Source organism: Streptomyces goshikiensis (assembly GCF_014650555.1).
Classification (GTDB): domain Bacteria; phylum Actinomycetota; class Actinomycetes; order Streptomycetales; family Streptomycetaceae; genus Streptomyces; species Streptomyces goshikiensis.
Window position 1 is genome coordinate 456112 of record NZ_BMVE01000006.1, and the last position, 54988, is coordinate 511099.

At 72.6% G+C, this 54988-nt stretch carries 57 protein-coding genes and 1 tRNA gene (1 of these 58 cut by a window edge); 29 read left to right on the forward strand and 29 right to left on the reverse strand.

Annotated features, from left to right (window positions below; all coding sequences use genetic code 11):
• Nucleotides 1-1015: the 3' portion of an MFS transporter gene (locus IE248_RS20760; RefSeq protein ID WP_190031352.1), read on the forward strand. Its footprint begins 248 nt before the window's first position; the window shows 1015 of its 1263 coding nt (coding positions 249-1263); its start codon lies beyond the left edge, outside the window; its stop codon occupies nt 1013-1015.
• A gap of 24 nt (nt 1016-1039) precedes the next feature.
• Here the strand turns inward: IE248_RS20760 and IE248_RS20765 are convergent, their stop codons facing one another.
• The 3 genes from IE248_RS20765 to IE248_RS20775 all read right to left on the reverse strand — a co-directional run bounded on the left by IE248_RS20765 (nt 1040) and on the right by IE248_RS20775 (nt 3574).
• The gene (locus tag IE248_RS20765) at nt 1040-1429 is read right to left on the reverse strand and encodes a hypothetical protein (RefSeq protein ID WP_229895422.1); all 390 of its coding nucleotides are present in this window, start codon (nt 1427-1429) and stop codon (nt 1040-1042) included.
• Between the two features lie 84 nt (nt 1430-1513).
• Nucleotides 1514-2890 (reverse strand): carboxyl transferase domain-containing protein, encoded by a 1377-nt coding sequence (locus IE248_RS20770; protein ID WP_190031353.1) that lies wholly within the window; start codon nt 2888-2890, stop codon nt 1514-1516.
• Between the two features lie 48 nt (nt 2891-2938).
• The gene (locus IE248_RS20775) at nt 2939-3574 is read right to left on the reverse strand and encodes a hypothetical protein (protein WP_143196351.1); all 636 of its coding nucleotides are present in this window, start codon (nt 3572-3574) and stop codon (nt 2939-2941) included.
• 70 nt (nt 3575-3644) lie between these two features.
• On the opposite strand from IE248_RS20775, the gene IE248_RS20780 reads away from it, so the two are divergent.
• Nucleotides 3645-4097 carry an Lrp/AsnC family transcriptional regulator gene (locus IE248_RS20780; protein ID WP_073773380.1) on the forward strand — a complete coding sequence of 151 codons (453 nt, stop codon included), beginning with the start codon at nt 3645-3647 and terminating at the stop codon, nt 4095-4097.
• A gap of 29 nt (nt 4098-4126) precedes the next feature.
• Here the strand turns inward: IE248_RS20780 and IE248_RS20785 are convergent, their stop codons facing one another.
• Complete coding sequence (locus IE248_RS20785; RefSeq protein WP_073773379.1) at nt 4127-5689, reverse strand: GAF domain-containing protein; 1563 nt, start codon at nt 5687-5689, stop codon at nt 4127-4129.
• Nucleotides 5686-6723, reverse strand: coding sequence for a rod shape-determining protein (locus tag IE248_RS20790; RefSeq protein ID WP_037797568.1), 1038 nt, complete (start codon nt 6721-6723; stop codon nt 5686-5688). Before IE248_RS20790 ends, IE248_RS20785 begins: the two co-directional genes overlap by 4 nt.
• Before the next feature lie 221 nt (nt 6724-6944).
• Here IE248_RS20790 and IE248_RS20795 point away from each other — a divergent pair, with 221 nt between their 5' ends.
• On the forward strand, nt 6945-7667 hold the full coding sequence (locus IE248_RS20795) for an esterase/lipase family protein (RefSeq protein ID WP_190031354.1): 723 nt from the start codon (nt 6945-6947) through the stop codon (nt 7665-7667).
• On the opposite strand, the gene IE248_RS20800 is transcribed toward IE248_RS20795, so the two are convergent.
• Nucleotides 7664-8269 (reverse strand): hypothetical protein, encoded by a 606-nt coding sequence (locus IE248_RS20800; RefSeq protein WP_190031355.1) that lies wholly within the window; start codon nt 8267-8269, stop codon nt 7664-7666. The genes IE248_RS20795 and IE248_RS20800 overlap by 4 nt on opposite strands.
• A gap of 78 nt (nt 8270-8347) precedes the next feature.
• Here IE248_RS20800 and IE248_RS20805 point away from each other — a divergent pair, with 78 nt between their 5' ends.
• A complete protein-coding gene (locus tag IE248_RS20805) occupies nt 8348-9259 on the forward strand; it encodes an SCO2400 family protein (RefSeq protein ID WP_190031356.1) in 912 nt (303 codons plus the stop codon).
• Nucleotides 9260-9343: 84 nt separating this feature from the next.
• Here IE248_RS20805 and IE248_RS20810 read toward each other — a convergent pair whose 3' ends face one another.
• Nucleotides 9344-9772 carry a MarR family winged helix-turn-helix transcriptional regulator gene (locus tag IE248_RS20810; RefSeq protein WP_073773376.1) on the reverse strand — a complete coding sequence of 143 codons (429 nt, stop codon included), beginning with the start codon at nt 9770-9772 and terminating at the stop codon, nt 9344-9346.
• Nucleotides 9773-9888: 116 nt separating this feature from the next.
• Between IE248_RS20810 and IE248_RS20815 the strand changes: the two genes are divergently transcribed.
• The 3 genes from IE248_RS20815 (at nt 9889) to IE248_RS20825 (ending at nt 12351) form a co-directional block, all read left to right on the forward strand.
• Nucleotides 9889-10914: an NADP-dependent oxidoreductase gene (locus IE248_RS20815; protein ID WP_190031357.1), complete on the forward strand. Its 1026-nt coding sequence runs from the start codon at nt 9889-9891 to the stop codon at nt 10912-10914.
• Between the two features lie 64 nt (nt 10915-10978).
• Nucleotides 10979-11401, forward strand: a complete 423-nt coding sequence (locus tag IE248_RS20820) for an organic hydroperoxide resistance protein (RefSeq protein ID WP_190031358.1) — start codon at nt 10979-10981, stop codon at nt 11399-11401.
• Nucleotides 11402-11478: 77 nt separating this feature from the next.
• The gene (locus IE248_RS20825) at nt 11479-12351 is read left to right on the forward strand and encodes an EI24 domain-containing protein (protein ID WP_190031359.1); all 873 of its coding nucleotides are present in this window, start codon (nt 11479-11481) and stop codon (nt 12349-12351) included.
• 13 nt (nt 12352-12364) lie between these two features.
• On the opposite strand, the gene IE248_RS20830 is transcribed toward IE248_RS20825, so the two are convergent.
• Nucleotides 12365-13075, reverse strand: coding sequence for a carbon-nitrogen hydrolase family protein (locus tag IE248_RS20830; RefSeq protein WP_190031360.1), 711 nt, complete (start codon nt 13073-13075; stop codon nt 12365-12367).
• Between the two features lie 119 nt (nt 13076-13194).
• On the opposite strand from IE248_RS20830, the gene IE248_RS20835 reads away from it, so the two are divergent.
• Complete coding sequence (locus IE248_RS20835) at nt 13195-13842, forward strand: hypothetical protein (RefSeq protein WP_100583485.1); 648 nt, start codon at nt 13195-13197, stop codon at nt 13840-13842.
• 118 nt (nt 13843-13960) lie between these two features.
• Here the strand turns inward: IE248_RS20835 and IE248_RS20840 are convergent, their stop codons facing one another.
• Nucleotides 13961-14857 carry an SGNH/GDSL hydrolase family protein gene (locus tag IE248_RS20840; RefSeq protein WP_100583484.1) on the reverse strand — a complete coding sequence of 299 codons (897 nt, stop codon included), beginning with the start codon at nt 14855-14857 and terminating at the stop codon, nt 13961-13963.
• 251 nt (nt 14858-15108) lie between these two features.
• Between IE248_RS20840 and IE248_RS20845 the strand changes: the two genes are divergently transcribed.
• The gene (locus IE248_RS20845) at nt 15109-15603 is read left to right on the forward strand and encodes a DUF3145 domain-containing protein (protein WP_008739150.1); all 495 of its coding nucleotides are present in this window, start codon (nt 15109-15111) and stop codon (nt 15601-15603) included.
• Between the two features lie 86 nt (nt 15604-15689).
• On the opposite strand, the gene fabF is transcribed toward IE248_RS20845, so the two are convergent.
• From fabF to IE248_RS20870, 5 genes are all read right to left on the reverse strand, one after another.
• On the reverse strand, nt 15690-16955 hold the full coding sequence (fabF, locus tag IE248_RS20850) for a beta-ketoacyl-ACP synthase II (RefSeq protein ID WP_008739149.1): 1266 nt from the start codon (nt 16953-16955) through the stop codon (nt 15690-15692).
• Nucleotides 16956-17034: 79 nt separating this feature from the next.
• Nucleotides 17035-17283 (reverse strand): acyl carrier protein, encoded by a 249-nt coding sequence (locus IE248_RS20855; protein WP_008739148.1) that lies wholly within the window; start codon nt 17281-17283, stop codon nt 17035-17037.
• 55 nt (nt 17284-17338) lie between these two features.
• Nucleotides 17339-18343, reverse strand: a complete 1005-nt coding sequence (locus IE248_RS20860; protein ID WP_008739147.1) for a ketoacyl-ACP synthase III — start codon at nt 18341-18343, stop codon at nt 17339-17341.
• A gap of 19 nt (nt 18344-18362) precedes the next feature.
• Nucleotides 18363-19295, reverse strand: a complete 933-nt coding sequence (locus IE248_RS20865; protein ID WP_100583483.1) for an ACP S-malonyltransferase — start codon at nt 19293-19295, stop codon at nt 18363-18365.
• A gap of 89 nt (nt 19296-19384) precedes the next feature.
• The gene (locus IE248_RS20870) at nt 19385-20596 is read right to left on the reverse strand and encodes a PucR family transcriptional regulator (protein ID WP_008739145.1); all 1212 of its coding nucleotides are present in this window, start codon (nt 20594-20596) and stop codon (nt 19385-19387) included.
• Nucleotides 20597-20666: 70 nt separating this feature from the next.
• On the opposite strand from IE248_RS20870, the gene IE248_RS20875 reads away from it, so the two are divergent.
• Nucleotides 20667-21323 carry a pirin family protein gene (locus tag IE248_RS20875; protein WP_073796051.1) on the forward strand — a complete coding sequence of 219 codons (657 nt, stop codon included), beginning with the start codon at nt 20667-20669 and terminating at the stop codon, nt 21321-21323.
• A gap of 25 nt (nt 21324-21348) precedes the next feature.
• Here the strand turns inward: IE248_RS20875 and IE248_RS20880 are convergent, their stop codons facing one another.
• Nucleotides 21349-22167, reverse strand: a complete 819-nt coding sequence (locus IE248_RS20880) for a serine hydrolase domain-containing protein (protein ID WP_190031391.1) — start codon at nt 22165-22167, stop codon at nt 21349-21351.
• Nucleotides 22168-22255: 88 nt separating this feature from the next.
• On the opposite strand from IE248_RS20880, the gene IE248_RS20885 reads away from it, so the two are divergent.
• Both IE248_RS20885 and IE248_RS20890 read left to right on the forward strand, forming a co-directional pair.
• Entirely contained in the window at nt 22256-22648 is a 393-nt protein-coding gene (locus tag IE248_RS20885; protein ID WP_229895423.1) for a MerR family transcriptional regulator, read from the forward strand.
• Nucleotides 22645-23664, forward strand: coding sequence for an aldo/keto reductase (locus IE248_RS20890; protein WP_073796053.1), 1020 nt, complete (start codon nt 22645-22647; stop codon nt 23662-23664). The genes IE248_RS20885 and IE248_RS20890 overlap by 4 nt, the downstream gene beginning before the upstream one ends.
• A gap of 28 nt (nt 23665-23692) precedes the next feature.
• On the opposite strand, the gene IE248_RS20895 is transcribed toward IE248_RS20890, so the two are convergent.
• The 3 genes from IE248_RS20895 to IE248_RS20905 form a co-directional block, all read right to left on the reverse strand.
• Nucleotides 23693-24457 carry a DUF4429 domain-containing protein gene (locus IE248_RS20895; protein WP_078489032.1) on the reverse strand — a complete coding sequence of 255 codons (765 nt, stop codon included), beginning with the start codon at nt 24455-24457 and terminating at the stop codon, nt 23693-23695.
• A gap of 75 nt (nt 24458-24532) precedes the next feature.
• On the reverse strand, nt 24533-25702 hold the full coding sequence (locus IE248_RS20900; protein WP_047961003.1) for an alpha/beta hydrolase: 1170 nt from the start codon (nt 25700-25702) through the stop codon (nt 24533-24535).
• A 121-nt stretch (nt 25703-25823) separates the two neighbouring features.
• Entirely contained in the window at nt 25824-26477 is a 654-nt protein-coding gene (locus IE248_RS20905; protein ID WP_037791740.1) for a TetR/AcrR family transcriptional regulator, read from the reverse strand.
• Between the two features lie 142 nt (nt 26478-26619).
• On the opposite strand from IE248_RS20905, the gene IE248_RS20910 reads away from it, so the two are divergent.
• A complete protein-coding gene (locus tag IE248_RS20910) occupies nt 26620-28230 on the forward strand; it encodes an MFS transporter (protein WP_190031361.1) in 1611 nt (536 codons plus the stop codon).
• Between the two features lie 202 nt (nt 28231-28432).
• On the forward strand, nt 28433-28894 hold the full coding sequence (locus tag IE248_RS20915) for a peptidase inhibitor family I36 protein (protein ID WP_190031362.1): 462 nt from the start codon (nt 28433-28435) through the stop codon (nt 28892-28894).
• Here the strand turns inward: IE248_RS20915 and IE248_RS20920 are convergent.
• Entirely contained in the window at nt 28875-29738 is an 864-nt protein-coding gene (locus IE248_RS20920; protein WP_100583477.1) for a potassium channel family protein, read from the reverse strand. The two genes, IE248_RS20915 and IE248_RS20920, sit on opposite strands and share 20 nt — an antisense overlap.
• An 83-nt stretch (nt 29739-29821) precedes the next feature.
• Nucleotides 29822-32554 (reverse strand): pyruvate dehydrogenase (acetyl-transferring), homodimeric type, encoded by a 2733-nt coding sequence (gene aceE, locus IE248_RS20925; RefSeq protein WP_008739120.1) that lies wholly within the window; start codon nt 32552-32554, stop codon nt 29822-29824.
• Between the two features lie 471 nt (nt 32555-33025).
• On the opposite strand from aceE, the gene IE248_RS20930 reads away from it, so the two are divergent.
• The 6 genes from IE248_RS20930 to IE248_RS20955 all read left to right on the forward strand — a co-directional run bounded on the left by IE248_RS20930 (nt 33026) and on the right by IE248_RS20955 (nt 37548).
• The gene (locus IE248_RS20930; RefSeq protein ID WP_030009300.1) at nt 33026-33451 is read left to right on the forward strand and encodes a DUF3052 domain-containing protein; all 426 of its coding nucleotides are present in this window, start codon (nt 33026-33028) and stop codon (nt 33449-33451) included.
• A gap of 166 nt (nt 33452-33617) precedes the next feature.
• On the forward strand, nt 33618-34076 hold the full coding sequence (locus tag IE248_RS20935; RefSeq protein ID WP_073773609.1) for a peroxiredoxin: 459 nt from the start codon (nt 33618-33620) through the stop codon (nt 34074-34076).
• Between the two features lie 166 nt (nt 34077-34242).
• Entirely contained in the window at nt 34243-34818 is a 576-nt protein-coding gene (locus IE248_RS20940; RefSeq protein ID WP_008739115.1) for a TerD family protein, read from the forward strand.
• Nucleotides 34819-34981: 163 nt separating this feature from the next.
• Nucleotides 34982-35557 (forward strand): TerD family protein, encoded by a 576-nt coding sequence (locus IE248_RS20945; protein ID WP_008739114.1) that lies wholly within the window; start codon nt 34982-34984, stop codon nt 35555-35557.
• A 23-nt stretch (nt 35558-35580) separates the two neighbouring features.
• Nucleotides 35581-36696 carry a DUF475 domain-containing protein gene (locus IE248_RS20950; RefSeq protein ID WP_037791733.1) on the forward strand — a complete coding sequence of 372 codons (1116 nt, stop codon included), beginning with the start codon at nt 35581-35583 and terminating at the stop codon, nt 36694-36696.
• 111 nt (nt 36697-36807) lie between these two features.
• Nucleotides 36808-37548 carry a TerD family protein gene (locus IE248_RS20955; protein ID WP_008739112.1) on the forward strand — a complete coding sequence of 247 codons (741 nt, stop codon included), beginning with the start codon at nt 36808-36810 and terminating at the stop codon, nt 37546-37548.
• A gap of 60 nt (nt 37549-37608) precedes the next feature.
• On the opposite strand, the gene IE248_RS20960 is transcribed toward IE248_RS20955, so the two are convergent.
• Nucleotides 37609-38379, reverse strand: coding sequence for a TerD family protein (locus IE248_RS20960; RefSeq protein WP_100583476.1), 771 nt, complete (start codon nt 38377-38379; stop codon nt 37609-37611).
• Between the two features lie 205 nt (nt 38380-38584).
• Here IE248_RS20960 and IE248_RS20965 point away from each other — a divergent pair, with 205 nt between their 5' ends.
• From IE248_RS20965 to IE248_RS20980, 4 genes are read left to right on the forward strand one after another with little or no spacing between them, the layout of a single operon-like run.
• Nucleotides 38585-39751 carry an HpcH/HpaI aldolase/citrate lyase family protein gene (locus IE248_RS20965; RefSeq protein ID WP_073796062.1) on the forward strand — a complete coding sequence of 389 codons (1167 nt, stop codon included), beginning with the start codon at nt 38585-38587 and terminating at the stop codon, nt 39749-39751.
• An 8-nt stretch (nt 39752-39759) separates the two neighbouring features.
• On the forward strand, nt 39760-42366 hold the full coding sequence (locus IE248_RS20970) for a phosphoribosyltransferase (protein WP_229895424.1): 2607 nt from the start codon (nt 39760-39762) through the stop codon (nt 42364-42366).
• Nucleotides 42363-43184, forward strand: a complete 822-nt coding sequence (locus tag IE248_RS20975; protein ID WP_190031363.1) for an HAD family hydrolase — start codon at nt 42363-42365, stop codon at nt 43182-43184. The genes IE248_RS20970 and IE248_RS20975 overlap by 4 nt, the downstream gene beginning before the upstream one ends.
• A gap of 17 nt (nt 43185-43201) precedes the next feature.
• Nucleotides 43202-43861 (forward strand): O-methyltransferase, encoded by a 660-nt coding sequence (locus IE248_RS20980; protein WP_190031364.1) that lies wholly within the window; start codon nt 43202-43204, stop codon nt 43859-43861.
• A gap of 24 nt (nt 43862-43885) precedes the next feature.
• Here the strand turns inward: IE248_RS20980 and IE248_RS20985 are convergent, their stop codons facing one another.
• The 3 genes from IE248_RS20985 to IE248_RS20995 all read right to left on the reverse strand — a co-directional run bounded on the left by IE248_RS20985 (nt 43886) and on the right by IE248_RS20995 (nt 46577).
• Nucleotides 43886-44092, reverse strand: coding sequence for an FmdB family zinc ribbon protein (locus IE248_RS20985; protein WP_008739105.1), 207 nt, complete (start codon nt 44090-44092; stop codon nt 43886-43888).
• Nucleotides 44093-44102: 10 nt separating this feature from the next.
• Nucleotides 44103-44810, reverse strand: coding sequence for a DUF4383 domain-containing protein (locus IE248_RS20990; protein ID WP_190031365.1), 708 nt, complete (start codon nt 44808-44810; stop codon nt 44103-44105).
• Nucleotides 44811-45332: 522 nt separating this feature from the next.
• The gene (locus IE248_RS20995) at nt 45333-46577 is read right to left on the reverse strand and encodes a hypothetical protein (RefSeq protein ID WP_229895425.1); all 1245 of its coding nucleotides are present in this window, start codon (nt 46575-46577) and stop codon (nt 45333-45335) included.
• Between the two features lie 105 nt (nt 46578-46682).
• On the opposite strand from IE248_RS20995, the gene IE248_RS21000 reads away from it, so the two are divergent.
• Nucleotides 46683-46757: transfer RNA gene (locus tag IE248_RS21000), tRNA-Val, on the forward strand.
• A gap of 248 nt (nt 46758-47005) precedes the next feature.
• On the opposite strand, the gene IE248_RS21005 is transcribed toward IE248_RS21000, so the two are convergent.
• Nucleotides 47006-47281: a hypothetical protein gene (locus IE248_RS21005; RefSeq protein WP_190031366.1), complete on the reverse strand. Its 276-nt coding sequence runs from the start codon at nt 47279-47281 to the stop codon at nt 47006-47008.
• Between the two features lie 550 nt (nt 47282-47831).
• Here IE248_RS21005 and IE248_RS38580 point away from each other — a divergent pair.
• Together IE248_RS38580 and IE248_RS21015 are read left to right on the forward strand one after the other, a co-directional pair.
• Nucleotides 47832-48401 carry a TRADD-N-associated membrane domain-containing protein gene (locus tag IE248_RS38580; protein ID WP_073796070.1) on the forward strand — a complete coding sequence of 190 codons (570 nt, stop codon included), beginning with the start codon at nt 47832-47834 and terminating at the stop codon, nt 48399-48401.
• A gap of 15 nt (nt 48402-48416) precedes the next feature.
• Entirely contained in the window at nt 48417-48668 is a 252-nt protein-coding gene (locus IE248_RS21015; protein WP_073796071.1) for a DUF2277 domain-containing protein, read from the forward strand.
• Here IE248_RS21015 and IE248_RS21020 read toward each other — a convergent pair.
• The 4 genes from IE248_RS21020 to IE248_RS21035 form a co-directional block, all read right to left on the reverse strand.
• The gene (locus tag IE248_RS21020) at nt 48665-49162 is read right to left on the reverse strand and encodes a hypothetical protein (RefSeq protein WP_100583471.1); all 498 of its coding nucleotides are present in this window, start codon (nt 49160-49162) and stop codon (nt 48665-48667) included. The two genes, IE248_RS21015 and IE248_RS21020, sit on opposite strands and share 4 nt — an antisense overlap.
• Before the next feature lie 176 nt (nt 49163-49338).
• Nucleotides 49339-49980, reverse strand: a complete 642-nt coding sequence (locus IE248_RS21025; protein WP_073796073.1) for a DedA family protein — start codon at nt 49978-49980, stop codon at nt 49339-49341.
• A 169-nt stretch (nt 49981-50149) separates the two neighbouring features.
• Nucleotides 50150-51814, reverse strand: a complete 1665-nt coding sequence (locus IE248_RS21030; protein WP_100583470.1) for an alkaline phosphatase D family protein — start codon at nt 51812-51814, stop codon at nt 50150-50152.
• 177 nt (nt 51815-51991) lie between these two features.
• Complete coding sequence (locus tag IE248_RS21035) at nt 51992-52636, reverse strand: HNH endonuclease family protein (RefSeq protein ID WP_190031394.1); 645 nt, start codon at nt 52634-52636, stop codon at nt 51992-51994.
• A 582-nt stretch (nt 52637-53218) separates the two neighbouring features.
• Between IE248_RS21035 and IE248_RS21040 the strand changes: the two genes are divergently transcribed.
• Together IE248_RS21040 and IE248_RS21045 are read left to right on the forward strand one after the other, a co-directional pair.
• Nucleotides 53219-53800, forward strand: coding sequence for a TMEM165/GDT1 family protein (locus IE248_RS21040; protein WP_008739093.1), 582 nt, complete (start codon nt 53219-53221; stop codon nt 53798-53800).
• A gap of 319 nt (nt 53801-54119) precedes the next feature.
• Nucleotides 54120-54641, forward strand: a complete 522-nt coding sequence (locus IE248_RS21045) for a DinB family protein (RefSeq protein WP_190031367.1) — start codon at nt 54120-54122, stop codon at nt 54639-54641.
• Nucleotides 54642-54988: the final 347 nt, after the last annotated feature.

The window sequence follows — 54988 nt, forward strand, 5'->3', positions numbered from 1 at the left end:
CGCCGACACCGTGGACCGGCGCAAGCTCGGCCTCTACAGCTCCACCGGCCTCGCCGTCCTGTCGGTCGTGCTGGCCGGGGCCGCGCTCATGGACTACCACCGGGTCTGGCTGCTGTACGGGATCGTCGCGCTCCAGGCGGTCTGCGGGGCGCTCAACGGGCCCGCCCGGTCCGCGATGATCCCGCGCCTGCTGCCGCCCGAGCAGCTGCCCGCCGCGAACGCGCTGAACTCCGTCACCATGACCTCCGGGACCATGCTCGGCCCGGTGCTCGGCGGGGTCATCGTCGGCTGGTGGAGCTACCAGGCGGCGTACCTGATCGACGCCGTGACCTTCGCGGCCGCGCTCTACGCGATGTGGCGGCTGCCCTCGATGAAGCCGGACCGGGCGGAGGGCAAGCGGGGCAGGGCCTCCGTCCTCGACGGGCTGCGCTTCCTCGGCACCCGCCCCAACATCCGGATGACCTTCTTCTCCGACCTGGCCGCGATGGTGCTGGCCCACCCGAGGGCGCTGTTCCCGGCCGTCGCCGGGCTCTGGTACGGCGGCGACGCCAAGACCGTCGGCCTGATGATGGCCGCGCCCGCCTTCGGGGCGCTGCTGGGCGGCCTGTTCTCCGGCTGGCAGGGGCGCATCCGCCGCCACGGGCTGGCGATCCTGCTGTCCGTGGCGGGCTGGGGGCTGGCCGTGGCCGTCTTCGGGCTGACCCGGAACCTGTGGCTCGGGCTGTTCTTCCTGGCCCTGGCGGGCTGCGCCGACACCGTCTCGATGGTGTTCCGCACCACCATGCTCCAGGCCGCGACCCCGGACAAGATGCGGGGACGGCTCCAGGGCGTGTTCATCGTGGTCGTCGCGGGCGGACCCCGGCTCGGCGACTTCCTCGCCGGCACCGCAGCCGACCTGACCTCCCCGCGCGTGGCGATCACGGGCGGGGGGCTGGCGTGCGTGCTGGTCCTGGTGCTGCTCGCGCTGCGGTGGCGGGGCTTCGCGCGGTACGATGCGAGGTCGCCGGAGGCGTGAGGCGGCGCCCGGACGGGACGGCGCTCAGGCGAGCCAGAGCACACCGTGCCGGTGACGTGCGGGCAGGACGTCCGCGTCCTCGGCATGGCCGAGGAGCAGAACGGAGCGGACGTCCGCGCGCAGCCGCTGCCGGGCGCGGCGCTCCTCCTGCGCGGCCATGACGGCCACCGAGGAGTCGCGGAGGTAGCGCGGCAGCCGGCGGACCGTGACGTGGCGCCGGAGGGCCTGCGGCCGGGCGCGGCGGCCGGCCCGTGCGGCCTCGGCGAGGCAGCGGGCGCTGAACCGCAAGTCGCGCACGAGCTCGGTGTGGACGAGCTCGGTGTGGACGTGCTCGGCGTTGACGTGCTCGTCGCGGAGCGCGGCGTCGGGCGCCGGTACGCGGCGGGAGCGGATGTGGTGGGCGGTGCGTGACATGGACGGCTCCGGGGACGGGCCGCCAGGCGGGTCCTGGCGGTACCTACCGGAAGCCGCGCGGGCCGTCTCCGCGCGGGCGGCGGCTCATCGGGCCGGACCAGGACGGTGGGGGGCGACGACGCCGCGGGCCACGCCCAGGGCCACCAGGTCCTGGGGGCGGATGCGGAGCTGGTCCGCCGTGGCGGGGGCGTCCGACGGGGGGCGCTTCAAGATGGCCGCCGCCAGCTCCGGGGCGATCACCGAGAAGTAGCTGTCCGGCGTGACCCACGTGTTCCCGGGCGCGGCCAGCGCGAGGGCCCCGCCGGAGCCGCCCTCGCCGATCAGGAGCGTCGTCACCGGCACCCCGGCCGCCGCGACGGCCGCGAAGGTGTCCGCGATGGCCGCGCCGGCGCCCGCGCGTTCCGCCGCGGCGTCGTTGGCCGCGCCCGGGGTGTCCACCAGGGTGAGCACCGGGATGCCGAGCCGGTCCGCGAGCCGGATGACGCGGGCGGCCGTACGGTAGCCCGCCGGGCGGGTCGCGGTGCCGCACTGGGCGGCGTACGCGATCGCCCGCCCCTCCCGCAGCCCGAACCCGCACAGCATCCCGGGGTCCGTGCCGCCGGCCCGGTCGCCGGAGAGCGGGCGGCGCAGGTCGAAGTACGCGTCGAGGTACGCCTCGGCCCGCGGGCGGTCCGGGTGGCGGGCCTGGGCGACGGCCTCCCAGCCCGTCTCCGGAGCCCGCCCTTCGCCCCCGGAGCCCAGCGCCGCCGGGGGGTCGGCCGGCTCGACCGGTCCTTCGGCGCGGGGCCCGGCCAGCAGCCGGAGCCAGTCCGCCAGCACCTCGGGGAACTCCGCGGCCGCGACGACGGCGTCGACGTGCCCGGCGGCGTACTGGCCCTCGGCGGTGTAGGCCGCCGGGTCCGCGTCCGCCGGGCGCACCCGTGAGCCGGCGAAGCCGACCTGCGCCCCGGGCAGCGCGAGGACGACGTCGGCCCCCGCCCCGAGGGTGGCCCAGCCGCCGCCGGTGGTGGGGTCGCGCAGGACGGAGATCTGCGGGAGCCCGGCGGCCCGGGTGAGCACGGACTGCCGGGCCACGCGCTGGAGCTGGGTCAGGGCGAGCATGCCCTCCTGCATCCGCGAGCCGCCGGTGGCGATGAGGGAGACGAGGGGCAGCCGGTGCTCGCGGGCGTGGGCGTAGGCGGCTTCGAGCCGGTCCCCGGTGCGTTCGCCGAGGGACCCGCCGAGGAAGCCGAACTCGAAGGAGATCAGGACGGCTTCGCGGCCGCCGACGCGGGCCGTGCCGGTGACGACGGACTCCTCCTCGCCGGTCCGCCGTGCGGCGCGGGCGCGGGACTCGTCGTACCCGGCCCAGCCGAGCGGGCCGTCGGGGGGCGAATCCCGGTGGGGCGCGGGGAGTTCCGCGAAGCTGCCGGTGTCGGTCACGGAGGCGATGGCCGCGCGGGCCGGGAGACGGGTCGTCACGCCTCCACCCTAGGCGCTCCCTTGGCGGCCCCCGCGGCCGCGGCGGATCTACGGCAGGGGGAAGGCGATCTTCAGGGCGTACGCCGCCACCAGGCCGTAGCCGAGCCGGAAGGTCCACGCCCGGGCCGCAGGGGAGATCCGGCTGCCGGCGAGGGCACCGAGAACGACGAGGGCCTGCTGCCACAGGAGCGAGGCGAGCGCGACGCCGGTGACGAACGCCGCCCCCGCCGCCCCCGCCCGGAGGGCGGCGCCCTGGGCGGTGGTGAGCGCGGCGAAGTACAGCGCGGTGGTGGGATTCACGGCGGTAAGCCCGACATACCGCACAAAAACCCGGCCAGCCCCCGCGCCCGCGCCTGCGTCCGGCCCCGCGTTCGCGGGTGTGGGCGGGGGCGCCGGGCGGGTGGGCAGGAGGCCTCGGGTCGCGATGGTCAGGAGGATCGCGGACGCGGCGAGGCGGATCCAGGCTTCCGCCGGGGTGACGTGCGCGGCGACCCAGGGGCCGAGTGCGGTGGCCAGGGCCGCGTAGCCGAGGTCGACGGCCGCGACCCCCGCGGCGGCCGCCACCGCCGCGCGGCGCTCCCGGATCGCCTCCTGGAGCAGCAGCACGCTCATCGCACCCATCGGCATCGCCACGCCCAGGCCCGCCGCCGCACCCGACAGGGCCGGCGCCAACAGTTCGCTCATGCCGGCGAGCCTGCGCGGTCCGCCCCGGAACGCGGCGGCGCATATCGGCTCCGGCTGCGAGAATCGCGGCATGGACCGCCTCGACAGGGAAATCCTCGGCATCCTGCGGGAGGATGCGCGGATCTCGTACCGCGATCTCGGCGTCCGCGTCGGCCTGAGCGCCAACGCGTCCGCCGACCGGGTCCGGCGGATGCGCCGGGACGGGGTGATCCGCGGGTTCACCGTCCTCGTGGACCCGGCGGCCGACACGCGCGGCGGGCTGGTGGTCTTCATTGACCTCACGCTGCGCCAGGACACCACCAACGAGGAGTTCGAGCGGCGGGTCGCCCACCTGCCCGGGATCACCGAGGTCGTGCACGTCACGGGGGAGTACGACTACCTCGTACGGGCCCGGGCCGCCGACCCGGCCGCCCTCGACGCGCTGCTGCGTCGGCTCAAGCGGGAGGCCGGAGTGGCCCAGTCCAGCACCCGCATCGCCCTGCGGGCCGCCACCCGGCCCGGGTCCGGGTCCGTACGGCCGTAGCGGCCCGGAGGGGCCTGAGGCGGCCGGTCCTACAGCGGTGACTCCCACGTCACCGTCGTGCCCCGGGTGCCCGATTCCGCGCGGCCGTCGTCGGAGACCGTCAGACGGGCCCGGGCCGGGTTCGCGTCGACCCCGACCTCGATCGAGGTGACGCCGCTGCGCCGGTGGGCCGCCGCCAGCGCACCGCGCAGCGCCGCCAGCAGGTCGGCCGCGACCGGCTCCGGGAGCAGCGCGTCCACGGCCCCCGTGAAGTGCACCGACGGCTGGAAGCCCAGCAGCACCGCCGCGCCGCCCGTTTCGCGCAGGACCCGGCCGCGGAAGGTCGTCGGGGCGTCCGTCGGGGGCTGCTGGAGGGCGAAGATGGCGGTGCGGACCTCCTGGATCGTGGAGTCCAGCTCGTCCACCGCGCGGCCGAGTTCGTCCTCGACCGTGTCCCGGACGGGCGCGTTCGAGGAGCGGCGCCGGGTGCTCTCCAGCATCATCTCCGTCGCGAACAGCCGCTGGACCACCAGGTCGTGCAGGTCCCGCGCGATCCGGTCGCGGTCCTCGTACACCGCGAGCTGTTCCCGGTCGTGCTGGGCGTCCGCCAGGACGAGGGCCAGCGCGGCCTGCGAGGCGAACTGGGAGGCGAGCAGCCGGTCCACCGCGTCGTACGGGGGCCCGCCCCGGTGGCGCGGCAGGGCGAGGGTGCCGATCAGCTGGCCGCCGCTCTGGAGCGGCAGCATCATGCTCGGGCCGAAACGTTCCCGCACGTGGGTCGTCATCCGGGGGTCCGTCGCCGAGTCCTCGATGAAGACGGGCTCGCCGCCGAGCAGCTGCTCCAGGACCGCCGAACCCGGGGCGATGGAGGTGCCGACCAGGTCCCCGGGGTCCCCCTGGGCGGAGGCGGCCACGATCTCCATGCCGCCCTCGGGGGTCGGCTGGAGGACCACCCCGGCCGCCGCGTCCGCCAGCAGCCGGGCCCGTTCGGCCACGCACCTCAGGGCGTCCGCCGCGGGGCGCCCGGCCAGCAGGGCGGTGGTCACGGCGGCGGCGCCCTCGATCCAGCGCTCCCGGCGGCGCGCGGTCTCGTACAGCCGGGCGTTGCCGATCGCTATGCCCGCCTGCGAGGCGAGGACCCGCAGCAGCGCGAGGTCCTCCTCCGTGAAGCCGTCGCCGCCGCGCTTCTCGGTCAGGTAGAGGTTCCCGAACACCTCGGTGTGCACCCGGATGGGGACGCCGAGGAAGCTGCGCATCCGAGGGTGGCCGGGCGGGAAGCCCTCGAAGCGCGGGTCCGCCGTCAGGTCGTCCAGCAGCAGCGGGCGGCCGTCGGAGACGAGCGCGCCGAGCACGCCGGTGTGTCCGTCGGGCGGCCAGGGGATCGCGGCCCGCTCCTCCTCGGTGAACCCGGTGGTGATGAGCGCGGTCAGCCGGACGCGCTCGGGGTCGATGACCCCGAGCGCGCCGTAGCGGGCCTCGCAGAGCTCGGCCGCCGAATCCACGATGTGCTGGAGGGTGGTGTTCAGCTCCAGCTCGGAGCCGACGCTGAGGACGGCCTCCAGCAGGTAGGGGAGGGTGGACGGCCGGTCGGGCTCCGGATCGGCGAGCGTCATTCGGCCAGCGGGTTGAGGACCATGGGGGAGATCTTCCCTTCGAGCATCGCGCCGAGCCCGAGGACGGCGCACACGTCGGGGCGTTCCGCGATGGCGACGGGCATTCCGGTGGCGTCCCGCAGCATCTGGTCGAGCCCCGGCAGCAGGGCGCTGCCTCCCACCATCATGATCCCCCGGTCCGTCAGGTCGGCGACCAGGTCGGGCGGGCAGTCGCGCAGCACCTTGCCGATGCCGTCGAGGACGGCCGTCAGCGGGGTGTGGATGGCGTCCCGTACGGCTGCGGTGTCCACGTGGACGGAGCGCGCCAGTCCGGTGGCCACGTCGCGGCCGTGGATCAGGGTGGAGGCCGGGCCCTCGGCGGTGAGGCCGTTGCCGTGCAGGGCCAGCTGGAGCGGCCGGACGGCCTGGCTGGGCAGCATCAGCTCGTGCGCGTGGCGCAGGTGCTGGACGACGGCGTGGTCGATGGCCTCGCCGCCGACCGGGATCCGTTCGGCCGTGACGATCGAGCCGAGCGAGAGCACCGCCACCTGGGTGGCCGCCGCCCCGCACACCATGATCATCGTCGCGGTCGGCTGCTCCACGGGCAGGCCGCAGCCGACGGCCGCCGCGATCAGGGTGTCGACCAGTTCGACGCGCCGGGCGCCGAGCCCGACCATCGTCTCCACGGTCGCGCGCTGCGCGAGCGGGTCGGCGTCGTGCGGGGTGCAGGCGGCGGCCCGCAGCCGGGGCTTGCGGCGCAGGGCGCGCCGCAGCTTCTCGCCGAGGAGGTGACGCAGCATCCGCTGGGCCATCTCGATGTCGACGACGGTGCCGCCGGAGACGGGGCGTACGACCCGGATGTAGTCGGGCGTGCGGCCGGTCATCCGCTCGGCGAAGCTCCCGACGGCGATGAGTGCGCCGGTGCGGGTGTTCACCGCGGCGACGCTGGGTTCGTCGACGACGAGGCCGGCGCCCTTGACGTACACGCGGGTCCTGGCCGCGCCCAGGTCGACGGCGACGTGGCAGCGACGCAACTGCTCAAGACTGACGGTCACGGCAGATCCTCCCGAGAGCGCTGGCGCAAGAAGACCGGTGAATGCCGGTCGCAATTCATATCTTCTCGGGTTATTCGGTCATCTCGCCCGTTGTGGTGCTCCGGTCGGGTGCGCCGAGGGGGTGGCTCCGGTGCTGCACGGGGGTGGATTTCTGTACCGACAGGCAGCAGCATGCGCACACCGCCCGCGCTACCCGTGCGTAACAAGGTAAAGGGGACCCGATGCTGACGCCCCGCCAGCCAGTCCTGGCGCTCCTGACGCTCTGCCTGGCCCTGCTCGCGCCCTTCCCGGCCCAGGCGGCGGACCGCACCCTGCACTGGTCCGCCGCCCAAGCCCCGGGGCCGGCCGCGCCGCGCGTTCCGGTCGTCCTTGTGCACGGCTACAACGCCGACCCGGGTGTCTGGGGCGCCCTGCGCGAGGACCTGAAGGCCGCGGGGTACGCCGACTCGGAGCTCTTCTCATGGGGTTACGACACCCACCGGTCCGTCAACGAGGTGCTCGCCGGGCAGCTCGGCGCGTACGCCGAGCAGGTCCGCCGCCAGACCGGCGCCGCCCGGGTCGACATCGTGGCGCACTCGTTCGGCTCCCTCGTCGCCCGCTGGTACGTCTCCTTCGGCGGCGGCGCGGCGACCGTGAACCACCTGGTCTCCCTGGCCGGACCCAACCACGGCACCTCCACCGCCTGGGCGTGCGCCCTGTGGGACCAGGCGTGCCGGGACATGACCCCCGGTTCGTACGTGGTGAAGAGCCTGGCGGGCGGGGACGAGACCCCGGGCGCGGTCAAGTACGCGACCTTCTGGTCGAACTGCGACGAGGTCATCAACCCGGACGCCAGCGTCCCCCTCGCCGGAGCCGTCAACACGCCGGTCGGCTGCCTGAAGCACAACGACCTGCTCGGCGACGACGCCACCTCGGCCGGCGTCCGCGCCTTCCTCGCCTCCTAGTGCTGTGGCGGTCCCGGCGGGTCCGCCTCCACCCCGTCGACGAGGACCCGCTGGAGCAGGCCGTACGTGAACTCCGCCACGCACGGCCGCCCCCGCGCGGCGAACGCCAGCCGCCACCGGGTCGGCGCGGTGCCCTCCATGGGGCGTACGGGAGCGAAGGCGCGGGCCACCTCGTCCACCGTGGCCGACCAGGGCCGCAGGTCCTGCGGCCCCTCCAGTACGGGTCCCGGCGCGCCCGGGGCCCGCACCAGCCACTCGTTCCAGACGGCGCCGTCCGGCCCGGCCAGCACCTCGAAGCGCAGGTCCGGCCAGAGCGGCACCGGCCACAGCAGGGCCTCGCACTCCAGGTCCCCGATGGTGCGGGCGAACACCGACTCCGGCGGGCCGAGCACCGAGCGGTAGCGGGCCAGCGCCCCGCGCGAGCGCGGTGAGCGGACCATCGTCTGCCAGCGCTTGTTGGCCTCCCGCTGCTCGGCGAGGGAGGCGCCCAGCCGCAGCCGGGCCGCCTCCGCGAGTTCGGGCCGGAAGTCGGCCATCCGGCGCAGCAGAACCAGCTGGAAGGAGCCCGGCCCGAAGCGGCCCGGGGGAGGTGACGCTGTCATGGAGGCCACGATTCCACACAGGATCCTTACGTTCCCGCGACATGGATGTTGTGCGGGACCACGTAGCCTGCGGGCGCCATGAACTACTGCCACGCCTGCCGGAGGCACCTCAACGGCGCACTGGCGTGCGCCGGGTGCGGAACCCCGGCCGAGTACCTGTCGCCCGCCGCCCCGGGCGCCCCCGCCACGCCCGGGGTTCCGCCGGGGTACGCCGCCCCGACGGGGTACGAGGCCGCTCCCGCCGGGTACGCCGCCCCGAACGGGTACGCCGCCCCGACGGGGTACGAGGCCGCACCGAACGCGTACGAGGCCGCGCCCGCCGGGTATGACGCCCGGACCGGGTACGAGGCCGCGCCCGCCGGGGCCGCCGGGCCGGTGCCGCCCGGGGGCGAGCCCGAGGGGGACTGGGTCGTCACGCTGTCGGCGGCGGACGAGCGCCGCCCGGGGGCCCGCCGCCGGAGCGTGAACCGCCGGCGCGGCCGGACCGGGATGACCATCGGCCTCGGCCTGGTGCTGGCCGTCGGGGGCTCGGTGGCGGTGGCCCGGATGGCGACCGACGCGGAGGGGTCCGACCGGGCCTCCAAGGTGATGCTGACCGACGACACCGGGCCGGACCAGCCGGCTCCGCTGCCGAGCCGGGCGCCCGCCGCGCCCTCGGTGCTGCCGTCGGCGAAGGGCCACGCGGCCTCGAAGGCCGCCGCCGGGGCTTCGAAGCAGGCCTCCCCGGGGCAGTCCCCGGACGGCGGCGCACAGCCCGGGCCGGGTGGAAGCGCCTCCGCCTCCGGGCAGGCGGGGCCGTCGCAGGGCGCTGCCGGGGGCGGGTCGAGCGCAAAGCCGTCGAGGGCCGGACGGCCGTCGCCGAGCGGTTCCGCGGGCACCGGTACGCAAACGAGCGCGAGCGCGACCGCACCCACCCCGGGGCCCGCCACGCCCTCCCCGCAGCCGAGCCCGACCAAGACCAAGGGCTGCGTGTTCTGGATCTTCTGCTGAGGCCCGGCGCGTCCGCCCGGTCCGGCGCGTCCGCCCTGCCCTGGCAGTCCGCCCGGTCCGCCCGGTCCGCCCGGGCCCGCCGGATCAGCCCAGCATCCGCCTGAGCAGGTCCCGCAGCGCCGTCCGCTCGGCCGTCGACAGCCCGCCCAGCGGCTCCCGCGCGAAGTCCAGCGACTCGCGCAGCCGGTCCGCCGTCTGCAGGCCCTCCTCCGTCGGCGCGGCCAGCTTCACCCTGCGGTCGGCCGGGTCCGGCAGCCGCTCCACCAGCCCGCGGGTCTCCAGCCGGTCCACGATGCCGGTGATGTTCGAGGGCTCGCACCGCAGCTTCTGCGCGATCTTGCGCATCGGCATGGGCGTGGGCTCCAGCGACAGCATGGTCAGCACCTTGGCCTGGGCTCCGGTGAGCTGGTGCCGGCCGGCCGCCTGCTCGTACTCCACGTGGTAGCGGGCCACGACATCGCCGATGAGTTCGACGACCTCAAGGGTCAGGGGGTCTGCGCGACGACTGGGCATGGATCCAGCGTACCCATTTACTTGACAACATGAAATATCCAGGCGCATGGTTGTTTCATCTAGTGAAGTATTTCTTCGCCGGACCGCCTTACTCCCTCAGTCCTCAGGAGCTCCGCATGTCTTCCGAGATCCCCGCCGTCAGCCGTGAGTGGCACCTCGTCCGTCGCCCGCAGGGCTGGCCCGTCGCCGAGGACTTCGCCCTGCGCGAGGCCCCGGTGAACGCCGAGCCCGCCGCCGGCCGGATCCTCGTGCGCAACCTCCACATGTCCGTGGACCCGTACATGCGCGGCCGGATGAACGACACGAAGTCCTACATCCCGCCGTTCCAGCTGGACGAGCCCATGCAGGGCGGCGCGGTCGGCGAGGTCGTCGCCTCCGCCGACGAGCGCTTCGCGGTCGGCGACCACGTGCTGCACCACCTCGGCTGGCGCGAGTACGCGGAGCTCGACGCCGCGCAGGCCACCAAGGTCGACGCCGCCCTCGCCCCGCTCTCCGCCTACCTCGGCGTCCTCGGCATGCCGGGCCTGACCGCCTACGCCGGCCTCTTCGAGGTCGCCTCCTTCAAGGAGGGCGACTCCGTCTTCGTCTCCGGCGCCGCCGGTGCCGTCGGCAGCCTCGTCGGCCAGTTCGCCAGGATCAAGGGCGCCTCCCGCGTGATCGGCTCCGCCGGCTCGGACGAGAAGGTGAAGCTCCTCACGGAGAAGTACGGCTTCGACGCCGCCTTCAACTACAAGAACGGCCCCGTCGCGCAGCAGCTGCCCGAGGCCGCCCCCGAGGGCATCGACGTCTACTTCGACAACGTCGGCGGTGACCACCTGGAGGCCGCCATCTCCTCGATGAAGGTGCACGGCCGCGCCACCCTGTGCGGGGCCATCGCCCACTACAACGACACCGAGGCCGCCCCCGGCCCGCGCAACCTGATACAGATCATCGGCAAGCGGCTGCGCCTCCAGGGTGTGCTGGTCGGCGACCACGCCGGCATCCAGGAGCAGTTCGTCCAGGACGTGGCCGGCTGGCTGCGCTCGGGCGAGCTCGTGGCCGACGAGACCGTCGTCGAGGGCGTGGAGAACGCGACCGACGCCTTCCTCGGAATGCTGCGCGGGGACAACACCGGAAAGATGATCGTTTCTTTCACCGGCTAGGCTCACTCCACACCGTCGCGATCGTGGGCGCGAGTCGCGGCGAACACCAGGAGGATCCTCTTACATGTCCATCCAGCAGTCCGACGTTCTGTACACCGCCGTCGCCATCGCCGAGAACGGCCGTGACGGTCGCGTCGCGACCAACGACGGCCAGCTCGACGTCGTGGTGAACCCGCCCAAGGAGATGGGTGGCAGCGGCGCCGGCACCAACCCGGAGCAGCTGTTCGCCGCCGGCTACAGCGCCTGCTTCCAGGGCGCGCTCGGCGTCGTCGCGCGCAACGAGAACGCGGACGTCTCCGGTTCCACCGTCACCGCCGAGGTCGGCATCGGCAAGAACGACGACGGCTTCGGCCTGATCGTCAAGATCACGGCCTCGATCCCGAACGTGGACGCCGCCACCGCCAAGGACCTCATCGAGAAGGCCCACCAGGTCTGCCCGTACTCCAAGGCGACCCGTGGCAACATCACCGTCGAGCTCGCCGTCTGATCCGGCACCTCGCCCGCCGGAGGCCGCACCCCGCACCGGGGTGCGGCCTCCGCCGTACGCGGTCTTAAGCTGGACCCATGCGTGATCTTGCGGGGGGATTCGGCTATCTGCTGGCCGGTCAGCGATGGGTGTTCCGGCACGGCCGCTGGCTGGGCTTCGGCCTGTTGCCGGGGCTGGTGTCGCTGGTGCTGTACACGGGAGCCCTCATCGGGCTCGGCTACGGCGCCGACGACCTCACCGCCTGGGCCACGCCCTTCGCCGACGGCTGGTCCGCGCCGTGGCTCGGGCTCTTCCGGGGCTTCCTGACCGGCCTGGTCTTCTGCCTCGGCCTCTTCCTCGCCGTGATCACCTTCACCGCGGTGACCCTGCTCATCGGCCAGCCCTTCTACGAGTCCCTCTCGGAGCAGGTCGACCGCACCGAGGGCGGCGCGGTCCCCGAGTCCGGGCTCTCGCTGGGGCGGGAGCTGTGGATCTCGGCCCGGGACAGCCTGAAGGTGCTCGGCCGGGTGGCCCTGTACGGGATCCTGCTGTTCGCCCTCGGGTTCATCCCGGTCGTCGGGCAGACGGTGGTCCCGGCCATCGGGTTCTGCGTCTCCGGGTACTTCCTCACCGAGGAGCTCACCGCCGTCGCGCTCCAGCGGCGCAGGACGGAGCTGGCCGAGCGGCTGGTGCTGCTGCGGTCGCGGCGGATGCTGGTGCTCGGGTTCGGGGTGCCGCTGGTGCTGGCGTTCCTGGTGCCGCTGGTGGCGGTGTTCCTGATGCCGGGGGCGGTCGCGGGAGCCACGCTGATGGCGCGGGAGCTGCTGGGGGAGGACGACACCGCGGACGAGGCGGCTGCCGGGCCGGATGCCGAGGGCGCCGATGGCGCGCGGCCGCAGCAGTTCCAGCCCCAGCCCCAGCAGTCCCAGCCGCCCGCCGGCGGGGGTTTCGGACCGCCGCCGCGCATGTAGCGGTCGCGCCCGGCTAGCCGACGTCCGCCGTCACCACCGAGGGCGTACGGTCGTCCGCCTCGGCGAGCGGAGCCCCGCCCGGGGCCCATGCGGCGGCGCGCCCGCAGCCCGTCCACGGGCCCGCCGGGCCGACGTGGTTGGCGAGGACGACGTACAGCCCCTGCTCCCGCGCGATCCCGGGATACACGGTGGCCCGCTCCCCGATGCCCTCGCCCGTACCGTAGAGCGAGCTCGCCAGGTGGACCCGGCAGCCGTCGGCCGCGGCCCGGCCGGTCAGCGCGGGGAAGTGGTTGTCGTAGCAGACGCCCAGGGAGAAGCGGATCCCGCCGAGTTCGAAGCGGCCGTCGGTGTCACCGGCGGCGAAGACGTCCTGCTCGTGCCGGAAGAGGTGCCGTTTCGCGTACGTGGTCACATGCGCCCCGTCCGCCCCGTAGACCAGCGTCGCGATGGCGGGGCGCGGGCCCCCGGTGCGCAGGGCGACGTTCACCGCGGTGGCGATGCCGGCCGAGCGGAGCGGGTCGAGACGGGGGTCGTCGGGGTCGGCGATCCACAGGCCGGGGTCGGCCGTCAGCGCCTCCAGCTCGTACCCGGTGAGCGCGAGCTCGGGGAACACGACCAGTTCGGCGCCCTGCTCGCGGGCCCGGCCGGCCAGGGCGGCCGCCAGCGCGGTGTTCGCGGGGACGTCGGCCGGGACACAGGTCAGCTGGGCTGCGGCGATCTTCACCGGCTCAGGATGCCAGCCCGGCCGCCGGGGCCGTCCGGGCAGGGGGGTCGACGTACCGGTGCGCCCCGGGCGATGCTTTAACTTCCCGCATTTCCAGGGGAGTTGATGGAGGAAGCCCGATGCCCGACTGGCTCTTCGCCGTCCTCGCGGCCGCGGCCGTGGTGCTGTGCACCCGGTCGATCCGGGTCAGCGGCGCCGGCCTGCGCCTCGCCGTCCTCTACGTGGTCGTGATGAACGCGCTGATGCTGTGGGTGGTGTGGAAGAGCGGGCCGTCCTGGTCGCTGCCGGCGGTGGGCGCCGTCTCCCTGGTGGCCGCGGTCTACAACCTGCTCGCCGCCCTGCGCACCACGATGGGCCGCATCCAGCGGATCGGCGTCCCGGTGTTCCGCACCCTGGTGCGGCGGGTGGCGGACGCGCGGGGCCCGCAGGTCATGGGCGTCTGCGTGCTGTTCAGCGGAATCGTCGTGCTCACCGCCTTCACCGACGACGAGCACCCCGAGGGCGTGCAGTTCCACGTCCTGCCCGGACAGGACTGCCCGTTCTGCCTGCTGGAGGACCAGATCCGGGACTTCCTCGGCGAGGCGGACCCACTGCTCGACGAATACCGGGGCCACCTGAGGACCGGCAGCAGCCGCCACCTGCTCGTCAGGCGCGCCTCGGCGGCCGAGCCCTGGGCGGGCCGCCTCCGCGACCGCGCGTACTACCGCGTGCCCTCGGCGGCACGGCGTCCGCCCTGCCCGGTCCACGACCCGCTGCTCGCGGCCTGAGCCCGGCCGTCAGGCCCCGGGCCCGCGCCGGATCGGCGGCGTCAAACGAAATGGCCGGAAATCACCCGTGAACCGGGGCCCGGGGCGGCCCTGACGCCGCCCCGGCTCCCGCCCGCGCTCAGCGCGGCGGCCGTACCGAGGTCACCTGACGGTGCGCCAGCTCCGCCAGCCGGGCCTGTCCGTCCTTGCCCGGGTGGAACCAGTCCCAGCGGCTCAGCTGATCCGCCGCGAAGGGGTACTGGAACACCGCGCCGCCGTCGTAGCGGCACAGTTCGTCCTTCGCGCAGACCTCGCGCAGCACCTCGTTGTACTCGACCACCCGCGCCCGCACCTGCTCGCGCCGGGCCGCCGACCCCGCGATCGCCGACAGCGGGTCGGCCAGCATCGACTGGCAGATGCCGAGCTTCCAGATCTGCCGCACCATCGGGCTGTCCTTGCCCTGCTCCCACAAGCGCTGGAGGTCGGGGACGGAGGACACGTACACCTGAGAACGGGGCGAGGCCGCCCGCAGCCCGGCGAGCGCCTGTTCGAAACCGGCCCGGAAATCGGCGACCGGAGTCATCGACGAAGCGAGCGGCCGGCAGGCGTCGTTCGAGCCCACCATCACCGTGACCAGGTCGGGCTTGTGTTCGGCGGCCGAGGCCAGCTGCGCCGGCAGGTCCGCCATCCGCGAGCCGGTCACCGCGTAGTTCCAGCTGTGCGAGGGGGCCTCGGCCGCGCCGAGCAGCCGGGTGGCCAGGGAGTCCACCTCCGGGTCGTCGCCGGTGGCCCAGGAGACCTCGGGGCAGTCCGCCAGCACGGAACAGGCATCGAAACCGCGTGTGATGGAGTCACCCACAGCGGCGATCGAGGTGGGTGCGGTGTTCCAGCGCGGCGCTGCCTGCGCCCCGCGTTCACCCCCGGAGCTCGACTCGCCCGAGCTGCACCCCGTCACCGTCCCGGCCAGGACGGCTGCCGCCGCGACCGCTCCCACGAGGGAGCGACGCGCGCGGCGGTACGGGGTGGTGGTGCGCATCGGGTGGGTCCCCTCCTTCGTCGCCCCGCGTCCTTCGGGGGCGTCCTGCTGAGTGAAAGCTCCGCGTTTACCGGGCCTGGAGCGACCGTACGTCACACCAGGACCCCTGGCGCACGGTAGCTTTTTCCCGTGGCGTTTCGGCCGCAGGTCTCGCGACGCAATGTCAGATCATTTCCGCTAAATTACATCACGTCACATACTGTCCGTTTTCTGGAGTTTATTCCCGACCTCGTCCCACACTGGAGGTCCCGGTGACGACACGTGGAGTTCTGTACGTGCATTCCGCACCGCGCGCGCTCTGCCCGCACGTGGAATGGGCTGTTGCGGGGGTGCTCGGGGTGCGGGTGAACCTCGACTGGATCAGGCAGCCCGCCTCCCCCGGCACCTGGAGATCCGAGTTCTCCTGGCAGGCCGAAGCGGGCACCGCCTCGAAGCTCGCCTCCGCGCTGCGCGGCTGGCACCTGCTGCGTTTCGAGGTGACCGCGGAACCCTGCGCCACCGCCGAGGGCGAGCGCTACAGCTCCACCCCGGAGCTCGGCATCTTCCACGCCGTCACCGGAATGCACGGCGACATCCTCATCCCCGAGGACCGGCTGCGCGCCGCCCTGGCCCGCTCTGCGCACGGCGAGAGCGACCTGGAGGCGGAGATCGCCAGGCTGCTCGGCAAGCCCTGGGACGACGAGCTGGAGCCCTTCCGCTACGCGGGCGAGGGCGCCCCGGTCCGCTGGCTCCACCAGGTGGTCTGAGCCGCGCACGAAGCGGCCGGCCGTACGACGCGAAGGAGCCCGCCCGGCGACTGCCGGGCGGGCCCCTTCGTACGTACTGCCGTCGGTCAGACGGTGCGGAACGCCAGCGTGACGTTGTGGCCGCCGAAACCGAACGAGTTGTTGATCGCGGAGATCGGGCCGTCGGCCGGCAGCTTGCGCGGCTCGCCGACGACGATGTCCGCGTCGATGTCGTCGTCCAGCTCGTCGACGTTGATCGTCGCCGGGGCGATCCGGTGGTAGAGCGCGAGCACGGTCGCGACGGTCTCGATGCCGCCCGCGCCGCCCAGCAGGTGGCCGGTCATCGACTTGGTCGCGGAGATCGCGATGTGGTCGAGGTCGTCGCCCAGGACCTTGCGCAGGGCCTTCAGCTCGGCCGTGTCACCCTGAGGGGTGGACGTGGCGTGCGCGTTCAGGTGGACCAGCTCGGCCGGGTCCAGGCCCGTGTTGTCGAGCAGGTTCTGCACGGCGGCCGCGACACCGCGGCCGGTCGGCTCCGGCTGCGCGATGTGGTGGCTGTCCGCGGACAGGCCCTGGCCCAGCACCTCGCAGTAGACCCGGGCGCCACGCGCGGCGGCGTGCTCGGCGGACTCCAGGATCACGACGCCGGCGCCCTCGCCGAGGACGAAGCCGTCGCGGGCCTTGTCGTACGGACGGGAGGCCTGCTCGGGGTTCTCGTTGTTCTTGGACATCGCCATCATGTTGGCGAACGCGGCGATCGGCAGCGGGTGGATCGCCGCCTCGGTGCCGCCCGCGACGACCACGTCGGCACGGCCGGTACGGATCATCTCGACGGCGTAGCCGATGGCCTCGGCGCCGGACGCGCAGGCGCTGACCGGGGTGTGCACACCCGCGCGGGCGTTGACCTCAAGGCCGACGTTGGCCGAGGGGCCGTTCGGCATGAGCATGGGGACGGTGTGCGGCGAGACGCGGCGCACACCCTTCTCCTTGAGGACGTCGTACTGGTCCAGCAGCGTGGTGACACCACCGATGCCGGAGGCGATGACGGTGCCCAGGCGCTCGGGAACGATGGACTCGTCCTCGCCCGCGGGCGCCGTGTAGCCGGCGTCGGCCCAGGCCTCACGGGCGGCGATGATGGCGAACTGCGCCGAGCGGTCCAGCTTGCGGGCCAGCGGCCGGGGCAGGACCTCGCTCGGGTCGACAGCGACCGGGGCGGCGATGCGAACCGGGAGTTCGGCGAAGCGCTCGCCCTCCAGGGGCTTGACGCCGGAACGGCCGGCAAGCAGACCTTCCCAGGTCGAAGCGCTGTCGCCACCCAGCGGAGTGGTTGCGCCGATACCGGTGACGACCACGGTGCGATTGGTCGGGCTCACAGGAATTCTTTCTCCACGTGTAAGGGGGTGCTGAATTGTCACGGCGCCACCGCCAGGTGGCGACAAACGCTCGTCAGGCTCAGGCCTGGTGCTTCAGGATGTAGTCAGCGGCGTCGCCGACCGTCTTGAGGTTCTTGACGTCCTCGTCGGGGATCTTGACGTCGAAGCGCTCTTCGGCGGCGACGACGACCTCGACCATGGACAGCGAGTCGACGTCCAGGTCGTCCGTGAAGGACTTGTGGATCTCGACGTCCTCGGTGGGGATGCCGGCGATCTCGTTGACGATCTCCGCGAGACCCTCGACGATCTCTTCCTGCGTGGCGGCCATGTGGCGCTCCTTCTGTAGCTAACTGATGGATCGGGGCGGGACGTGTGTCCCGGCCCTAGGGGAGGGTAACGACCGTCGCGGCGTAGACGAGTCCCGCCCCGAAGCCGATGACGAGCGCGGTGTCGCCGCTCTTCGCCGCTCCGGTCGCCAGGAGCCGCTCCATAGCGAGCGGGATCGAGGCGGCCGAGGTGTTGCCGGTGGTCTCGATGTCACGGGCGACCGTGACGTGTTCCGGCAGCTTCAGAGTCTTCACCATCGAATCGATGATCCGCATATTCGCCTGGTGCGGAATGAAGACGTCCAGGTCCTCAGGGGTGATCCCGGCCGCGTCGAGCGCCTGCTGGGCCACCTTGGCCATCTCGAAGACGGCCCAGCGGAAGACCGCCTGACCCTCCTGGGTGATGGCCGGGAACTTCTCGCCGCCGTCCTTGCCGAGGTACTCGTCCCACGGCACGGTCTGCTTGATGGTCTCGGACTTGTCGCCCTCCGAACCCCACACCGTGGGGCCGATGGCCGGAACGTTCGAGGGACCGACGACGACGGCGCCGGCGCCGTCACCGAACAGGAAGGCCGTCGCGCGGTCCTCCAGGTCGGTCAGGTCCGAGAGCCGCTCCACGCCGATGACGAGGACGTACTCGGCGGAACCTTCCACCACGAGGCCCTTGGCGAGCGTCAGGCCGTAGCCGAAGCCGGCGCAGCCCGCGGAGATGTCGAACGCGGCGGGCTTGCCCGCGCCGATCCGGTGCGCGATCTCGGTCGCGATCGCCGGGGTCTGCTTGAAGTGCGAGACCGTCGAGACGATCACGGCGCCGACCTGCTCCGGGGCGATCCCGGCGTCGGCGAGCGCCTTGCCCGAGGCCTCCACCGACATCGCGGCGACCGTCTCCTGCGGCGAGGCCCAGTGCCGGGTCGCGATGCCGGAGCGCGAGCGGATCCACTCGTCGGACGAGTCGATCGTCTCCAGGATGACCTCGTTGGGCACCACGCGGGTCGGGCGGTAGCCGCCGACCCCGAGGATGCGGGCGTACGGGGAGCCCTTGGCAGGCTTGATCTTCGACATGCTGTGTGGGCTCCTTCTCTCAGGCCGCGTGCTCGGCGATGAGCGCGGCGGCCTTTTCGAGATCGTCCGGGGTCTTCAGGGCCACGCTCGGTACGCCCTTCAGCGCGCGCTTGGCCAGACCCGTCAGGGTGCCGCCGGGGCAGAGCTCGATGATCCCCGTGACGCCCAGCTCGGCGAACGTCTCCATGCACAGGTCCCAGCGGACCGGGTTAGCGACCTGGCCGACCAGGCGGGCGACGACGTCGGCACCCGTGGCGACGACGAGGCCGTCCTTGTTCGAGACGTACTTCAGCTCCGGGTCGGCCGGGGTGAGGGCCTGCGCGGCCTTCGCGAGCGTGGCGACCGCGGGAGTCATGTGGTGCGTGTGGAAGGCGCCCGCGACCTTGAGGGCGACGACCTTCATGGAACCCTCGGGCTTCTCGGCCGTCAGAGCGGCGATCTGCTCCATGGTGCCGGCGGCCACGATCTGGCCCGCGCCGTTGATGTTGGCCGGGGCCAGGCCCAGCTTCTCCAGGTGGGCGACGACCACGTCGGTCTCGCCGCCCAGGACCGCGGCCATGCCCGTCTCGGTGACGGCGGACGCCTCGGCCATCGCGAGCCCGCGGGTCCGTACGAACGACAGCGCCTCGGCCTCGGAGATCACGCCGGCGTACGCGGCGGCGGTGATCTCACCGACGCTGTGGCCCGCGACGGCACCGAAGGTCGAACGGTCGTTCGCACGGGTCGTGGCCAGCGCGGAGGCCGACAGGAGCCCCGCGGCGACGAGCAGCGGCTGGGCCACGGCCGTGTCGCGGATCTCGTCCGCGTCGGCCTTCGTGCCGTAGTGGGCAAGGTCGAGCTCGATGGCGTCCGACCACGCGCCGACGCGGTCGGCGGCGCCGGGGAGTTCGAGCCAGGGAGTCAAGAAGCCGGGCGTCTGTGCGCCTTGGCCGGGAGCGACGAGTACGAGCACCCTCACACTCTCTCTTGTGGTGGGTCCCCGCCGCCCGTGGGGACAGGGACCAAGAACCGTCGGGGTAATTGTTGATGTCCGACAAAAGTCTAGGACTGAAGATCGCCGTCGGCCAGACGTCCCAGAATCAGGGCGATTCGCAGCGTGAACGCCGAACGGACATCAGAGGGTGACCAGCCGGTGACGTCGGTCACACGTCGGAGCCGGTAGCGCACCGTGTTGGGGTGAACGAACAGCATCCGCGCCGCGCCTTCCAGGCTGCTCGCCTGCTCCAGATAGACGCTCAGCGTCTCCAGCAGCGCCGACCCCGCCTCCTCCAGCGGTCTGTAGATCTCCTCCACCAACTGCTCGCGCGCGGAAGGGTCCGAGGCGATCGCGCGCTCCGGCAGGAGATCGTCCGCCAGGACCGGCCGCGGGGCGTCCTGCCAGGCCGTACAGGCCTTCAGGCCGGCGGCCGCCGCCTGCGCGGACTTGGTCGCGTTCAGCAGGTCCGAGACCACCGGACCCGCCACCACCGGACCGGCCGCGAACGGGCCGATCAGGGACTTCGCCACCTGGAGGGGATTGTCGCTGCCGCCCGCGATCACGACCAGGCGGTCGCCGAGCACACCCGTCAGGACCTGGAGCTTGTGGTGCCGGGCGGCCCGCCGGATCGCCTCGACCGTCAGCTCGCTGTCCCCGTCCGGGGCCGTTCCGAGCACCACGCACACGTGCTCCGGGGAGTTCCAGCCCAGCGCCGCGGCCCGCGACAGCGCGCCCTCGTCCGCCTCGCCGGACAGCACCGCGTTGACGACGAGGGACTCCAGGCGGGCGTCCCACGCCCCGCGCGCCTCGGCGGCCTGCGCGTACACCTGGGCGGTCGCGAAGGCGATCTCCCGGGCGTACACCAGCAGCGCCTCGCGCAGGATCGACTCGTCGCCCGGGGCCGCCACCTCCTCGATCGCGGTCTCCATGACCTCGATCGTGGTCCGGACCATTTCGACCGTCTGGCGCAGCGTGATCGCCCGGGTCAGCTCGCGCGGAGCCGTCCCGAACACATCGGTGGAGATCGCCTGCGGGGTCTCGGGATGCCGGAACCACTCCGTGAACGCGGCGATGCCGGCCTGGGCCACCAGGCCGATCCAGGACCGGTTCTCCGGAGGCATCGCCCGGTACCACGGCAGGGTCTCGTCCATCCGCGTGATCGCGTTGGCGGCGAGCCGGCCGGAGGACTTCTCCAGTCGGCGCAGCGTCGCGGCGTGCGGATGGGCGGGATGAGCGGGATGGGTCGCGGAGGACTGCTCACGTTCGGGTTCGGACACGGGACAAGACTGCCTTATCAGGGCGCCGCCGCGGACTCCGGTCTCGCACGCGGGGTCTACCGTGGCCCCCATGATTGATGTACGCCGTGCCACCGACCGTTACGAGGGCGGGGACCGGGCCGCCGGGATCACCACCCGGCACGCCTTCTCCTTCGGTCAGTTCTACGACCCGGACAACATCCGTTTCGGCCCGCTGCTGGCCTGCAACGAGGAGCGGCTCGCCCCCGGAGCCGGGTTCGACGAGCACCCGCACAGCCAGACCGAGATCGTCACCTGGGTGGTGGAGGGCGAGCTCACGCACAAGGGCAGCACCACCGGCGAGACCACCGTGGTCCGCCCCGGGGACCTTCAGCGGCTCGGCGCCGGCTCCGGGGCGCGGCACGTGGAGCGCAACGACTCCGCCGAGCCGCTGCGCTTCGTACAGATGTGGCTCGCGCCGCTGACCTCCGGCGGGGAGCCCTCGTACGAACTCGTCCGGGGGATCGGGAACGGCACGCCGTACGAGGTCCCCGCGGCCGGGGCCGTCCTGCGGGTCCTGCGGCCGGGCGCCGGCGAGCGGATCCCCGTACCGGCGGCGGAGCGGGTCTACCTGCACGTCGTCCGCGGTGACCTGAGGCTCGACGGCGAGGAGCTCGGGCCCGGGGACTCGGCGCGGATCACCGGGGAGCCGGAGCTGGAGATCGTCGCCGGCTCGCCCGGGGAACTGCTGCTCTGGGAGCTGCCGTAGCCCCGCGCGGCGCGGGGCGCAGGCCTCAGCGGCCGGCGAGCTCGGCGAGGACCGCGTCGGTGAAGGGGGGCCAGGCCTGAGCGGCCCACGGGCCGAAGGCGCGGTCCGTCAGCGCCACGCAGGCGGCGCGCGCGTCCGGGTCCACCCACAGGAAGGTGCCGGACTGCCCGAAGTGCCCGAAGGTGCGCGGGGAGGACGCGGAGCCCGTCCAGTGCGGGGACTTCCCGTCGCGGATCTCCAGGCCGAGGCCCCAGTCGTTGGGCGCCTGGTGGCCGAAGCCCGGCAGGACGCCCTTGAGGCCCGGATGGACGACGGAGACGGCCTCGGCGACGGTCCGGACGTCGAGCAGCCGGGGCGTCTGCAGCTCGGCGGCGAACCGGACCAGGTCGCGGACGGTGGAGACGCCGTCCTTGGCGGGCGAGCCGACGAGGGTGGAGGAGGTCATGCCCAGCGGCTCGAAGACGGCCTGGTGCAGGTAGTCCGCGAAGGGGATCCCGGTGGCCTTGGCGATGTGGTCGCCGAGGACCTCGAAACCGGCGTTGGAGTACAGCCGGCGGGTCCCGGGCGCAGCGGTCGGGCGGTGGTCGTCGAAGGCGAGGCCGCTGGTGTGCGCGAGCAGGTGGCGGATGGTGGAACCCTCCGGTCCGGCGGGCTCGTCCAGCTCGATCGCCCCTTCCTCGTAGGCGACGAGAGCGGCGTACGCGGCGAGCGGCTTGGTGACCGAGGCGAGCGGGAAGCGGTGGTCGACGGGCCCGTGGGAGCCGGCGAGGCTCCCGTCGGCGCGCACGACGGCCGCGGCGGCGGTCGGCACGGGCCAGCTCTCGATGATCCGCAGGCTGTCCATGGTGTTCACGCTCTCCGTACCCTCGACGCTCTCCATGCGGCCGAGCCTACTTGCCTGGAGTGCACTCCAAGGTTTTAGCGTGGTCGTCATGAGCCTGACGGAGACGCGCTACACGATCAGCGAGGTCGAGGCCCGGACCGGTCTGACCCAGCACACACTGCGCTGGTACGAGCGGATCGGCCTGATGCCGCACGTGGACCGCTCCCATTCGGGGCAGCGGCGGTTCAGCGAACGGGACCTCGACTGGCTGGCCTTCGTGGGCAAACTGCGCACCACCGGGATGTCGGTGGCGGACATGGTCCGGTACGCGGAACTGGTCCGCGCGGGCGAGGGCACCTTCGACGAGCGCCGGGAACTGCTGGAACGCACCCGTCACGAGGTGCGCTCGCGGATCGCGGAGCTGACGGACGCGCTCGCCGTACTGGACTTCAAGATCGGAACGTATGCGATGAGCACGGTCGCGGGGAAGGCGGAGCAGTGAGCGGACACGGCACGTTGGAGCGGGTGGAACTCGGCAGGGGCGGACCGGTCGTCGGCGTCCAGGGCCTGGGCTGCATGGGCATGAGCGAGTTCTACGGGGAGACGGACGAGAGCGCCGCCCGCGCGACCCTCGACGCGGCGCTGGCCGCCGGGGTCACGCTCTTCGACACGGCGGACGCCTACGGGCGCGGCGCGAACGAGGAGTTCCTGGCCCCGTTCGTGGCCGCGCACCGGGACGAGATCACCCTCGCCACGAAGTTCGCGCTCGAACGCGGCGAGGACCCGCGCCACCGGGGCATCCGCAACGACCCGCCCTACATCCGGCGGGCCGTGGAGGCCAGCCTGCGGCGGCTCGGCACCGAGGTGATCGATCTCTACTACATGCACCGGCGCGACCCGGCCGTGCCGCTGGCGGAGTCGGTGGGCGCCATGGCGGAGCTGGTGCGCGAGGGCAAGGTGCGCCACCTGGGGCTCAGCGAGGTCACGGGCGCGGAGCTGCGCGAAGCGTACGAAGTGCACCCGATCGCGGCGCTCCAGTCGGAGTGGTCGCTGTTCAGCCGGGACGTGGAGGACAGCGCGGTGGGCGCGGCGGCCGAACTGGGGGTGGCCTTCGTGCCGTACTCCCCGCTCGGGCGCGGGTTCCTGACCGGCGCCTTCGCCGACGCGGGCAAGGACCTGGAGGCCGGGGACTACCGCAAGGACCAGCCGCGCTTCACCGGGGACAACGCCCGGGCCAACGCGGAACTGCTCGCGCCGGTACGGGAGATCGCGCGGGCCCGCGGGGCCAGCCCGGCGCAGATCGCGCTGGCCTGGGTGCACCGGCGGGCGGAGGTGCACGGCCTGACGGTGGTTCCGATCCCGGGCACGCGCAAGCCGGGCCGCGTCGAGGAGAACGCGGCGGCGGCGCGGATCGCGCTGAGCGAGGCGGAGCTGGCCCTGCTGGAGCCGATCGCCGCGCGGGTCGCGGGGGACCGCTACCCGGACATGACCTCCACGGCGGTGGCCCGCGAGGAGTGACCCGGGCGCCGGCCGCCCCCTGTTGTGTTCAGTGCAGGGGCGGCGGCGCGGGCAGCAGGCCCCGGGCGGAGGTCAGGCGGCGGCCGCGCGGCAGGGCGGCGAGCACGGCGGCCGCGAGCGGCAGTGACTCGTGGACGGCCCCGTGCCCGGTGCCGAGGACGGCGGCCGCGAGGTCGTGGTCGGCCCGGGTCTCGTGGCCGCCGTCCCGGGGGACCAGGGGCAGCAGCCGCAGGTGGCCGTCGCCCGGTCCTTCGGGGGAGCGCCATTCGACGCCGCCGAGTTCGGAGAGCGGGTAACGCTGGTCGCCGGCCTTCCACTTGGTGCCGGTGGCGCCCGTACGGGACCAGTGGAAGGTGACGGCCGAGCCGTCGAAGCCCACCCGGGCGTCGGAGGCCTTCAGGTTCCGCTGCGGTTCGGGCACGTCCACCAGGAAGCCCGGCGCCGGCTCGGCGGCATCGGGCCCCAACTGCCCCCGAACGGCCTCCGCGAAGGCGCTCGCCAGCGGGTGCCGTTCGCCCGGCAGCACCAGCCGGTACGGGTCGCGGGCCTCGCGGAGCTGCCCGGCGGCGGCCTCCATCAGGGGGTCCGCACCGGGTCTCGGGACGGCATGCAGGATCACCGTGTTCCGCTTGCCGGCGGTCACGGTCACCTCGGACAGCGCTTCGAGGGGGATGCGGCGCGACCCAAGGGCCTGCCAGAGGCGTGGAGTTCGCATCCCCCGTGCGAAGCGGATGAGCACCGAGTCCGAGTCGAACTCCCAGACGGCATGGTTTCCGGCCAGTACGTCACCCATACGGCCCATCGTAAAGGGAGGCGCCCCGATGCGTCCTCCTCGACACGAAGCCCGTTCTCCGGACCTCTACACGTGTCAGGCCCCGCCCGTGCCGGAAATTCCACGGCGGCAGGCATCGTCGCCGGTGGCGCACACGATCGAACCGAACGCGCCGGTTCCGATTTTGGCGAAGTTGTCCAGGGAACCCGTACCTGGCTGGAAGTAGCCGGTGTGGGTCTTGGCTCCGGCCGAGGAGAGCAGCCGTGCGCCGAACTCCGGCGCCACCGGGTCCGCCCCGTGGCCCACTCCGCCGAGCTCCAGGTGCGGTACGTCCGCGATCCAGTCGCCCGAGTCCCGCATCGCCCACACGCGCGCCGAGGTGTTCAGCTCGGCGGCGTTCTCGACGCGCATGCCCGGGCTGCCGGCCACGACCAGGTCGGTCACCCGGCGGGGCAGGTCGTGCGCGGCGACCCCGCAGACCACCGATCCGTAGCTGTGGCAGAACAGGGCCACGCCGGCGTCCCCGGGCAGCGCGGCCGTCAGCGACTCCAGGCGTCCGGCGCCCTCCACGGCCAGCCGGCCGGTGGCGGCGTCCACGCCGACCCCGGTGGGCGAGGTGTAGCCGGCCCAGGCGATGACGGCGGTCGGGGTGCCCGGCGCGGCCGCGCGCTCCGCCTCGTACAGCGACGCGGCCATGCCGACCGGCGCGGTGAAGCGGCGCTGCGTGCGCTCGAAGGTGAGCAGGTCGGAATCGACGCCCGGGACGATCACCGAGACCCGGCGGGCCCGGTCGAGGTCGCCGAAGACCTCGGAGACGAGGCCGCCGCCGGTGGGGTCGAAGGAGAGGATCTGGCGGCCGGGCTCCGCGAGCGAGGCGAAGCGGTGGGAGCGCCGAAGGGCCGTGGCGCGGTCGGCGGGGGTCAGCGCCACATCGGCGGCGCGGGCCTCCTCGACCTGCTGGGCCTGTGCGAGGGAGCGCAGGTTGGCCCGGTAGCGGGTGGTGGCCGGGGCTCCGTCGAGGTTGCCCACGACGAGGGGGTGGCCGTCGGCGAGCCGGGCCCGCTGGGCTCCGTCGAGACCGGCGAAGAAACGCTTCACCGTACGGACGGGCGCATCGGCCGGGGGCAGCGGGTGGCCGTCGATCCGGGCGGCGGCCCAGGAGGCCAGGGCGGCGCGGCGCGGGGCCACACCGGCCTCGGGCCGGTGCACGGCGGTCCAGCCGGTGATCGCGAGCATCACGAACACCACCGCCAGCGCGAGCAGCATGCGCAGGGCGGTGAGGGCCGGGGCGCGGCTGGGCGCGGGGGGGAGTTGGGCGAGGCCGGGCACGTTCACTGGGACCAGCGTAAGAGACCCTTTCGGGCCATGGCGCTCCGCGTGACGGGAGTCACCGCCAGTCGGAGGCCAGGGCCGGGCCGATCTGGTCGAGGTAGGCCTCGGTCATGCGCCGGATGGCGGCCACGCTGGCGTCCTCGCCCTGCCCCCAGAGCCGGCCGGTGACCCTCATCACCCCGGAGAACGCGGCGACCGCGACGCGGGGGCGCGGGTCGGCGTCCACGTCCAGGCCCTCGCGGGCGGCGATCAGCAGGGAGATCCGCTCCTCCAGCTCGGTGGAGCGGCGCAGGTGGACGGCGAGCAGGGCCGGGGTCGACTCGATCAGCCGGTAGGTGCGCATGTAGAGGTCGACGGGGACCACCTCGGCGATCGCCTCCCCGATGGTGTCCCAGGAGGCGAGCACCGCGTTCCGCATGGCCTCCAGCGGCCCCTCGGCGTCCGGCCGGGCTCGCAGGGCCGCCACGAAGTGCGACTCCACCAGGTCCTGGACGGCGAAGGCGACCTCCTCCTTGTTCGCGAAGTAGCGGAAGAAGGTGCGCTGGGACACGTCCACGGCGTCGGTGATCTCGTCGACGGTCGTCTTCTCGTAGCCCTGCGAGACGAACAGCAGGAGAGCGGCGCGCAGCAGTGCGTCACGGGTGCGCCGCTTCTTGCGCTCGCGCAGCCCGGCCGCCGGCGCAGCCGGTGCGGGCCGCTGGTCGGTCATCACCGCGAGGTCCCCTTTTGACACTGAATTCTGACGCTGGGTAAGCGCTGGGCAAGCGGTCAGGGTACCTGTGACCCACGTGACAGCAGCTGTCCCGTTAAGCCGTTTGTGAAGTGTCAGTGGCTGTCACTAGCCTGTTCGCATGACTAGTCAGACCACCGTCGGCAGCACGTCGCTCAGCAAGGAACCCGGCCCGGCGCCGGTACCGCCCTCCGGGCTGCGTGGCCATCCGTGGCTGACCCTCTTCGCCGTGGCGATCGGCGTCATGATGGTCACCCTCGACGGCACGATCGTCGCCGTCGCCAACCCGGCGATCCAGAAGGACCTCGGCGCCTCGCTCGCCGACGTCCAGTGGATCACCAACGGCTACCTCCTCGCCCTCGCGGTCTCCCTGATCACCGCGGGCAAGCTCGGCGACCGCTTCGGGCACCGCCAGACCTTCCTCATCGGCATCGCCGGCTTCGCCGCCTCCTCCGCCGCCATCGGCATCTCCGGCAGCGTCGAGCTCGTCATCGGCTTCCGCGTCGCCCAGGGCCTCTTCGGCGCGCTGCTGATGCCCGCCGCCCTCGGCCTGCTGCGCGCCACCTTCCCCGCCGAGAAGCTCAACATGGCCATCGGCATCTGGGGCATGGTCATCGGCGCCTCGACCGCCGCCGGGCCGATCGTCGGCGGCCTGCTCGTCGAGCACGTCAGCTGGCAGTCCGTCTTCTTCATCAACGTGCCCGTCGGTGTCATCGCGCTCGTCTTCGGCCTGGTGATCCTCGTCGACCACCGCGCCGAGAACGCCCCGCGCTCCTTCGACGTCCTCGGCGTCCTCCTGCTCTCCGGGGCGATGTTCTCCCTGATCTGGGCGCTCATCAAGGCCGCCGAATGGGGCTGGGGCGACTCCAGGACGGTGCTCTTCCTCGCCCTGTCCGTGCTGTGCTTCGGGCTCTTCGCCCTCTGGGAGACCCGCGTCGGCGAACCCCTGATCCCGCTCGGCATGTTCCGCTCGCTGCCGCTGTCCGCAGGCACCGTGCTGATGGTGCTGATGGCCTTCGCGTTCATGGGCGGGCTGTTCTTCGTCACCTTCTACCTGCAGAACGTGCACGGGATGAGCCCCGTCGACAGCGGACTGCACCTGCTGCCGCTCACCGGCATGATGATCGTCGGCTCCCCGCTGGCCGGCGCCGCCATCACCAAGGTCGGCCCGCGCGTCCCGCTCGTCGCGGGCATGGTCGCCACCGCCGTCGCCTGCTTCGGGATGGCCCGGCTGACCGCGGGCACCGGCACCCTCACCATGTCGCTCTGGTTCGCGCTGCTCGGCCTCGGGCTCGCGCCCGTCATGGTCGGGGCCACCGAGGTCATCGTCGGCAACGCCCCGCTGGAGCTGTCCGGGGTGGCCGGCGGTCTCCAGCAGGCCGCCATGCAGGTCGGCGGCAGCCTGGGCACCGCCGTCCTCGGCGCGGTCATGGCCGGTACGGTCAGCGACTCGTTCGGGGACAACTGGGCCGGGGCCGGGCTGCCCCCGCTCACCCCGGAGCAGGCGGAACTCGCCGAGAAGGGCGTCCAGGTCGGCATCGCGCCGGTGCCGCCGCAGGCCCCCGAGCCCGTGGTCCGCGCCATCACCGGGGTCGCGCACGACACGTTCGTGTCCGGCATGAGCACCGCCTTCACCGTCGCCGGCGTGGTCGCGGTGCTCGCCGCGATCGTGGCCTGCTTCACCAAGCGCGGGGAGCACGCGGGCGCCGGGGCGGGCGCGGCCCACATCTGAGCCGCCCGCTCCGCACCGCCGCCACGGAGGCGTCAACTCCGTACGGACGACAGCCCCGCCGGACGGTTCCGGCGGGGCTGTCGCCTATCCGGGTGGACCCGCCCGCACCCCCTTCCGCCCGCCCGTCCGCGCAGGTCAGCGTGGTGGCTACGGAGCTCCGGAACGGTCCGGGGCCCTTGCGTCCACAAGGAGTTGACCCGTCATGCGTACGTGGAGCACCACTTTCGCCGCCGCCACCGTCCTGGCCGGCACCGTCCTGATCCCGAGCTCGGCCGGCTCAGCCCACGCGGCGGAGCACGCAGCGCAGCACGCGGCGGGACACGGCGTGCAGCGCGCCGCCGTCCGGGCCGGGGGCCATTCCTCCGGGCCGCCGGCGCCGACGCTCGGGGCCTGCGCCAGCGGGCAGCTGTGCCTGTGGGGCAAGCCCGACTTCAAGGGGGCCAAGCGCACCCACGAACTCAGCACCCTCGACATCAACAGCTGTACGGCGCTGCCCGCCGGCACCACCGCCCAGTCCCTCGTCAACCGCACCGGCAGGCCCGTGACCACCTACCAATCGGCGGAGTGCGCCGAGACCGGCGAGTTCCAGACGTACCCGGGCGACGGGGTCTGGCTGCCCCAGTCCCCCTACCAGGTAAGGGCTTTCAAGGTGTGGGAGCGCTAGCCGCCGCCACCGGGGGCAGACCCTGACCACCACCCGTATCCCGGTCCCGGTCCCGGTCCTGCGGCGCCCCGGCGCGGTCCTCCCGCGCCGGAGCGCCGGCCGGGCCGGGCGCGGACCCCGCCGCGCCGCGCAGCAGGGCCACCTCGGCGCGCAGCGCCCGTACCTCCTCGGTCAGCTCCGTGATCGCGGCGGTCTGCGCCTGCTCCACCCGGTCGTCGCGCTCGAAGCGGGAGATGAACCAGGCCGCGATGTTCGCGGTCACCACACCGAGCAGGGCGATCCCCGACAGCATCAGGCCCACCGCCAGCACCCGGCCCAGCCCGGTGGTGGGGGAGTGGTCGCCGTACCCGACGGTCGTCATCGTGGTGAACGACCACCACACCGCATCGCCCAGGTTCTTGATGTTCCCGTTCGGGGCGTCCCGCTCCACGCTCAGCACCGCCAGGGAGCCGAACATCAGCAGCCCCACCACCGCCCCGGCGACATAGGTCGTCAGCCGGATCTGCGGGGCCATCCGGGCCCGCCGGCCCACCAGCATCAACGTGGCGACCAGCCGCAGCAGCCGCAGCGGCTGGACCAGGGGCAGCACCACGGCCGCCAGGTCCAGCCAGTGCGTCCGTACGAACACCCTGCGGTCCCCCGCCAGGCACAGCCGGACCAGGTAGTCGACGGCGAAGGCCGCCCACACCACCCACTCCGCGTGGGTGCACGCCCGCTGCACCGCCCGGCTCGCGTCGGGGGCGACGATCGGCACGGCGTAGGCGACGGCGAAAGCCACGGCGAGCACCAGCAGGGGAGCCTGCGTACGGCGCTCCCACCGCGACTTGCGGGAGGGTTCCTTCATGCGAAGCATCGTAAAGAACGAGTAAGGGGCGCCGGGACAGGTGTCCCGGCGCCCCTCACACGACCGTGAAAACCACGCGCAGGCTACGCGTCCCCGCCCGCGGCGCCCGGATCGGCCGCGGCCACGTCCAGCAGCTGGTAGCGGTCGACCGCCTGCTTCAGCGCCGAGCGGTCGATCCGGCCGTCGCGGGCCAGCTCCGTCAGCACCGCCAGGACGATCGACTGCGCGTCGATGTGGAAGAACCGGCGGGCCGCGCCGCGGGTGTCGGCGAAGCCGAAGCCGTCCGCGCCCAGCGAGGTGTACCGGCCCGGCACCCAGCGCGAGATCTGGTCCGGAACGGACCGCATCCAGTCCGAGACCGCGACGAACGGCCCCTCCGCGCCCGACAGCTTCCGCGTCACGTACGGAACGCGCTGCTCCTCCTCCGGGTGGAGCAGGTTGTGCTCCTCCACCTCCACGGCCTCGCGGCGCAGCTCGTTCCAGGAGGTCGCCGACCAGACGTCCGCCCGTACGTTCCAGTCCGCGGCCAGGATCCGCTGCGCCTCCAGCGCCCACGGCACCGCCACGCCCGAGGCCATGATCTGCGCCCCGATGGCGCCGGAGGAGCCCTGCGACACCCGGTGGATGCCCTGGAGGATGCCGTCCACGTCGACGTCCGCCGGCTCGGCCGGGTGCTGGATCGGCTCGTTGTAGACCGTCAGGTAGTAGAAGACGTCCTCGGCGTCCGGCCCGTACATGCGCCGCAGGCCGTCCTTGACGATGTGCGCGATCTCGTACCCGTACGCCGGGTCGTAGGCGACGCAGCCCGGGTTCGTCGAGGCCAGCAGCTGGGAGTGACCGTCGGCGTGCTGGAGGCCCTCACCCGTCAGGGTGGTCCGGCCGGCGGTCGCGCCGAGGACGAATCCGCGCGCCAGCTGGTCGGCCATCTGCCAGAACTGGTCACCGGTGCGCTGGAAACCGAACATCGAGTAGAAGACGTACACCGGGATCAGCGGCTCGCCGTGCGTGGCGTAGGCCGAACCCGCCGCGATCAGCGAGGCCGTGCAGCCCGCCTCCGAGATGCCGTCGTGCAGCATCTGGCCGGTCGGGGACTCCTTGTACGCGAGCAGCAGCTCGCGGTCGACCGCCTCGTACTGCTGGCCCAGCGGGTTGTAGATCTTGGCGCTCGGGAAGAAGGCGTCCATGCCGAAGGTGCGGTACTCGTCCGGCGCGATCAGCACGAAGCGCTTGCCGATCTCCTTGTCCCGCATCAGGTCCTTCAGGATGCGGACGAAGGCCATCGTGGTCGCGATCGACTGCTGGCCGGAGCCCTTGCGGGCCGCCGCGTACGTGCTGTCGCCGGGCAGCTGGAGCGGCTTGGCGCGCACCACGCGGGTCGGCACGTAGCCGCCGTGCGCGCTGCGCTGGTCGTGCATGTACTGGATCTCCGGGGAGTTGCGGCCCGGGTGGTAGTACGGCGGGGCGCCGTTCTCCAGCTGCGCGTCCGTGATCGGGATGTGCAGGCGGTCGCGGAAGCGCTTGAGGTCGTCGACCGTCAGCTTCTTCATCTGGTGCGTCGCGTTGCGGCCCTCGAAGTTCGGGCCGAGCGTCCAGCCCTTGACCGTCTGCGCGAGGATCACCGTCGGCTGGCCCTTGTGGGCCTTGGCCGCCGCGTACGCCGCGTAGACCTTCTTGTGGTCGTGGCCGCCGCGGCCCAGGTGCTGGATCTGGCGGTCGGACATGTTCTCGACCATCGCGCGCAGCCGCTGGTCGCCGCCGAAGAAGTGCTCGCGGATGTACGCGCCCGACTCGGTGGCGTACGTCTGGAACTGCCCGTCGGGGGTGGAGTTCATCTTGTTGACCAGGATGCCGTCCCGGTCCTGGGCCAGCAGCGGGTCCCAGGAGCGGTCCCAGATCAGCTTGATGACGTTCCAGCCGGCACCCCGGAAGATCGACTCCAGCTCCTGGATGATCTTGCCGTTGCCGCGCACCGGGCCGTCGAGGCGCTGGAGGTTGCAGTTGACGACGAAGGTCAGGTTGTCCAGGCCCTCGCGGGCGGCGATCGACAGCTGCCCCAGCGACTCCGGCTCGTCCATCTCGCCGTCGCCGAGATACGCCCAAACGTGGGACTTGGAGGTGTCCGCGATCCCGCGCGCCTCCATGTACCGGTTCATCCGGGCCTGGTAGATCGCGCCGAGCGGGCCGAGGCCCATCGAGACGGTCGGGAACTCCCAGAAGTCCGGCATCAGCCGCGGGTGCGGGTAGCTGGAGAGGCCGTACGGGGCCTTCGACTTCTCCTGGCGGAACGCGTCGAGCTGCTGCTCGGAGAGCCGGTCCAGGAGGTAGGCGCGGGCGTAGATGCCGGGCGAGGCGTGCCCCTGGAAGAAGATCTGGTCGCCGCCGTCGCCCTCGTCCTTGCCCCGGAAGAAGTGGTTGAAGCCCACGTCGTAGAGGGAGGCCGAGGAGGCGAAGGTCGCGATGTGGCCGCCGACGCCGATCCCGGGACGCTGGGCGCGCGAGACCATCACGGCCGCGTTCCACCGGGTGGCGTTCAGGACCTTGCGCTCGATCTCCTCGTTGCCGGGGAAGAAGGGCTCGTCCTTGGTGGCGATCGTGTTGACGTAGTCCGAGCTGCGCATCTCGGGCACGGCCACGCGCCTCTCGCGGGCGCGCTCGATCAGGCGCAACATCAGATAGCGGGCCCGTTCACGGCCCCGCTCGTCGACGGCCGCGTCCAGGGAGTCGAGCCACTCCTGCGTCTCCTCCGGATCGAAGTCCGGGACCTGGCTCGGAAGGCCGCCAATGATGATCGGATTGCGATCGGATGCGGAAGCCACGCTGTTCCTTCGCTGTCGGGGGAGTCGCGCCTTGGGGTCGCCGCCTCCCATGGTCGTACTCTCGGCGGGAATCTTCATCTTTACCCCCGGGTAACCCTTGGAACTTCCGGGTTGTCGGGGGTGGCGTCCGGAAGCGGGCGGCTTCGCGGCAAGGAGCGAGTCCGGCCAAACCGCAACCTTACGCTTCAAGTCGATCAGTCCGTTCGCAAGGGTGTTCGTCCCTCAAACAGGTAGGAAAGCCTTCCGGGGCCGCCGATGATGTCGAATGAGCTGGAATGGTGTGGGATGAATCACCAGAGGTGCATACGGGGAGGCTGAAAGTTGCGGCGAGACGGCCGCAATCGTCACCGTTTCGACGGTCTCGGCGGCCGGGTACTTGCGCGATCCGCCGCGCCCGTGTGGACTACGCCCAATGCTGCGCGTACGCGCGCCGCCGAAAGACATTCACCGAACATGAGCAGGAGGCACCCCGTGAGCGCGACCGCGGACCACGCGGAGAGCCTGGCCGCCCGGCTGGGTTTCCAGTCCGAACAGGTGGTCCAGGAGATCGGCTACGACGACGACGTCGATCAGGAATTCCGTGACGCCGTCGAGAAGCTCGTCAGCGAGCTCGCCGACGAGGACTACGACGACGTCGCCGACGCGGTGCTGTTGTGGTTCCGCGACGAGGACGGCGATCTGACGGACGCCCTGGTCGATGCGACCGAGCTGGTCGAGGACGGCGCACTGATCCTGCTGCTGACCCCCAAGACGGGCCGTGACGGCTACGTCGAGGCCAGCGACATCAGCGAGGCGGCCGAAACGGCCGGCCTCTCCCTCGCCAAGGGCCTGCCCGTCGGCAAGGAGTGGACCTCCACCAAGCTGGTGACGCCGAAGGCAGCCAAGGCCAAGCGCTGAGCCGCGCCCCGCAGCCAAGCAGACACGCACCCCGCCGACCGGACTCCACCTCCGGTCGGCGGGGTGCGTGCGTCCCGGCACCGCGGCGCGCCTAGGCTGGCCACCGGAACCCGGCTGTCACCCGAACAGCCCAACGCGGACGTGCAGGAACGAAGGGATGCGAGAGATGGCGATCGAGGTCGGCGACAAGGCCCCGGACTTCGTGCTCAAGGACAACCACGGTGCCACCGTGCGGCTCTCCGACTTCCGGGGGGAGAAGGCCGTCGTGCTGCTCTTCTACCCGTTCGCCTTCACTGGCGTCTGCACCGGGGAGCTGTGCGAGCTGCGCGACCAGCTGCCCCGCTTCCAGAACGACGAGGTCCAGCTCCTCGCGGTCTCCAACGACTCCGTGCCGACCCTGCGGGTCTTCGGTGAGCAGGAGCAGCTCGAATACCCGCTGCTGTCGGACTTCTGGCCGCACGGGGAGACCTCCCGCGCGTACGGCGTCTTCGACGAGGAGAAGGGCTGCGCCGTGCGCGGCACCTTCATCATCGACAAGGAGGGCGTCGTGCGCTGGACGGTCGTCAACGGGCTGCCCGACGCGCGTGACCTGAACGAGTACATCAAGGCGCTCGACAGCCTCTGACCCGTACGGGGCCGCAGGAACCCGTACGGGAATCCGTGCGAGGGCCCGTACGGGGTTCGGTACGAAAACCGCTTACGGGCGGGAACCCGTCACTAGGATCGAAACGTTGATCCCGTAGAAACCGCACGACGGGGCCCCGCCCCACACACATACCTCTGGAGGACCCGTGGGAGTCAGCCTCAGCAAGGGCGGCAACGTCTCGCTGACCAAGGCCGCGCCTAACCTGACGGCGGTCATCGTCGGTCTGGGCTGGGACGCTCGCACCACCACCGGTGTCGACTTCGACCTCGACGCCAGCGCGATCCTGACCAACGACCAGGGCAAGGTCGCCAGCGACGCGAACTTCGTGTTCTTCAACAACCTGAAGAGCCCGGACGGCTCGGTCGAGCACACCGGTGACAACACCACCGGCGAGGGCGAGGGCGACGACGAGGCGATCAAGGTCAACCTGGCCGGCGTCCCGGCCGATGTCGCCAAGATCGTCTTCCCGGTCTCGATCTACGAGGCCGAGAGCCGCCAGCAGAGCTTTGGCCAGGTCCGCAACGCGTACATCCGCGTCGTGAACCAGGCCGACAACACCGAGCTCGCCCGCTACGACCTCTCCGAGGACGCCTCGACCGAGACCGCCATGGTCTTCGGCGAGCTCTACCGCAACGGCGCGGAGTGGAAGTTCCGTGCCATCGGCCAGGGTTACGCCTCCGGCCTGCGCGGGATCGCGCAGGACTTCGGCGTCAACGTCTGAGTCCGAATCGCGGCCCGAGTCTCAGGGCAGTCCCTCCGTCCGGCGCCGTGCACTGTGTGTACGGCGCCGGACCGGGTTTACCGCGGGCGTTCCGCGGGTTTCACCACAGCAGGGCCGCGAACGTCGTGCCGCGGCCCCCACGTCGTCCGGGGAGGACCACATCATGGGCGTCACACTCGCCAAGGGGGGCAATGTCTCCCTCTCCAAGGCCGCACCGAACCTGACCCGGGTCCTCGTCGGGCTCGGCTGGGACGCGCGCTCGACCACGGGGGCCGACTTCGACCTCGACGCCAGCGCGCTGCTGTGCAACAGCGGCCGGGTGCTCGGGGACGAGTACTTCGTCTTCTACAACAACCTCAAGAGCCCCGAGGGCTCCGTCGAACACACCGGGGACAACCTCACCGGCGAGGGTGAAGGCGACGACGAGTCGATCATCATCGATCTCACCAAGGTGCCGGACCGCGTCGACAAGATCGTCTTCCCGGTCTCGATCCATGAGGCGGAAGCCCGCCGGCAGAGCTTCGGCCAGGTCAGCAATGCCTTCATCCGTGTGGTGAACGAGGCGGACGGGCAGGAACTCGCCCGCTACGACCTGACCGAGGACGCCTCCAGCGAGACCGCGATGATCTTCGGCGAGGTTTACCGGTACGGCGGCGAATGGAAGTTCAGGGCCGTGGGGCAGGGGTACGCGTCAGGCCTCCGGGGCATCGCTCTAGACTTCGGGGTCAACGTTTCGTAAAGCCGTACAACGATGGGGTGCCAGTGGTTCTCAAAACCTTCGGCTGGTCGTTCGCAGTCACTGCGCTCGGTCTGGTCGCAGCGGTGTTCTACGGGGGATGGACCGCTTTCGGGATCGTCGCGATCCTGACCGTCCTTGAGATCTCGCTGTCCTTCGACAACGCGGTGGTCAATGCCGGAATCCTGAAGAAGATGAATGCCTTCTGGCAGAAGATCTTCCTCACGGTCGGCGTGCTCATCGCGGTCTTCGGCATGCGACTGGTCTTCCCCGTCGTCATCGTCGCGATCAGCGCCAAGATCGGGCCCATTGAGGCCGTCGATCTGGCCTTGAACGACAAGAACATGTACGAACAGCTGGTCACGGACGCTCACCCGTCCATTGCCGCCTTCGGCGGAATGTTCCTTCTGATGATCTTCCTCGACTTCATCTTCGAGGACCGCGACATCAAGTGGCTCGCCTGGCTGGAGCGTCCGCTGGCCAAGCTGGGCAAGATCGACATGCTGTCGGCGTGCATCGCTCTGATCGTCCTGGTCATCACCTCGATGACCTTCGCGGCCAACGCGCACCAGCACGGCGGCGTGCACGTGGACAAGGCGCAGACGGTCCTCGTCTCCGGCATCCTCGGCCTGATCACCTACATGGTGGTCGGTGGCCTCTCCGGCTACTTCGAGAACAAGCTGGAGGAAGAGGAGGAGGCCGAGCACGAGGCCGAGGAAGAGGCCAAGAAGACCGGCAAGCCCGTCTCGGCCGTGGCCATGGCCGGCAAGGCCGCGTTCTTCATGTTCCTCTACCTCGAAGTCCTCGACGCCTCCTTCTCCTTCGACGGGGTCATCGGCGCCTTCGCCATCACCAACGACATCGTGCTCATGGCCCTCGGCCTCGGCATCGGTGCCATGTACGTCCGTTCGCTGACGGTCTACCTGGTCCGCCAGGGCACCCTCGACGACTACGTCTACCTGGAGCACGGCGCGCACTACGCCATCGGCGCGCTCGCCGTGATCCTGCTCGTCACCATCCAGTACGAGATCAACGAGGTCATCACCGGCCTCGTCGGCGTCGTGCTGATCGGATGGTCCTTCTGGTCCTCCGTGCGCCGCAACAAGCGCCTGGAGCTGGAGGGATCCCCCGCGGAGGCATGACCGCGGCGGTAATGCGGAACGCTCCAGAGCGGGGCGGCCCGCGGGGTCTGCGGACCCTGCGGGCCGCCCCGCTCTTTCCGTAAGGCCAGAGGGACCAGGGGGGAAACAGGGATGGGATTCTTCGACGGGCTCAGGGGCGCGCGCGCCATGCAGTTCCAGTCGGGCAACGCCTCGTCGAACGCGATCGAGCTGACCCGGCGGCAGCCGACGGTGTCGCTCGCCAAGCAGGGGGCGGTGCACGGCAACCTGCGGGTCAACCTGTCGTGGCGGATGCGCACGTCCGACATAGGGGGCCGCTCGGGCCAGGGCGGCGGGCTGCTGCGGCACCCGTTCAAGCTGTTCAAGCCGGACATGGTGCAGGCGCACACCCAGGGCATGGTCAATGTCGACCTCGACATCGGCTGCCTCTTCGAGCTCACCGACGGCACCCGGGGCGTCGTCCAGCCGCTCGGCAACCTCCACGGCGACATCAACAGCCCGCCGTACGTGAAGCTCAGCGGCGACGACCGGTTCGGGGCGCCTTCGGGCGAGACGATCTTCGTCAACCTCGACCATGCCGACGAGATCAAGCGGCTGCTCGTCTTCGTCTACATCTACGACCAGACCCCGGCCTTCGACCGGACGCACGCCCTGGTCACCCTCTACCCGAGCACCGGGCCGCGGATCGAGATCGCCCTGGACGAGCGGCATCCGCAGGCGCGCTCCTGCGCCGTGGTCTCGCTGGAGAAGGTCAAGGGCGAGCTGATGGTGCGGCGCGAGGTGAAGTTCGTGTACGGGTTCCAGGCCGAGCTGGACCGGCTGTACGGGTGGGGCCTCCAGTGGGGGCGGGGCTACAAGAGCACCAAGGCCTGAACCGCGGCGGGAGCGGCGCCGGGCCCCGGTGTGCCCGGGGCCCTTGGGAGCCGGAGGCCGTCAGCGGCGGATGAACTGGGGGCCCTGGACCGGCAGGCGGAACGTCGGGTCGCCGGCCGGGACCGGGACCGGTACCGGGGCCGGCGAGACCGGCTGCGGGTACCCGTACGCGGGCGGCACGGCCGGCGGGGCCTGCGTGGGCGGCGCCGGCGGCGGGGTCGGCGGGCGCATCGCCGCCGTCCGGTCGGTCGAGGGGCCCGCCGCGGCGGCCCCCGCCTCCGGGGCGTTCTCGTCCACGGAGATCCCGTGGTCGGTCGCCAGCCCCACCAGGCCGTCCGAGTAGCCCTCGCCCAGCGCGCGGAACTTCCAGCCCTCGCCCCGGCGGTACAGCTCCCCGCAGATCAGCGCCGTCTCGGCGCCCGTCTCGGGCCGTACGTCGAAGTGGGCCAGCGGCTCGGAGCCGCCCGTCGAGGTGGCGTCGTAGAGCAGGATCCGCAGGTCCCGCACCCGCTCGAAGGGCACGTCCTCGGCGGAGGCGACGACCAGGATCCGGTCCACCGCGGGGGGCACGGAGCGCAGGTCCGCCTGCACGGCGTCGGTGATCCCGTCGCCGATCTGCTTCTTGCCCAGGCGCCACACGGCGCCGGAGGGGTGCCGGGGCTGGTTGTAGAAGACGAAGTCCTCGTCCGAACGCACACGCCCGTCCGCCCCCACGAGCAGCGCCGAGGCGTCCACGTCCGGTACCTCGGGGCCGGTGGTCCAGCGCAGCACCGCCCGGACCGCCACGGCGGTCACCGGGATGTTCGAGCCCTTCTGCATCGCGTGCGTCATGCCCGTCATCCTGCCCTCCCGGGCCCGGACCGGACAATGCGGCCCCCCTCCGGGCGTGTCAGCGGCCTTGTCCCCGTCCGAAGACGTGGGCATGGTGCATGAGGGTTACCTGAACTTCATGTGCTTGAGGAACTCTTGAATCACATTCGTACGTACTATTACCGGCCATGCCAGATGGGCCGCCGAGGCAGTACGAGGGAAGCACATGCGTCACTTCGGGCACATAGCGCCCACGGTCCGCAAGGACCTCTTCCACCAGGAGCCGGCCGAGTTCACCGCCGCCTCCCCCGCCCGCATACTCGCGGCCGCCCTCGGGGCCACCCTCTACAGCCCCGCCACCCGCCCCAGCCTCGCGGCGGACATCCGCAAGCAGGCCGCCCGCGGGGTCGTCTCCATGGTCCTCTGCCTGGAGGATTCGATCTCCGACGCCGACGTGCGGGGCGGCGAGGACAACCTCGTCCGGCAGTTCGCCGAGCTCGACGGCGACGCCGACGAGCACCCGCTCCTGTTCATCCGGGTCCGCGAACCCGAGCAGATCCCCGACCTGGTGCGCCGGCTCGGCGGCACCGCTAGCCGGCTGGCCGGATTCGTACTCCCCAAGTTCGGCGAACACCGCGGCATCGGCTTCCTCGACGCCGTCGCCGAGGCGGAGACGAGCGCCGGGCTGCCCCGGCTGTATGCCATGCCGGTCCTGGAGACCCCCGAGCTGCTGCACCTCGAAACCCGCGTCGAGACCCTCTCCGGCATCTCCCGCACGGTCAACGACTACCGCGAGCGGGTCCTGGCCCTGCGCCTCGGCGTCACCGACTTCTGCTCCGCCTACGGCCTGCGCCGCACCCCCGACATGACCGCCTACGACGTCCAGATCGTCGCGGGCGTCATCGCCGACGTCGTCAACGTGCTCAGCCGCGCCGACGGCACCGGCTTCACCGTCACCGGCCCGGTCTGGGAGTACTTCCGCAGCCAGCAGCGCCTCTTCAAGCCCCAGCTGCGCCGCAGCCCCTTCCTGGAGGAGGGCGTCGAGGAACTGCGCACCGCCCTCATCGAGCACGACCTCGACGGGCTGCTCCGCGAGATCGAGCTCGACCGGGCCAACGGGCTGCTGGGCAAGACCTGCATCCACCCCGCCCACGTCACGCCCGTGCACGCGCTGTCCGTGGTCTCCCACGAGGAATTCAGCGACGCCCAGGACATCCTGCGACCCGAGCGCGGCGGCGGCGGGGTGCTGCGCTCGGCTTATACGAACAAAATGAACGAGGTGAAGCCCCACCGGGCCTGGGCCGAGCGCACCATGCTGCGCGCGGAGGTCTTCGGTGTGGCGAAGGAGGAGGTCGGCTTCGTCGACCTCCTGACGGCCGGGCTCCAGGTGTGAGCGGGGCCTTGACCACGGAGAGAGGCAAGAAGATCGACACGGTGTGGTCGGGAACCTGGGTCGCTGACCGGCTGGGCGTGAGCCTCCAGGAGGGCGGCGACCCGGCCGCCCCGCGGCTGGACGCCCTGCTCGGGCTGGCGCTGCGCCGCAATCCCAAGCGGGCGCACCTGCTGGTCTCACGGGTGCTGGGCAAGCACGTCCCGCAGTCCCCGGAGGCCGTCTACGCCGCCGGGTACGGGCTCGGCGAGCGCGTCCGGGCCCTGCTGGGCGACGGGGCGGCGGCCGCCGCGGTGGTCCTCGGGTACGCGGAGACCGCCACCGGGCTCGGCCACTGCGTCGCCGACGGCCTCGCCCTCGCCCCCTACCTGCACTCCACCCGCCGCCCCGTGCCGGGCGTGGAGCCCGCCGGCGGGTTCGAGGAGGCCCACTCGCACGCCACCTCGCACCTGCTGCTGCCCGAGGATCCGGAGCTGCTCGCCGGCGGCGGGCCGCTGGTGCTGGTCGACGACGAGTTCTCCACCGGCAACACCGTGCTGAACACCATCGCCGACCTGCACGCCCGCCACCCGCGCGGGCACTACGTCGTCGTCGCCCTCGTGGACATGCGCTCCCCGGCCGACCGCGACCGGCTGACCGCCTTCGCCGAGGGCCTCGGCGCCCGCATCGACCTCGTCGCCCTGGCCCGCGGCACGGTCAGCCTCCCCGAGGGGGTCCTCGCCAAGGGGCAGGCGCTGGTCGAGGAGTACGAGACCCGGGGCGCGGCGGGCGACGCCGACGGCCCGGCGGCCGTGGTGGGGTCCGGGGCGGGGGCTGCGTCCGGATCGCGGTCCGCCGCCGAGTCCGGGGCCGGGTTCGGGTCGGTGGCGGGGCCCGCCGCCGGGTCCGTGGCCGCCGTCGAGCGGGTCGCGCTCGGCTGGCCCGGCGGGCTCCCCGACGGTGGCCGCCACGGCTTCGCCCCCGCCGACCGCGACCGGCTGGAGGCGGCGCTGCCCGCGCTGGCCGGGCGGATCGCCGCCGCGCTGGGACCGGAGCCCGGGCGGGTCCTCGTACTCGGCAACGAGGAGCTCATGTACGCGCCGCTGCGCCTCGCGCGGGCCCTGGAGGAGTCCGGGGCCGCCCGCGAGGTGCGGTTCTCGACCACCACCCGCTCGCCCGTCCTCGCCGTCGACGACCCCGGCTACGCCATCCGCACCCGGCTCGTCTTCCCCGCCCACGACGACCCGGCCGACGGGCCCGGCGACCGGTACGCCTACAACGTCGCGGGCGCCGGGTTCGACGCGGTCGTCGCCGTCGTCGACGGGGCGGGCGACACCGCCGCGCTGCACGCCCCCGACGGGCTCCTCGCCCGGCTCGCGCCGCACACCGGCCGGGTCCTGCTGGCCGTCGTACCGTCGTACGAGCCCGCGCCCGCGCCGGTACCCGCGCCCGTGTCCGTACCCGCAACCGTTCCCGTACTCGACCGGCAGGAGCCGATCATGTCCGAGCCCCTGCGCGGGCCCGCCTTCTCCTCGTACGCCCCCGAGGACGTCGGCTGGCTGCTCCAGGACTTCTCCGACGTCGAGCTGGAGGCCCCCACCGAGGAGCGCGAGGAGGCCATCCAGGCGGGCGGCGCCCACTACGCCGAGTCCCTGCCGGTCGAGTACCAGCCCAGCCCCGCCTACCAGGAGCTCTACCAGAGCGCCCTGACCGCCTCCGCGGCCCGAATAGCCCGGGCCGTCGGCACCGTCACCGAGACCGTCCTCGCCGAGCGGACCCCCTCCCCGGTGCTGGTCTCGCTGGCCCGCGCCGGCACCCCCGTCGGCGTGCTGATGCGCCGCTGGGCCCGGGCCCGGCACGGCCTGGACCTGCCGCACTACGCCGTCTCCATCGTGCGCGGCCGCGGCATCGACACCAACGCGCTGCGCTGGCTGGCCGCGCACCACGACCCGGCCGACATCGTCTTCGTCGACGGCTGGACCGGCAAGGGCGCGATCACCCGGGAGCTGGCCGCCGCGCTCACCGCGTTCGAGGGGTTCGACCCGGAGATCGTGGTCCTCGCCGACCCCGGCTCGTGCGTGACCACGTACGGCACCCGGGAGGACTTCCTGATCCCCTCCGCCTGCCTCAACTCCACCGTCTCCGGACTCGTCTCGCGCACGGTGCTGCGTTCCGACCTGGTCGGACCCGCCGACTTCCACGGTGCGAAGTTCTACCGCGAGCTCGCCGGAGCCGATGTCTCCGTCGGCTTCGTCGACACCGTCGCCGCCCACTTCGACGAGGTGGCCGAGGCAGTCGACGCCGAGGTCAAGGAGCTGCTCGCGGCCGACCGCGCCCCCACCTGGGAAGGCTGGGCGGCGGTGGAGCGGATCAGCGAGGAGTACGGCATCCACGACGTGAACCTCGTCAAGCCCGGCGTGGGCGAGACGACCCGCGTACTGCTGCGCCGCGTGCCCTGGAAGATCCTGGCCCAGCGCGGGGCCGGAGCCGACCTGGACCACGTACGGCTGCTCGCCGAGCAGCGCGGCGTGCCGGTCGAGGAGGTCGACGGGCTGCCTTACACCTGCGTAGGACTCATCCACCCCCGCTTCACACGCGGCGCCACCGGCGCCGACGGAAAGGCCGTGGCCTCCAAGTGACCGTCCTGATTGCCAGTGACCTCGACCGCACCCTCATCTACTCGGCGGCCGCCCTCGGCCTGACCATGCCCGACCCGGTGGCCCCGCGGCTGCTGTGCGTCGAGGTCCACGAGAGCAAGCCGCTGTCGTACATGACGGAGACGGCGGCGGGACTGCTGGCGGAGCTGACCGCCGAGCCCGGCGTGGTGTTCGTCCCGACGACCACCCGTACCCGCAAGCAGTACCAGCGCATCCGCTTCCCCGGGCGCCCCGCCCAGTACGCGATCTGCGCCAACGGCGGGCAGCTCCTGGTCGACGGGGTCCCCGACCGGGACTGGCGCCGCCAGGTCGCGGGGCGGCTCGCGGCGGAGTGCGCTCCGCTGGAGGAGGTGCACGCGCACCTGCTGGCCACGGCCGATCCGGCCTGGCTGCGCAAGGCGCGGCTGGCGGAGGACCTCTTCGCGTACCTGGTGGTCGAGCGGGCGCTGGTCCCCGAGGAGTGGCTCAAGGCCCTCGTGGACTGGTCCGAGGCCCGCGGCTGGGCCGTCTCCCTCCAGGGCCGGAAGATCTACGCCGTGCCGCGTCCGCTGACCAAGAGCGCGGCGATGCGCGAGGTGGCCCGGCGCACCGGGGCGACCGAGACCCTGGCCGCCGGCGACTCGCTGCTCGACGCGGACCTGCTGCTCGCGGCGGACCGCGCGTGGCGGCCGGGGCACGGCGAACTGGCCGACGCGGGCTGGACCGCGCCGAACGTGACGGCGCTGGCGAAGGCCGGCGTCCTGGCGGGCGAGGAAATCGTGCGCGCATTCGGGCGTTCCGCCGGTGGAACGGGCCGCTGACTCGGCACACTGGGCCCATGACCAAGGGCAACAGCACGAAGATCACCGATGAGCTCTACCAGTACATGCTCGCCCACAACCCCCCGCTGGACGAGATCCAGCGGGGGCTCGTGGAGACGACGTACGCGAAGTTCCCCGACGCCGCCGGAATGCAGTCGGCGCAGGAGCAGGGCCCGCTGCTGGCCTTCCTCGTCCGGCTGACGGGCGCCCGCCACATCGTCGAGGTCGGCACCTTCACCGGCTTCTCGGCCCTGTCGATGGCCCAGGCCCTCCCGGCCGGCGGCCGTCTGATCACCTGCGACGTCTCGGAGGAGTGGACCGCGTACGGCCGCGAGGCCTGGCAGGCCGCCGGGGTCTCCGACCGCGTCGAGCTGCGGATCGGCCCGGCGCTGGACACCCTGCGCGCCATGCCCGAGGAGCCGCACATCGACATGGCCTACGTGGACGCCGACAAGGAGAGCCAGACCGGCTACTGGGAGGAGCTCGTACCGCGTCTGCGCCCCGGCGGCCTGATCGTCACCGACAACACGCTCTTCCACGGCTCGGTGCTCGACGAGAACGCCACCGGCTCGGCGGCCGGAGTCCAGGCCTACAACCGGCACGTCGCCGGGGACGCCCGCATGGACTCCGTCCTGCTGGCGATCTCGGACGGCCTGACGCTGTCGCGCAAGAAGTAGCCCGGGGACCGTCGTCCCGTCGGTTCAGCCGCAGCCCCCGCCACCGCAGCAGCCCCCGGACGGGGCGGGGGCCGCGGCGGCGGCGGTCCCGCCGACGGCGACGGCGGAGAGCAGTTTGACGGTGTCGGCGTGCCCGGCGGGGCAGTCGGCGGGCGCGGAGGACTCGGCCATCGGACGACTGACCTCGAAGGTGTCGTCGCAGGTCCGGCAGCGGTATTCGTAACGAGGCATGCGGCTGATGCTAGGGCCTCGCGCGCGCGGACGTGGTCCGTTGCTCCCTGGCGGCCTGCTCGGGGTGGCGGGCGCGCCAGTACGGGTTGTCGTGCGGCAGGGCGCTGCCGACCCGCCCGTACATCCCGAACCACATCAGCATCACGCCGACGACGAAGCTGAACAGCACGTTCTGGATCTTGAAGGCGAGGAAGTTCATCCCCGTGTCGAGCAGCGCGAGGTTCACGAAGCCGCTCGCGATGAACAGCAGGCCCAGCACGATGTTGAGGGTCGAGGCGAAGGTCCCGCCGATCACCATCCCGGCGAACAGCACGGCGCCGATGCAGATCGACAGGACGCTCAGCGCGCCGTTCGTGTTCAGGGCCAGCACGGTGTCGCCACCGGTGTCGAAGAACCCGATCCGGTCGATCAGCCCGAGGATCCCGAAGGCGACCAGCAGCAGACCGGTCAGGCCGGCGCCGACCCGGTACACCTGGCTGAGCTTGTGGTCGACGGGCAGATGATCGTCGAGCCGGGCGTTGACGGGATGCAGGGCGCGCGCGGCGCCCCGCGCGACGGCCTGGCGGAACTGGGGCGGGTCACCGACCCCGTCCCCGTCGTGGGCGACGTACGGCGCGTAGTGCTCGTGCGGCTCGGTACACCCGTACGCCGCATGGGGCGCGTACGCCTGGGGCGCGCGCGGCGGCGTCTGGGCGGTGTGGGCAGTGCGGGCAGCCATGGCGCCCTCCTCTGTTCCATCCGACCCCCCAAGCATCCGCCCGCCCACCCCCCAACGACAACTGCCGACCACGATCCGGCCGAGGCCGCGGCGGCCGGGGCCGCCGTCGCGGCCCGACCATGTCCGGCCCGGCTACCGGGCCGGTTCGGCCTGCGGGCGCGGTCCTGCGCACGGTGTGGCCCGACGCACCGACGCACCGACGCTGCCCGTGCGGGCTCGGCCCGGCGCCCGGCCCAGTCTGGCCCTGGCTCTGGTCCGTCTCCGGCCCCGGCCGGGCGCTCGGCTCGACATGGGCCGACATGGCCCGACCCAACGGCCCGGCCCGGTGTGGCCCCGGCTCTGGCCTGACCCTCGGCTCCAGGCCCGGGCCGACCCGCCGTCGCGGCCCGATCAGCGGGCGCGGTGCGGCTCCCGGCCCGGTGCGGCCCGTCGCGGCGCGGCACCGGCTCGGCTGCGGCACCGACCGGCCGCGGCTACGACGGCGGCGCCGGCGTCCGAGGTCCGCCCTGGGGCCCCGGCCCCCTACGCGTGGCCGCGTTCCGTGCGGATCTCGTTCACCACGCGGGACACGGCGCCCCGTACCTCTTCCATCTCCTGCAGGAAATGCCAGTAGTCGGGATGCCGCCCCTCCAGACCGGCCACCGCCCGCTCCACCCGGGCCACCGCCTCGTCCAGCGGCGCAGCGTGCCGCGGCTCGGGCACGCTGCGGCCGGCCATCGCCAGCCGCTGCGCGTCCCGGATCGCGAAACGCGTCCGCTGGACCTCCTCCTGCGGGTCCCGCGCCACCGCCTCCAGCCGGGTCAGCCGGTCCTGCGCTGCCGACACCGCCTCGTCGGTCGCGTCCAGCGCACCCCGTACCGCCTCGATCAGCGCCGTCACATCGGCCCAGCGCTGCTCCTCGCGCGCCGCGGACGCCTCCCGCAACCGCTCCTCGGCCCGGGCCACGTCCCGTACGGCCTCCTCCGGCACCTGCTGGAGGTCCTGCCAGCACGCCGCGCTGAACCGCCGCCGCAGCTCGCTCAGTACCGGATCCACCCGGTCCGCCCGGTTGCGCAGGGCCTGCGCGCGGGTCCGCAGGCTCACCAGCCGCCGGTCGATCTCCGCCGCGCGCTCCGGGAGCCGGGCCGCCTCGGCCCGTATCGCCTCCGCGTCGCGCAGGATCCGGTCCGCCCGCTGCACGGTCTCCTGCACCCCGTGCTGGGCGGCGCCCTGGTTCAGCTTGGTCAGCTCGGGCCCCAGCGCCGCCAGCCGCGCCGCGAGATCGTCGGCACGCACGCCCTTGGCCCGTACGGCGTCGAGCGCGTCACTGGCCGCCAGCAGCGCCGCCTTGGCCCGCTCCCGCGCCGGCGCCACCCGGGCCAGCTGCGTCTCGGCCTTGTCCAGCAACGGCTGCAGCCCCTGCGCGAACCGGTCCAGCTCGCCCTGGACCCGTACGAGCTCGTCCCGCGCCCGCGTCAGCTGCTCCCGCGCCCGCGCCGCGACGGAGCCCTCCAGATCCACCCGGTCCAGGTCGTGCGCGTCCACGGCCTCGATGTACACATGGCTGACCTCGTCGATCCGCCGGCCGAGCGCGACGAACCCTTGGGCCGCCTGCCGCGCGGCCGGCGAACCGTCCGCCGCGGCGATGGTCTCGATCGAGATCCGCAGGTCCCGCTGCGCGGTGTCCAGCTCGTAGAACGCGGCCGCGGCGGCATCCTTCGCCGCCTGCGCGTCCGCCCGCCGACTCTCGTCCCGCCCGCCGAACCACCGCCGGGATGCCGTCGTCACAATCCCTCTCCCGTACCGCGTCCGCCATGCCCCGCTCCATTCTCCCCTACGGGATCAAGTTTGCGTGGGGGGTCCGCCCGCCATGTAGGCTGTCCACTCATCCACGGGTGCGTAGCTCAGGGGTAGAGCGCTGCTCTTACAAAGCAGATGTCGGCGGTTCGAAACCGTCCGCGCCCACCAGCGAAAAGGCCCCCGACCAGCAATGGTCGGGGGCCTTTTGCATCCACGAATGACATCAACGGGAACGGTCAGCCACAGTCGGGCCGCTGCCTCAGCGACCGGTCTCCATTGGGGCCGTGGGAGGGCCGGCACAAGCAGCCGGTACGGGCGTCGCTGACCGGTCCGGCTAGAGCTACGGATCAAAGGCAGTGGTCCTTGTCGGGCAGAAGGGAAGCTCGACCGCGGGCTTCCCTGACCCTGGTGCGGGTCTACGCCGCTGAGGCTTCGAACAGGCCCAGCCATTCCCCCACGGTGAGCGCTGCTGAGGCAGGCACCAGCAAGGAGATGCCAATGCCGCCAAGTACATGCGCTGCCCAGGGCATTGCTTGCTGCGAGCCGCCGGATGCCTCACGCCGCCGCGCGACCCCGAAGCGCCAGAGGAACAAAGCCCCGCTCAACAGGCAGAGGGCCAAACCGCCGAGCTGCATCAACTTCAGGCCCCATTGAGCGAGGGCAAGAAGCGCGGCTGATATCAGCAACCCCACAGCCACTCCTCGATCTCGTACATCCACCGGATTCCACCTCCCGTGAATCGGGTGGATGTCGACACACTGGGCGTCCGTTAGGCGTGAGCACGGACGCGCACCGTTCGCTCTGGAGCGTACGGGCCCCTCGGTGAACCGCACGCCTCTGTGGCTGCTCGTGGACTGACGGAACGTGCGCGCCGCGCGGGGTCTCCGGGGCCGTGTGCCTGCTGTGCTTCCGTTCGTGCCGTCTGCGCCTACCGGGCGGCTGCGGTCGGCGGGACCATCCCTGGGTCAGAGCGTCGACCGAATCAGGTAGGTGGCAGGGTGACTCAGCCCAGGTGTGGGGCGCCGACGACCAAGAATCGTCCCTGTACCAGGCCCGCGATCATGAACAGCTCTGGATGCCAGGACCATCAGGGCAAGTGGTTGGTCGTGTGGCGGCCGTGCTGCGGCTGGGGTCGGGGTGGTCATGCGGTAACCGGGTTGCGGGCCGGAGGGCTTGGCCGCGGGCGCCGGGAACTCGGGGGTGGGCGGACTCAAGAGGAGGTTGGGGGGGAAGTAGTGGGGGATGGGTGGTTGGTTTGGGTGGGGTGTGGTGGGGGGTCGGTTCGAGCGGAGGAGGGACTTGGAGCGGGCGCGGTTGCTCGCGCGGGTGGGGGAGGTTGCGGCTGGGCCTGAGGGGCGGGGGAAGTATGCCGATTCGGGGGCGCTGAGGGTCGAGGCGGGGGGTGATGGGTTTACGGGTCTGCTCGTCGAGTACTACGCCTACGGGCTCGCGCAGGCGCGGACCAGTTTCGTGACCAGTCAGTGGTTCGGCGCGATGGGCGGCGCCATCCTGCTGTTCGGGGTGGGCCTGGGCGTGTGGAAGGCCGAGAGCAGCGGGGAGCTGTACGTCGGGGTGGTGACCAGTTCCGTCGGGCTCGTGGTCACCGTCATCGGGCAGCTGTTCCACCGGCGGGCCGACGCGGCCTTGCGGTACATGGCCGACCAGAGTGCCCTGCTACGGGAGGACCGGCAGGCCGCGGAAGCGATGCGGCGGGCGGTGGAGCTGCTCGGAGAGGTCGCGGACCCGGCGCTGCGGGCGCGGCTGCAAGCCGGTTTGATCATGAAATTGTCCGGCGCGGAGCTGCCCGGGTAGCGCGATAGTGGAGGTATGTGCCGCTCCATTAAGACCCTGCGCCCGCCGTCCATCCCCGAGAAGGCCACGGAGGAGGAGATCCGCGCCGCCGCGCTCCAGTACGTACGGAAGGTGTCCGGGTTCCGGGCGCCCGCCGCGCACAACCAGGAGGTGTTCGCCGCGGCCGTCGACGCGATCGCCGACGCGACCCGGGACCTGCTGGAAGGCCTTCAGGTCAGAGGTGCGGGCGGCGGAGCCGCCGTCGCCGCCGCGGGCGCCGCGGGTTAGGCCGACGGGTGGGTGCGGCGGCGCCGGATGATCCAGACGCCGGCGCCGAGGGAGGCCGCTACGAGGGAGCCGCCGATGGCGATCTCGCCCCGGCTCATCGAGTCCGTGCTGCCGCCCAGGCCGCCCCGCGCCGCGCCGGAGGTCACGTTCAGGGAGAGCGTGATCTGCTGGCCGCCCGCGCCGCCGCACTCGAACGTGACGGGGTACGAGCCGTTGGGGGTGTTGTTGTAGACGGTCGCGCCGCCGAACAGGTTGCTGGCCTCCAGATTGCCCGGGGTCAGCTGGACGTCACCGAACGCGCGGGAGGTGGCCCGGCCGGTCTTGGTGCCGCAGCCGGTGATGTTGAGGGCGACCCGGCCGCCGGGGGCCACGGAGGTGGGGGACACGGTGGCCGAGGGGGCCGCGTGGGCGAGGGTGACGGGGGCGGCCGCGGCGGCGACGAGGGTCGCGGCCGCGAGACCGGTGAGGCGGTGCCGGTTGCGCGTGGGGGACATGGAGACGACTCCTCGGGCTCCTCGAAACGGCGCGGCCAGGGCACGGGTGTGACGCGGATTCGGTTGCGCACCGTCTTCTGGACGTTAGGAGCCGAGCCCCGGCGCGGCGATCGGAGCCGGGTGAACGGGTGAACGGGCGGAACGGGTCGCCGACTGCCCCCCGGGCGCGGGGAGGGCTATCCCGCCGGGGTCGGGGAGGGCGGCGGGCGGCGGATGAGGAACGCCGCCAGGGCGCCCGCCGCGAACAGGGCGATGACCGACACCGCGGTGCCCAGCCAGGTCGCGCCGAGCCACTGGGTGCCGAAGTAGCCGAGCGCCACGCTGTACCCGGCCCAGGCCATGCCCGCCAGCACCGACCAGGGCAGGAACTCCTTGACCTTGCGGTGCGTCTTGCCCGCGCCCAGCGAGACCACGGAACGGCCGGCCGGGGCGAACCGGGCGATCACCACCAGGGCCCCGCCGCCCCGGGCCAGGGCCGCGCCCAGGCGCTCGTGCGCACGGGTCAGCCGACGGGAGCGGGCGATGGCGCGGTCCAGCCGGGCCCCGCCGCGCCGGGCCAGCCGGTACGCGGCCATGTCACCCAGCACCGAGGCCGTCGTGGCGATCACCAGCAGCGCCATGATGTCCGGCACCCGCTCCGGTACGGGCACGGGCACCGGTACCGGACCCGTCGCCCCCGCTGCGGCCGCCGCGGCCGCGGCGGTGATCACCAGCACCCCGCTCGGGAGCACCGGCAGGAAGACGTCGAGCAGGATGGACAGCGCCACCACGGCGTAGATCCACGGGCTCGTCGTCAACGACCCCAGAGTCTCAAGCAAAACGGGACTCCCCAGTCCGGGTTGAGGTGCTTCGGCGTGAAGCGCCGCGACGTCGCGGGGGAGCGGCAGGGGCGGCTTGACAGCCACACAGCGTACGCCCGGCGTTCGCCTGCCGTACCCGCGGCCCCTGGCCCGCCACCGCCGCCTCACCCGCGGACGGGGGAGCGGTTTACGGGCCCGTCAGTTCCCGGTCCAGTACGGTCACCAGCCGGGCGCCGTCGCCACCACGGCGGCCCTTGTGCGCCTGGTCCAGCCGGAGACGGGCCGTCCGGCCCGCCAGGGCCAGCGTCATCAGCTGGTTGCCGAACCACGGCCCACTCGTACGCCGCCAGCTCACCGGCGGCCGGCCCGTCCGCCCGTGCCGCGAGAAACCGCGGCCCAGCCACCGGCCCAGCCGCGACCAGCCCAGCCGGAACCCCAGCTTCACCGCCGTGTGGATCGAGTTGTGCACCGGCGAACACGTCAGCTGGAACACTCGGGCCGTACTCGGTATGAGGGGCTCGGCCACATAGGCATGGTGCACGTCCCCCGAAAGGACGCAGACCGTCGCCGGTGCCCGCGGTCCCGTCCCCACTTCCTCGATCAGGTCACTGAGCGCCGCGAACGACGCCGGAAACGCCGCCCAGTGCTCCAGATCGCTGCGCCGCCGCAGGTCCTCCCCGATCCGCGCCCACCGGGGCCCGCGCTCCCCGCGGCACAACGCCGCGTTCCACGCCTCGGCGTCATGGATCAGCGGCGGCATCAGCCACGGCAGCGAGGAGCCGATCAGCAGGTGGTCGTACCCGCCGTGCCCCTCCAGCGCGTTCTCCCGGAGCCACTGCTGTTCCGCCGGGTCGAGCATCGCCCGCCCGTCCTCGGCGAGCACCCGCGCCGCCCGGGTGTCCACCATCAGCAGCCGCGACCGGCCGAAGTCGCGCCGGTAGCTCCAGCGGGCGGTGCCCGGATCGGTGTCCGCCGAGGCCGCGAAGGCCCGTAGCTCATCGGTGCCGTCCGGGGACCGGCGCACCGCCCCGTACAGCGCGTCGGCCTCCAGCTCGGCGGGGGAGAGATTGCCCAGGTGCTGGTACACCCAGTAGGACATCAGCCCGCTGAGGACCCGCTCCTGCCACCACGGCGTCGCGCGCATCTCCGCCAGCCACGCCGCGCTGGTGTTCCAGTCGTCCACGACGTCGTGGTCGTCGAATATCTGCAGGCTCGGCACCGTCGACAGCAGCCAGCGGATCTCCGGGTCGAGCCAGGACTCGTAGTACAGCCGGGTGTACTCCTCGTAGTCCGCGACCTGGGCGCCGGGCGCCTCCCGGATGTCCCGGCGGGCCGCGATCCACCGCTTGGTCTCCCGCGACAGGTTGTCGGCGTACACCTGGTCGCCGAGGAGCAGCAGGAGATCCGGGCGCACCGCTTCCGGATCGGCGGCGAGCCGCGCCGCGAGCGTGTCCAGCGCGTCCGGACCGTGCGGCCCGCGCCCGTCGGCGGGCGGCGCGGCCTGGCGGCAGGATCCGAACGTGACCAGCAGGCCGGGCGCGGGACGGCCCGGCCCCGCGACGGCGGGCGTGCTGATCGTGCTCGGCGGGAAGGAGGTACCGGGCAGCGGCCAGACGCGGACGCCGTCGAGGAGCACCTCATACGCCGTGGTGTTTCCGGAGGTCAGGCCCGTCACCGGGACGAGCGCGTAGTGGTGCCCGGCTATCTGGAAGGTGCGCGCGCTCCCGGCGGCCCCGTCGGCACAGCGCACCTCGGCCGTGCACGGCCGGTCCGCCTCGACCCAGATCGTCGCGGCGCTGCCCGTGTCCCAGTCGACGTAGCGCAGCAGCGGTCCCAGACGCAGTCCGGCCATGGCAACTCCCCCTCCTCCGTACCCCCTTCGATCACGGTACGGCGTGGAAGGGGGGCCTGGCCTCCCCCTGGCGGGGGAGAAAGATCGGCCTCCGTTTCCAGGGTCGGGGCCTGCCCCGCGCGGGCTCCGGCCGGAGCCCGCGCGGGCCCGGGCCGGAGCCCGGCAAGTCCCTCGGGATCAGCAGCCGTTGAGGACGCCGGTCAGAGCGGTCTTCTCGCGGGAGTCCATGCTCAGGGCGTAGTACTGCTTCACCTCGACCCACATGCGGGCGTACGTACAGCGGTAGGCGGTCCGCGAGGGCAGCCACGTGCCGGGGTCCTGGTCGCCCTTGGCCTGGTTGACGTTGTCGGTGACCGCGATGAGCTGCGGGCGGGTGAGGTCGTTGGCGAACTGCTGCCGCTTGGCGGTGGTCCAGGAGTTGGCACCGGAGCGCCAGGCCTCGGCCAGCGGGACGACGTGGTCGATGTCGAGGTCGGTGGCGACGGTCCAGGTGGCGTCGTCGTACTCGGAGTACCAGCTACCGCTGACGGCGGCGCACGAGGAGTCCTGGACGACGTTCTTCCCGTCCCGCTTGAGGACGGTCTCGCGGGTGTTGCAGGCGCCCGAGACGGTGCTCCAGTGCGGGAAGAGGGTGCGGCTGTACCCGCTGGTGGAGCCCTCGGTCGTCGGCGTGACCGTGGCGAGGTAGGCGCGGGCGACGGAGGCGCTGATGGGGGTGGGCGGGGCGGCCTGGGCGGCGGGCGCGTTCACGAGGGAGGTGAGCGAGGCGAGCGCGGCGGCGGACGCGAGTACGCCGAGGCGACGCGCGTAGACGGCGGGTATGAGCGTCTTGAAGGCCATGAGGGGGCTCCGAGGGTGGGGGATGAGGGGGCGTGCGGCCCGGAGGGGCGCGGCCATGGTGGCGCCGCCAGGTATCGCGGGGGCGGTCGCCAGGTGACAGCCTGCCGACATGTGCACGTCACATCAAGGTGTGCAAGGGTCCCCAATTAAGCGGAAGTTGACATTCCGGGGTGTGGGGGAGGGGCGTGGGAGGGGGTGGAGGCCGGGCTCGGGCGGGGCCGGGGGCGGGCCGGGGCCGGGTCCGGGGTGGGTGGCGTCGGGACCAAAGGCCCCTTACAGGCCCCCGCGCGGGTCGCGTACGCTGTGTCGAGCAGAAGGGGAGTAGCTCTTCGCCGGACCGTCGACATACTGCTGGGTCACCCAGCCGGCGCCCGGAGGCAGGCCGCGCACAGCGGTCGGCCAGCGAGACCTTCGGCCGCAGTGTCCTGTTCAGGCTTCGGCGTACGCACACACGTGCGGGCGCGGACGCACCCAGGGCGCCGCCGAGCCGAAGCGATCCCTGAAACATCCCAAGGTCTCTCGGTGGCGATGGCGTCCTGCCCGACCGATAGAGGTTTCCACCCCGTGTTCAGCTTCACCGTCACGGCGATCGCCTTCGGCGTCGTCTTCCTCGCCGAACTTCCCGACAAGACGGCCCTCGCCGGTCTGATGCTCGGCACCCGCTACCGCGCGTCCTACGTCTTCGCGGGCGTCGCGGCGGCCTTCGCCGTGCACGTCGCCCTCGCCATCGCCGCCGGCAGCGTTCTCACGCTGCTCCCGCACCGGCTCGTCCAGGCGGTCGTCGGCGTCCTGTTCCTCGCGGGCGCGGCCATGCTGCTGCTGAAGAAGAGCGACGGGGAGGAAGAGGTCAAGGCGCCGGCCGACCAGTCCTTCTGGAAGGTGTCCGGGGCCGGCTTCATGCTGATCCTGGTGGCGGAGTTCGGTGACCTGACCCAGATCATGACCGCGAACCTCGCCGCCCGGTACGACAACCCGGTTTCGGTCGGCCTCGGTGCGGTGCTGGCGCTGTGGGCGGTCGCGGGCATCGGGATCCTGGGCGGAAAGACGCTGATGAAGTACGTACCGCTGCGACTGATCACCAAGGTCGCGGCCGCGGTGATGGCTGCGCTGGCCGTGTTCTCTTTGTACGAGGCGATCGCGGGCTGAGTCTGCCGGGCCGGCCGGGCGCGGGCGAGGCGGGGCCGAGGAAGAATCCCGTTGCCGGAGGGCGGGGGCGCGGGGCACGCTCGCGGGCGTGACAGCGCCTGCCGCCGCCCCCACGCCGCCGCCCGCCGCCCGGCCCGCGTCTCCCGGGTCCCTTGCGTCTTCCGGGGTCGCCGCGTTCCCCGCGTCTTCCGGGGCCGCCGCGTCTCCCGCGGCCGCCGAGTCTCCCGGGGCCGCCGGGCCTTCCGGATCCGCCGGGTCCTCCGGGGCCACGGGTTCTCTCGGGGCCACGGGTTCCGGCCGGGGTTTTGGCTGGGCCAACATGTTCGTCCGCCCCGAAGAGGACACCCGCACCGACGGCGGCTTCCGGGGCGAACGGGCCACGCTCGTCGGCTATCTCCGTGACCAGCGGCTCACGCTGGAGCTGAAGTGCGCCGGCCTCGACGCCGAGGCGCTCGCGCGGCGTTCGGTGGAGCCGTCCGACCTGTCGCTGCTGGGTCTCGTGCGGCATCTCGCGGGCGTGGAGCAGAAGTGGTTCCGGGGGGTGATGGCGGGCCAGGAGATACGCCGGCACTATCGCACGCCGGACGCGCCCGACGGGGAGTTCACCGGCGCGGTGGCCGACCCGGCGGTCGTCGCGGAGGCGTGGGCCGTCTGGCGTGCGGAGGTCGCCTTCGCGGAGCGGCTGGTGGCCGAGGCGCCGGACCTGGACGTCGAGGGTGCCGTGGACGGGGAGCGGATGGCGCTTCGCGAGGTCCTGGTCCACATGATCGAGGAGTACGCCCGCCACAACGGCCACGCGGACTTCCTGCGGGAGCGGATCGACGGGCGCGTGGGCCAGTAGCCCGCCACCGGTGGCGGCTCCCGCCGCCGGGCGACCGGGGCCTGAGCCGCGCCGGGGCCCGCCGGGATGCTGTGAGCCGTCGGCGACGCGTTGCGGCCCCGCCCATTGACCGGTCGCCCAGGGGTCCGTGGCGCGGTCGCGCCGTGTGGTGGCGGGGATGGGCCCCGCAGGCCCGGTGGGCAGGCGCGTAGGTCCACTCCGCGGGTGGCGTGCGGATGGCAGGCCCGTGGCGGCCGGCCGGGTGGGTGCACCAGCCGTCGGGCGCGGGGTGCGGTGCGGCGATGCCCGCTGAGGTCGCTCGGCGGAGGACGGCCTGCGGCCGGGCCGGTCGGTGCTCAGGCTGTGCT

What these genes read in the sequence shown, in the direction of transcription:
- IE248_RS20765 (WP_229895422.1), bottom strand. Translation starts at nt 1,429, where the DNA reads ATGTCACGCACCGCCCACCACATCCGCTCCCGCCGCGTACCGGCGCCC.
- IE248_RS20775 (WP_143196351.1), bottom strand. Translation starts at nt 3,574, where the DNA reads ATGAGCGAACTGTTGGCGCCGGCCCTGTCGGGTGCGGCGGCGGGCCTG.
- IE248_RS20780 (WP_073773380.1), top strand. Translation starts at nt 3,645, where the DNA reads ATGGACCGCCTCGACAGGGAAATCCTCGGCATCCTGCGGGAGGATGCG.
- IE248_RS20785 (WP_073773379.1), bottom strand. Translation starts at nt 5,689, where the DNA reads ATGACGCTCGCCGATCCGGAGCCCGACCGGCCGTCCACCCTCCCCTAC.
- IE248_RS20795 (WP_190031354.1), top strand. Translation starts at nt 6,945, where the DNA reads ATGCTGACGCCCCGCCAGCCAGTCCTGGCGCTCCTGACGCTCTGCCTG.
- IE248_RS20800 (WP_190031355.1), bottom strand. Translation starts at nt 8,269, where the DNA reads ATGACAGCGTCACCTCCCCCGGGCCGCTTCGGGCCGGGCTCCTTCCAG.
- IE248_RS20805 (WP_190031356.1), top strand. Translation starts at nt 8,348, where the DNA reads ATGAACTACTGCCACGCCTGCCGGAGGCACCTCAACGGCGCACTGGCG.
- IE248_RS20810 (WP_073773376.1), bottom strand. Translation starts at nt 9,772, where the DNA reads ATGCCCAGTCGTCGCGCAGACCCCCTGACCCTTGAGGTCGTCGAACTC.
- IE248_RS20815 (WP_190031357.1), top strand. Translation starts at nt 9,889, where the DNA reads ATGTCTTCCGAGATCCCCGCCGTCAGCCGTGAGTGGCACCTCGTCCGT.
- IE248_RS20820 (WP_190031358.1), top strand. Translation starts at nt 10,979, where the DNA reads ATGTCCATCCAGCAGTCCGACGTTCTGTACACCGCCGTCGCCATCGCC.
- IE248_RS20825 (WP_190031359.1), top strand. Translation starts at nt 11,479, where the DNA reads ATGCGTGATCTTGCGGGGGGATTCGGCTATCTGCTGGCCGGTCAGCGA.
- IE248_RS20835 (WP_100583485.1), top strand. Translation starts at nt 13,195, where the DNA reads ATGCCCGACTGGCTCTTCGCCGTCCTCGCGGCCGCGGCCGTGGTGCTG.
- IE248_RS20840 (WP_100583484.1), bottom strand. Translation starts at nt 14,857, where the DNA reads ATGCGCACCACCACCCCGTACCGCCGCGCGCGTCGCTCCCTCGTGGGA.
- IE248_RS20855 (WP_008739148.1), bottom strand. Translation starts at nt 17,283, where the DNA reads ATGGCCGCCACGCAGGAAGAGATCGTCGAGGGTCTCGCGGAGATCGTC.
- IE248_RS20860 (WP_008739147.1), bottom strand. Translation starts at nt 18,343, where the DNA reads ATGTCGAAGATCAAGCCTGCCAAGGGCTCCCCGTACGCCCGCATCCTC.
- IE248_RS20875 (WP_073796051.1), top strand. Translation starts at nt 20,667, where the DNA reads ATGATTGATGTACGCCGTGCCACCGACCGTTACGAGGGCGGGGACCGG.
- IE248_RS20880 (WP_190031391.1), bottom strand. Translation starts at nt 22,167, where the DNA reads ATGGACAGCCTGCGGATCATCGAGAGCTGGCCCGTGCCGACCGCCGCC.
- IE248_RS20885 (WP_229895423.1), top strand. Translation starts at nt 22,256, where the DNA reads ATGAGCCTGACGGAGACGCGCTACACGATCAGCGAGGTCGAGGCCCGG.
- IE248_RS20895 (WP_078489032.1), bottom strand. Translation starts at nt 24,457, where the DNA reads ATGGGTGACGTACTGGCCGGAAACCATGCCGTCTGGGAGTTCGACTCG.
- IE248_RS20900 (WP_047961003.1), bottom strand. Translation starts at nt 25,702, where the DNA reads ATGCTGCTCGCGCTGGCGGTGGTGTTCGTGATGCTCGCGATCACCGGC.
- IE248_RS20905 (WP_037791740.1), bottom strand. Translation starts at nt 26,477, where the DNA reads ATGACCGACCAGCGGCCCGCACCGGCTGCGCCGGCGGCCGGGCTGCGC.
- IE248_RS20910 (WP_190031361.1), top strand. Translation starts at nt 26,620, where the DNA reads ATGACTAGTCAGACCACCGTCGGCAGCACGTCGCTCAGCAAGGAACCC.
- IE248_RS20915 (WP_190031362.1), top strand. Translation starts at nt 28,433, where the DNA reads ATGCGTACGTGGAGCACCACTTTCGCCGCCGCCACCGTCCTGGCCGGC.
- IE248_RS20920 (WP_100583477.1), bottom strand. Translation starts at nt 29,738, where the DNA reads ATGAAGGAACCCTCCCGCAAGTCGCGGTGGGAGCGCCGTACGCAGGCT.
- IE248_RS20935 (WP_073773609.1), top strand. Translation starts at nt 33,618, where the DNA reads ATGGCGATCGAGGTCGGCGACAAGGCCCCGGACTTCGTGCTCAAGGAC.
- IE248_RS20945 (WP_008739114.1), top strand. Translation starts at nt 34,982, where the DNA reads ATGGGCGTCACACTCGCCAAGGGGGGCAATGTCTCCCTCTCCAAGGCC.
- IE248_RS20955 (WP_008739112.1), top strand. Translation starts at nt 36,808, where the DNA reads ATGGGATTCTTCGACGGGCTCAGGGGCGCGCGCGCCATGCAGTTCCAG.
- IE248_RS20960 (WP_100583476.1), bottom strand. Translation starts at nt 38,379, where the DNA reads ATGACGCACGCGATGCAGAAGGGCTCGAACATCCCGGTGACCGCCGTG.
- IE248_RS20965 (WP_073796062.1), top strand. Translation starts at nt 38,585, where the DNA reads ATGCGTCACTTCGGGCACATAGCGCCCACGGTCCGCAAGGACCTCTTC.
- IE248_RS20980 (WP_190031364.1), top strand. Translation starts at nt 43,202, where the DNA reads ATGACCAAGGGCAACAGCACGAAGATCACCGATGAGCTCTACCAGTAC.
- IE248_RS20985 (WP_008739105.1), bottom strand. Translation starts at nt 44,092, where the DNA reads ATGCCTCGTTACGAATACCGCTGCCGGACCTGCGACGACACCTTCGAG.
- IE248_RS20990 (WP_190031365.1), bottom strand. Translation starts at nt 44,810, where the DNA reads ATGGCTGCCCGCACTGCCCACACCGCCCAGACGCCGCCGCGCGCGCCC.
- IE248_RS38580 (WP_073796070.1), top strand. Translation starts at nt 47,832, where the DNA reads ATGGGTGGTTGGTTTGGGTGGGGTGTGGTGGGGGGTCGGTTCGAGCGG.
- IE248_RS21015 (WP_073796071.1), top strand. Translation starts at nt 48,417, where the DNA reads ATGTGCCGCTCCATTAAGACCCTGCGCCCGCCGTCCATCCCCGAGAAG.
- IE248_RS21020 (WP_100583471.1), bottom strand. Translation starts at nt 49,162, where the DNA reads ATGTCCCCCACGCGCAACCGGCACCGCCTCACCGGTCTCGCGGCCGCG.
- IE248_RS21030 (WP_100583470.1), bottom strand. Translation starts at nt 51,814, where the DNA reads ATGGCCGGACTGCGTCTGGGACCGCTGCTGCGCTACGTCGACTGGGAC.
- IE248_RS21045 (WP_190031367.1), top strand. Translation starts at nt 54,120, where the DNA reads ATGTTCGTCCGCCCCGAAGAGGACACCCGCACCGACGGCGGCTTCCGG.